53 protein-coding genes, 2 tRNA genes and 1 other annotated feature (1 of these 56 cut by a window edge) are annotated in these 57,671 nt (G+C 45.3%); of the genes, 9 read left to right on the top strand and 46 right to left on the bottom strand.

Annotated elements, in window-relative coordinates; translation table 11 throughout:
* Both B5G00_RS01345 and B5G00_RS01340 read right to left on the bottom strand, forming a co-directional pair.
* Positions 1–651 carry the 5' portion of a magnesium transporter CorA family protein gene (locus B5G00_RS01345; protein WP_087267320.1) on the bottom strand. Its footprint begins 291 nt before the window's first position, so the window shows 651 of its 942 coding nt (coding positions 1–651); it begins with the start codon at positions 649–651; the stop codon falls past the left edge of the window.
* Between the two features lie 180 nt (positions 652–831).
* A complete protein-coding gene (locus B5G00_RS01340) occupies positions 832–1,893 on the bottom strand; it encodes a lactonase family protein (protein WP_087267317.1) in 1,062 nt (353 codons plus the stop codon).
* Between the two features lie 244 nt (positions 1,894–2,137).
* Between B5G00_RS01340 and B5G00_RS01335 the strand changes: the two genes are divergently transcribed.
* The 4 genes from B5G00_RS01335 to B5G00_RS01320 are packed head-to-tail and all read left to right on the top strand — an operon-like array spanning position 2,138 to position 6,786.
* Positions 2,138–3,211 carry an ABC transporter ATP-binding protein gene (locus B5G00_RS01335; RefSeq protein WP_087267314.1) on the top strand — a complete coding sequence of 358 codons (1,074 nt, stop codon included), beginning with the start codon at positions 2,138–2,140 and terminating at the stop codon, positions 3,209–3,211.
* Positions 3,204–4,019 carry an ABC transporter permease gene (locus tag B5G00_RS01330; RefSeq protein ID WP_087267311.1) on the top strand — a complete coding sequence of 272 codons (816 nt, stop codon included), beginning with the start codon at positions 3,204–3,206 and terminating at the stop codon, positions 4,017–4,019. The genes B5G00_RS01335 and B5G00_RS01330 overlap by 8 nt, the downstream gene beginning before the upstream one ends.
* On the top strand, positions 4,019–5,887 hold the full coding sequence (locus tag B5G00_RS01325; protein ID WP_087267308.1) for an extracellular solute-binding protein: 1,869 nt from the start codon (positions 4,019–4,021) through the stop codon (positions 5,885–5,887). Before B5G00_RS01330 ends, B5G00_RS01325 begins: the two co-directional genes overlap by 1 nt.
* Positions 5,888–5,892: 5 nt before the next feature.
* Positions 5,893–6,786 (top strand): RluA family pseudouridine synthase, encoded by an 894-nt coding sequence (locus B5G00_RS01320; protein WP_087267305.1) that lies wholly within the window; start codon positions 5,893–5,895, stop codon positions 6,784–6,786.
* Positions 6,787–6,812: 26 nt separating this feature from the next.
* On the opposite strand, the gene B5G00_RS01315 is transcribed toward B5G00_RS01320, so the two are convergent.
* From B5G00_RS01315 to B5G00_RS01285, 7 genes are all read right to left on the bottom strand, one after another.
* Positions 6,813–8,039 carry an ABC transporter permease gene (locus tag B5G00_RS01315; protein ID WP_087267302.1) on the bottom strand — a complete coding sequence of 409 codons (1,227 nt, stop codon included), beginning with the start codon at positions 8,037–8,039 and terminating at the stop codon, positions 6,813–6,815.
* 18 nt (positions 8,040–8,057) lie between these two features.
* Entirely contained in the window at positions 8,058–9,650 is a 1,593-nt protein-coding gene (locus tag B5G00_RS01310; protein WP_087267299.1) for an efflux RND transporter periplasmic adaptor subunit, read from the bottom strand.
* Positions 9,625–10,389, bottom strand: a complete 765-nt coding sequence (locus tag B5G00_RS01305) for an ABC transporter ATP-binding protein (RefSeq protein WP_087267296.1) — start codon at positions 10,387–10,389, stop codon at positions 9,625–9,627. The genes B5G00_RS01310 and B5G00_RS01305 overlap by 26 nt, the downstream gene beginning before the upstream one ends.
* Before the next feature lie 149 nt (positions 10,390–10,538).
* Positions 10,539–11,006 carry a hypothetical protein gene (locus B5G00_RS01300; RefSeq protein ID WP_087267293.1) on the bottom strand — a complete coding sequence of 156 codons (468 nt, stop codon included), beginning with the start codon at positions 11,004–11,006 and terminating at the stop codon, positions 10,539–10,541.
* 362 nt (positions 11,007–11,368) lie between these two features.
* Positions 11,369–11,863: a heme-degrading domain-containing protein gene (locus tag B5G00_RS01295; protein ID WP_087267290.1), complete on the bottom strand. Its 495-nt coding sequence runs from the start codon at positions 11,861–11,863 to the stop codon at positions 11,369–11,371.
* 18 nt (positions 11,864–11,881) lie between these two features.
* Entirely contained in the window at positions 11,882–12,886 is a 1,005-nt protein-coding gene (trpS, locus tag B5G00_RS01290) for a tryptophan--tRNA ligase (RefSeq protein ID WP_087267287.1), read from the bottom strand.
* 75 nt (positions 12,887–12,961) lie between these two features.
* Positions 12,962–13,717 carry a class I SAM-dependent methyltransferase gene (locus B5G00_RS01285; RefSeq protein WP_087267284.1) on the bottom strand — a complete coding sequence of 252 codons (756 nt, stop codon included), beginning with the start codon at positions 13,715–13,717 and terminating at the stop codon, positions 12,962–12,964.
* Between the two features lie 197 nt (positions 13,718–13,914).
* Here B5G00_RS01285 and B5G00_RS01280 point away from each other — a divergent pair, with 197 nt between their 5' ends.
* Positions 13,915–14,394, top strand: coding sequence for an S-ribosylhomocysteine lyase (locus B5G00_RS01280; protein WP_087267659.1), 480 nt, complete (start codon positions 13,915–13,917; stop codon positions 14,392–14,394).
* 38 nt (positions 14,395–14,432) lie between these two features.
* On the opposite strand, the gene yqeC is transcribed toward B5G00_RS01280, so the two are convergent.
* From yqeC to B5G00_RS01260, 4 genes are read right to left on the bottom strand one after another with little or no spacing between them, the layout of a single operon-like run.
* Positions 14,433–15,743: a selenium cofactor biosynthesis protein YqeC gene (yqeC, locus tag B5G00_RS01275; protein WP_087267282.1), complete on the bottom strand. Its 1,311-nt coding sequence runs from the start codon at positions 15,741–15,743 to the stop codon at positions 14,433–14,435.
* Positions 15,740–16,555 (bottom strand): selenium-dependent molybdenum cofactor biosynthesis protein YqeB, encoded by an 816-nt coding sequence (gene yqeB / locus B5G00_RS01270; RefSeq protein ID WP_087267279.1) that lies wholly within the window; start codon positions 16,553–16,555, stop codon positions 15,740–15,742. The genes yqeC and yqeB overlap by 4 nt, the downstream gene beginning before the upstream one ends.
* A 19-nt stretch (positions 16,556–16,574) precedes the next feature.
* A complete protein-coding gene (yedF, locus tag B5G00_RS01265; protein ID WP_087267275.1) occupies positions 16,575–17,192 on the bottom strand; it encodes a sulfurtransferase-like selenium metabolism protein YedF in 618 nt (205 codons plus the stop codon).
* Positions 17,193–17,210: 18 nt separating this feature from the next.
* The gene (locus tag B5G00_RS01260) at positions 17,211–17,453 is read right to left on the bottom strand and encodes a DUF3343 domain-containing protein (protein WP_087267272.1); all 243 of its coding nucleotides are present in this window, start codon (positions 17,451–17,453) and stop codon (positions 17,211–17,213) included.
* A gap of 226 nt (positions 17,454–17,679) precedes the next feature.
* On the opposite strand from B5G00_RS01260, the gene B5G00_RS01255 reads away from it, so the two are divergent.
* Positions 17,680–17,752 (top strand) — tRNA-Thr (locus tag B5G00_RS01255).
* Between the two features lie 401 nt (positions 17,753–18,153).
* On the opposite strand, the gene B5G00_RS01250 is transcribed toward B5G00_RS01255, so the two are convergent.
* From B5G00_RS01250 to gdhA, 19 genes are all read right to left on the bottom strand, one after another.
* Positions 18,154–19,572 carry a glycoside hydrolase family 32 protein gene (locus B5G00_RS01250; protein WP_087267269.1) on the bottom strand — a complete coding sequence of 473 codons (1,419 nt, stop codon included), beginning with the start codon at positions 19,570–19,572 and terminating at the stop codon, positions 18,154–18,156.
* A gap of 16 nt (positions 19,573–19,588) precedes the next feature.
* On the bottom strand, positions 19,589–21,541 hold the full coding sequence (locus tag B5G00_RS01245) for a PTS beta-glucoside transporter subunit IIBCA (RefSeq protein ID WP_087267266.1): 1,953 nt from the start codon (positions 21,539–21,541) through the stop codon (positions 19,589–19,591).
* Between the two features lie 238 nt (positions 21,542–21,779).
* Positions 21,780–22,814 (bottom strand): LacI family DNA-binding transcriptional regulator, encoded by a 1,035-nt coding sequence (locus B5G00_RS01240; protein WP_087267263.1) that lies wholly within the window; start codon positions 22,812–22,814, stop codon positions 21,780–21,782.
* A 47-nt stretch (positions 22,815–22,861) separates the two neighbouring features.
* Positions 22,862–23,410, bottom strand: coding sequence for a GNAT family N-acetyltransferase (locus B5G00_RS01235; RefSeq protein WP_087267260.1), 549 nt, complete (start codon positions 23,408–23,410; stop codon positions 22,862–22,864).
* Positions 23,411–23,474: 64 nt separating this feature from the next.
* Positions 23,475–23,999, bottom strand: a complete 525-nt coding sequence (locus B5G00_RS01230) for a GNAT family N-acetyltransferase (RefSeq protein WP_087267257.1) — start codon at positions 23,997–23,999, stop codon at positions 23,475–23,477.
* A gap of 29 nt (positions 24,000–24,028) precedes the next feature.
* Positions 24,029–24,538 carry a GNAT family N-acetyltransferase gene (locus B5G00_RS01225; RefSeq protein ID WP_087267254.1) on the bottom strand — a complete coding sequence of 170 codons (510 nt, stop codon included), beginning with the start codon at positions 24,536–24,538 and terminating at the stop codon, positions 24,029–24,031.
* A gap of 20 nt (positions 24,539–24,558) precedes the next feature.
* Complete coding sequence (locus B5G00_RS01220; RefSeq protein ID WP_162613466.1) at positions 24,559–25,188, bottom strand: DUF3786 domain-containing protein; 630 nt, start codon at positions 25,186–25,188, stop codon at positions 24,559–24,561.
* A gap of 58 nt (positions 25,189–25,246) precedes the next feature.
* The gene (locus B5G00_RS01215) at positions 25,247–25,753 is read right to left on the bottom strand and encodes a GNAT family N-acetyltransferase (protein WP_087267248.1); all 507 of its coding nucleotides are present in this window, start codon (positions 25,751–25,753) and stop codon (positions 25,247–25,249) included.
* A 90-nt stretch (positions 25,754–25,843) separates the two neighbouring features.
* A complete protein-coding gene (locus tag B5G00_RS01210) occupies positions 25,844–26,923 on the bottom strand; it encodes a S66 family peptidase (protein WP_087267245.1) in 1,080 nt (359 codons plus the stop codon).
* Between the two features lie 236 nt (positions 26,924–27,159).
* The gene (locus B5G00_RS01205) at positions 27,160–34,212 is read right to left on the bottom strand and encodes a VaFE repeat-containing surface-anchored protein (protein WP_087267242.1); all 7,053 of its coding nucleotides are present in this window, start codon (positions 34,210–34,212) and stop codon (positions 27,160–27,162) included.
* A gap of 457 nt (positions 34,213–34,669) precedes the next feature.
* Positions 34,670–34,906, bottom strand: coding sequence for a holin (locus B5G00_RS01200; protein WP_087267239.1), 237 nt, complete (start codon positions 34,904–34,906; stop codon positions 34,670–34,672).
* Positions 34,907–35,119: 213 nt separating this feature from the next.
* Positions 35,120–35,192: transfer RNA gene (locus tag B5G00_RS01195), tRNA-Ala, on the bottom strand.
* Between the two features lie 197 nt (positions 35,193–35,389).
* Positions 35,390–36,334, bottom strand: coding sequence for a D-2-hydroxyacid dehydrogenase (locus tag B5G00_RS01190; RefSeq protein WP_087267236.1), 945 nt, complete (start codon positions 36,332–36,334; stop codon positions 35,390–35,392).
* A 35-nt stretch (positions 36,335–36,369) separates the two neighbouring features.
* Complete coding sequence (gene sigH / locus B5G00_RS01185; RefSeq protein ID WP_087267232.1) at positions 36,370–36,963, bottom strand: RNA polymerase sporulation sigma factor SigH; 594 nt, start codon at positions 36,961–36,963, stop codon at positions 36,370–36,372.
* 14 nt (positions 36,964–36,977) lie between these two features.
* Entirely contained in the window at positions 36,978–37,727 is a 750-nt protein-coding gene (gene rlmB, locus B5G00_RS01180) for a 23S rRNA (guanosine(2251)-2'-O)-methyltransferase RlmB (protein WP_087267230.1), read from the bottom strand.
* Positions 37,702–38,151 (bottom strand): Mini-ribonuclease 3, encoded by a 450-nt coding sequence (locus B5G00_RS01175; RefSeq protein WP_087267227.1) that lies wholly within the window; start codon positions 38,149–38,151, stop codon positions 37,702–37,704. Before B5G00_RS01175 ends, rlmB begins: the two co-directional genes overlap by 26 nt.
* Positions 38,136–39,542, bottom strand: a complete 1,407-nt coding sequence (gene cysS, locus B5G00_RS01170; protein WP_087267225.1) for a cysteine--tRNA ligase — start codon at positions 39,540–39,542, stop codon at positions 38,136–38,138. Before cysS ends, B5G00_RS01175 begins: the two co-directional genes overlap by 16 nt.
* Entirely contained in the window at positions 39,529–40,290 is a 762-nt protein-coding gene (gene epsC, locus B5G00_RS01165) for a serine O-acetyltransferase EpsC (protein ID WP_087267222.1), read from the bottom strand. The genes cysS and epsC overlap by 14 nt, the downstream gene beginning before the upstream one ends.
* A gap of 62 nt (positions 40,291–40,352) precedes the next feature.
* Positions 40,353–40,575: a binding site (T-box leader), on the bottom strand.
* 171 nt (positions 40,576–40,746) lie between these two features.
* On the bottom strand, positions 40,747–42,081 hold the full coding sequence (gene gdhA / locus B5G00_RS01160; RefSeq protein WP_087267220.1) for an NADP-specific glutamate dehydrogenase: 1,335 nt from the start codon (positions 42,079–42,081) through the stop codon (positions 40,747–40,749).
* Between the two features lie 286 nt (positions 42,082–42,367).
* Here gdhA and B5G00_RS01155 point away from each other — a divergent pair, with 286 nt between their 5' ends.
* Entirely contained in the window at positions 42,368–43,138 is a 771-nt protein-coding gene (locus B5G00_RS01155; protein WP_087267217.1) for an AraC family transcriptional regulator, read from the top strand.
* A 15-nt stretch (positions 43,139–43,153) separates the two neighbouring features.
* On the opposite strand, the gene ispF is transcribed toward B5G00_RS01155, so the two are convergent.
* The 4 genes from ispF to B5G00_RS01135 form a co-directional block, all read right to left on the bottom strand.
* On the bottom strand, positions 43,154–43,708 hold the full coding sequence (ispF, locus tag B5G00_RS01150) for a 2-C-methyl-D-erythritol 2,4-cyclodiphosphate synthase (RefSeq protein ID WP_242971252.1): 555 nt from the start codon (positions 43,706–43,708) through the stop codon (positions 43,154–43,156).
* 13 nt (positions 43,709–43,721) lie between these two features.
* Positions 43,722–46,322: a heavy metal translocating P-type ATPase gene (locus tag B5G00_RS01145; protein WP_087267211.1), complete on the bottom strand. Its 2,601-nt coding sequence runs from the start codon at positions 46,320–46,322 to the stop codon at positions 43,722–43,724.
* Positions 46,323–46,334: 12 nt separating this feature from the next.
* Entirely contained in the window at positions 46,335–46,595 is a 261-nt protein-coding gene (locus tag B5G00_RS01140) for a metal-sensing transcriptional repressor (RefSeq protein ID WP_087267208.1), read from the bottom strand.
* Between the two features lie 99 nt (positions 46,596–46,694).
* Positions 46,695–47,474, bottom strand: a complete 780-nt coding sequence (locus tag B5G00_RS01135; RefSeq protein WP_087267205.1) for a ZIP family metal transporter — start codon at positions 47,472–47,474, stop codon at positions 46,695–46,697.
* Between the two features lie 247 nt (positions 47,475–47,721).
* Here B5G00_RS01135 and B5G00_RS01130 point away from each other — a divergent pair, with 247 nt between their 5' ends.
* A complete protein-coding gene (locus tag B5G00_RS01130) occupies positions 47,722–48,225 on the top strand; it encodes a DUF1648 domain-containing protein (protein ID WP_087267202.1) in 504 nt (167 codons plus the stop codon).
* A 75-nt stretch (positions 48,226–48,300) separates the two neighbouring features.
* On the opposite strand, the gene B5G00_RS01125 is transcribed toward B5G00_RS01130, so the two are convergent.
* The 6 genes from B5G00_RS01125 to B5G00_RS01100 form a co-directional block, all read right to left on the bottom strand.
* Positions 48,301–48,990, bottom strand: a complete 690-nt coding sequence (locus B5G00_RS01125; protein WP_087267199.1) for an L-ribulose-5-phosphate 4-epimerase — start codon at positions 48,988–48,990, stop codon at positions 48,301–48,303.
* Complete coding sequence (locus B5G00_RS01120) at positions 48,991–50,100, bottom strand: GntR family transcriptional regulator (protein ID WP_087267196.1); 1,110 nt, start codon at positions 50,098–50,100, stop codon at positions 48,991–48,993.
* Positions 50,101–50,156: 56 nt separating this feature from the next.
* Positions 50,157–50,411 carry a PRC-barrel domain-containing protein gene (locus B5G00_RS01115; RefSeq protein ID WP_087267193.1) on the bottom strand — a complete coding sequence of 85 codons (255 nt, stop codon included), beginning with the start codon at positions 50,409–50,411 and terminating at the stop codon, positions 50,157–50,159.
* Positions 50,412–50,476: 65 nt separating this feature from the next.
* Positions 50,477–51,499 carry a sugar kinase gene (locus B5G00_RS01110; protein WP_087267190.1) on the bottom strand — a complete coding sequence of 341 codons (1,023 nt, stop codon included), beginning with the start codon at positions 51,497–51,499 and terminating at the stop codon, positions 50,477–50,479.
* 150 nt (positions 51,500–51,649) lie between these two features.
* Positions 51,650–52,675 (bottom strand): sugar kinase, encoded by a 1,026-nt coding sequence (locus B5G00_RS01105; RefSeq protein ID WP_087267187.1) that lies wholly within the window; start codon positions 52,673–52,675, stop codon positions 51,650–51,652.
* Between the two features lie 40 nt (positions 52,676–52,715).
* Positions 52,716–53,357: a bifunctional 4-hydroxy-2-oxoglutarate aldolase/2-dehydro-3-deoxy-phosphogluconate aldolase gene (locus tag B5G00_RS01100; RefSeq protein WP_087267184.1), complete on the bottom strand. Its 642-nt coding sequence runs from the start codon at positions 53,355–53,357 to the stop codon at positions 52,716–52,718.
* A gap of 189 nt (positions 53,358–53,546) precedes the next feature.
* Between B5G00_RS01100 and B5G00_RS01095 the strand changes: the two genes are divergently transcribed.
* Complete coding sequence (locus B5G00_RS01095) at positions 53,547–54,302, top strand: IclR family transcriptional regulator (protein WP_087267181.1); 756 nt, start codon at positions 53,547–53,549, stop codon at positions 54,300–54,302.
* Positions 54,303–54,569: 267 nt separating this feature from the next.
* On the opposite strand, the gene B5G00_RS01090 is transcribed toward B5G00_RS01095, so the two are convergent.
* The 4 genes from B5G00_RS01090 to B5G00_RS01075 form a co-directional block, all read right to left on the bottom strand.
* The gene (locus B5G00_RS01090) at positions 54,570–54,761 is read right to left on the bottom strand and encodes a hypothetical protein (protein ID WP_087267178.1); all 192 of its coding nucleotides are present in this window, start codon (positions 54,759–54,761) and stop codon (positions 54,570–54,572) included.
* A 20-nt stretch (positions 54,762–54,781) separates the two neighbouring features.
* Positions 54,782–55,735 (bottom strand): SPFH domain-containing protein, encoded by a 954-nt coding sequence (locus tag B5G00_RS01085; RefSeq protein WP_087267656.1) that lies wholly within the window; start codon positions 55,733–55,735, stop codon positions 54,782–54,784.
* 203 nt (positions 55,736–55,938) lie between these two features.
* Positions 55,939–56,652: an RNA polymerase sporulation sigma factor SigE gene (sigE, locus tag B5G00_RS01080; protein WP_242971251.1), complete on the bottom strand. Its 714-nt coding sequence runs from the start codon at positions 56,650–56,652 to the stop codon at positions 55,939–55,941.
* Positions 56,653–56,685: 33 nt separating this feature from the next.
* On the bottom strand, positions 56,686–57,537 hold the full coding sequence (locus B5G00_RS01075) for a sigma-E processing peptidase SpoIIGA (RefSeq protein WP_087267174.1): 852 nt from the start codon (positions 57,535–57,537) through the stop codon (positions 56,686–56,688).
* Between the last annotated feature and the right edge of the window lie 134 nt (positions 57,538–57,671).

Raw genomic sequence — 57,671 nt, 5'->3', positions numbered from 1 at the left:
CTCGATAATAACATCCTCCAAAAGGTCTGTATCATCAGGATACTGTTTAATACGTTCTACTCTGAGAAGTCTTTCCAGAACCATCTCATTGGACCTCAATGAAGTTGTGAAGTATACCAGCGACTTTTCCAGCTCCAACAGTTCAATAAGCTCTTCATTCCTTGTAGCCGCCTGAAGTTTTTCCTCCACTTCCTCACTTTTCTTGTCAATGATCCGCAGGTAATGAAGAAACATGCTGGCATTTTTATAAAGGATCTGAAGGATAAATCTGGTCTTCATATAGGTATAGAAATTCCGCACTCTTCCGTCCATAAATCTGCCCAGGACCGAAGTGTCTTCCAGACAAACAGTAATGATCACTTCATCTGTAACAATAATAGACAGAGGGATGGTGCCATACCAGTCCTTCTCTCCCCTTTCCTCCAAGATTGGAGTGTCAACGATGATCAGGGTATAGTCATCTTCTACTTCGATACGGGAACGTTCTTCTTCATCCAAAGGCGCCCTTAAATCGTCCACCTCAATGTGAAACTGATTGGAAACCTCAAAAATTTCTGTTGCGGTAGGATCTGTCAGTGCCAGCCAGCATCCTTCGCTGGCCTCCTCCACCTGATGGATTTTTCCATCTAATGTCTTAAAAATTCTAATCATGGTATCTCCCTTCAGCCCCTGCGCCATTCAGGCAGGGCAAAAGGGCCGGTGCCTGAATCCTCAGCAGGAAACGTATTCTGTTTTTTCTTTTATTTCATACTTTTCCACAGGACAACCAGGCCCGCCTTCCATAATTCTTGCACTTCCTTTTTTCTTAATCTTTATATAGTATTTTCTCTCTTATTCTTCGCATTCACATTTAGAAAAAATGATACTGTTGGGGGTTTCTACTTTCATAGGTTTTCCCTTCATGACCAGCAGTTTTTTCTCATAGTCAATGGCAAAGGTGGTAATAGAATTGGATTCATGGTTTACCACTGCCAGATGTTTTCCATCTGGGAACACATCCAGGTCTTTGGGATAATTCCCGCTTATAGGGAGGATAAACTGGGTTTCCAGAAGCCCTGTCTCCTCATCTCTCTTATACATTGCTACTGTATCTTCCCCTGCAGTAGAGCAGAAAAGATAATGGCCGTCAGGAGAAAAACACATGCCTGAAGTAGCGTCATGGATCTGATCATCTTTAGACGCCAGAGTAGAGATAGTCTGTATATTTTCAAATACCGGTGTTTTTCCGGTTCCGTCATACTTATAGACTTCAATGGTATTGTTCAGCTCAAAGTTCAGATAAGCAAATCTTCCGTCAGGACTGAATTTTATCAGCTTTGGACCGGATTCTCTCTTACATCTTAAAATGTCTACCAGTTCCAGACGTTTGGTCCTGCCGTTAATTCTGTATACTTTCATCTGGTCAATGCCGTTGTCTACCGCACAGAGATACTTACTGTCCGGGGTAGGACGGACACAGCTTACATGAGGACGGAAATTCCTCTCTCCCACACTGCCCAGGCCTTTGTGGAACACACCGTCCACAACGCTTCCCAAACGTCCGTCTTTATGGGTATGCACTACGGTAACCTTCCCATCGTGATATCCGGCCACAAAAAGATACTTGCCTTCTTCGTCTGTTGACAAATGGCATCCTCTCATTCCGTCAATGTCTACTTTATTGATAAAAGTCAGATCTCCGTCTGGCTCTATGGCAAATACCGCAACGCCTTCATCTGCTATGGAATAAAGATATTTCCCATTTAAAGAACGGGCCAGATGCGAGGAGTTATTCACAGGAACAACTTTTCTTTCGCTCAATGTCCCTTCCTCTACATTTACATCATATAAGTGGATTCCGATACTGCTTCCATGGGTATACGTTCCGACATATGCAACATATTTTTCTTTCATTTATGCAATACCCTCCTATATTTATTGTTTTCACCACATGACAAAACTGTACCTCTCCCGAGATACCTAGTGCCATTCTACCACAAAGTTTTTTTTAATACAACCGGTAAACTCCCGCAATCTTACCTTTTACCGGTTCTTTCAAAAGAATTTACATTTCCTGTATATTGACAGAAATTCCCCCTCTAGTATAATAGGTATAATGGTTTTTTATAAGCAAAAAACACAAACAAGGAGGAGGGAAATGAATCACAATTTAGTAGATCTGATCGATATTTCCAAAAGTTTTGGGGAACAGATGGTTTTAGATAAGCTGAATCTTTCTATTCGGGAAAACGAATTTCTCACTCTTCTGGGGCCCAGCGGCTGCGGTAAGACTACCACCCTGCGTATCCTGGGAGGATTTGAAAATCCAGATTCCGGAAAAGTTGTATTCGACGGAAAGGACATCACAAATCTCCCCCCAAACAAAAGGAATCTGAACACTGTGTTCCAGAAATATGCACTTTTTTCCCATATGAATATAGAGGAAAATATTGCTTTTGGTCTGAAGATCTCCGGGAAAAGCGCTTCCTATATCAAAGATAAGATCAAATATGCCCTGAAGCTGGTAAATCTGGAGGGCTTTGAAAACCGTCTTCCGGATTCTTTAAGCGGTGGCCAGCAGCAGCGGGTAGCTATTGCCCGGGCCATTGTCAATGAGCCCCGGCTTCTGCTTCTGGATGAACCTCTTGGAGCTCTGGACCTGAAGCTCCGTCAGGACATGCAGTATGAACTGATCCGTCTGAAAAACGAACTGGGCATCACCTTTATCTATGTAACCCACGACCAGGAGGAAGCCCTGACTATGTCCGATACTATCGTGGTCATGAACCAGGGCTATATCCAGCAGATGGGTTCTCCGGAAGATATTTACAACGAACCTCAAAATGCTTTCGTGGCTGATTTTATCGGAGAGAGTAATATTATTTCCGGCGTCATGCTGGAAGACAGGCTGGTGGAAATCCTCGGTGCTAAATTCCCCTGTGTGGATACAGGCTTTGGAAAAAATAAGCCTGTAGACGTTGTGATCCGTCCGGAAGACGTGGACCTTCTTCCTCCTGAAAAAGGCACCATACAGGGTGTGGTCTCCCATCTGATTTTTAAAGGCGTCCACTACGAGATGGAAGTCCAGGCCAACGGATTCGAATGGCTGGTCCACAGCACGGACATGTTTCCTGTGGGACAGCAGGTAGGCATCCATGTGGATCCCTTTGATATCCAGATCATGAACAAGCCGGAATCTGAGGATGAGGAGGCGCTGGGTGTCAATGAATAAGCGAAAACTTCTCACAGGTCCCTATCTGGTATGGGCGGTGGCCTTTATCCTGATCCCTCTGGCAGTGGTCCTCTATTATGGACTGACCAACAGCGATGGGCAGTTTACCTTTGAAAATATCCTGGCTATCGGGACTGTGGAAAATTTTAAGGCTCTCTGCCTTTCTCTTCTCCTGTCCCTTATAAGCACCCTGATCTGTCTTCTGCTGGCCTATCCCCTGGCTATGATGCTTTCTGATATGAAAGTAAGCCAGACCAGCTTTATGGTGCTTCTCTTTATCCTGCCGATGTGGATGAACTTTCTGCTCCGGACCATGGCCTGGCAGACTCTTCTGGAAAAAAACGGCGTGATCAACCAGATCCTCTCTTTTTTCCACCTGCCCTCTATACAGATCATCAATACGCCATGGGCCATTATCCTTGGAATGGTCTACAATTTTCTGCCTTTTATGGTATTGCCCCTGTATAATGTACTGTCTAAAATCGACAAAGACGTTATCCTGGCAGCCAGAGACCTGGGCGCTACTCCTGTGTACACCTTCCGAAAGATCATCTTTCCACTGAGCCTGCCGGGGGTGATTTCCGGTATCACCATGGTATTTGTACCGGCTCTTACTACCTTTGTTATTTCCGACCTGCTGGGAGGCAGCAAGATCCTGCTGATCGGAAATGTCATTGACCGTCAGTTTCAGCAGGGAAGCAACTGGCATGTGGGAAGCGGACTTTCCCTGGTACTGATGATTTTTATCCTGCTCAGTATGTTCCTCACCGGAAAATATGACAAAAACGGAGAAGGAGGTATGTTCTGATGAAAAAAATTCTGCGAAGAACCTACTTTGGCCTGATCCTTTTTCTCATGTACGCTCCTATCCTGACCCTTATCGTCCTGTCCTTTAATGCTTCTAAGTCCAGGACTAAATGGGGCGGTTTCACTCTTTCCTGGTATGTTTCTCTGTTCCAGGACGAGGCCATTATGTCAGCTCTGTATAATACACTGATCATTGCTCTGGTCTCTGCTGTTCTTGCAACGCTTCTGGGAACCGCAGCTTCTATTGGGATCAGTGCCATGAAGCCAAGAGCCAAGACCATTTTTATGGGAATCACCAACATTCCCATCCTGAACTCGGAGATTGTTACTGGCATCTCTCTTATGCTGCTGTTTATTGCCTGCAGAGTGACCCTGGGGTTTACCACCATTTTGCTTTCTCATGTCACTTTCTGCATCCCCTATGTGATCTTAAGTGTCATGCCAAAGCTGCGGCAGACAGACAAAAGCACTTATGAAGCCGCCCAGGATCTGGGTGCCGGTCCAATATATGCCTTTTTTAAAGTGGTATTTCCTGATATCCTTCCAGGGGTAATCTCCGGCTTTCTTATGGCCTTTACCATGTCCCTGGATGATTTTATCATCACCCATTTTACCAAGGGGCCGGGAGTCGACACACTGTCCACGAAAATTTATGCAGAAGTCCGCAAGGGCATCCGCCCGGAAATGTATGCTCTGTCTACGCTCCTGTTCGTTACGGTGCTGGTTCTTCTGATCTTAATTAATTCCAGCCCCAAAGAACCGGCTGATACAAAGGTTACATCCTCTCGCAGAAACCGGAAACAGGTATTCCGCCTGGCGGTTCCTGCAGTTCTTGTCATTCTCCTTATAGGCGGCGGCATAGGCTACAGCCTGAAAAACGCCGGGAATGCTTCCGGTGAAAAACTGATCGTCTATAACTGGGGAGAGTATATTGATCCGGAAACTCTGGATATGTTTGAGAAAGAGACGGGAATTTCTGTGACCTATGAAGAATATGAGACCAACGAGATCATGTATCCCAAAATCCAGTCTCACGCCATTGCCTATGATGTGGTATGTCCTTCTGACTATATGATACAGCGTATGATTGAAAATGACCTGCTGGCAGAGATCAACTGGGACAATGTTCCCAATATCCAGAACATCGACCAGTCTTATATGGAACAATCGGAAAGTTTCGACCCGGGAAATAAACACTCCGTTCCCTATTGTGTGGGAACCGTAGGGATCCTCTACAATACCACCATGGTAGATGAACCCGTAGACAGCTGGGACATCCTCTGGGATGACAAATACAAAGACAACATCCTTATGCAGGATTCTGTCCGTGACGCTTTCATGGTAGCTTTAAAAAGAAATGGAGATTCCTTAAATTCCGTAGATGTAAATGAACTGAACCAGGCGGCAAATGACCTGATTGAACAGAAGCCTCTGGTCCAGGCCTATGTAGTAGACCAGGTCAGAGACAAAATGATCGGAAATGAAGCAGCTCTTGGCGTGATCTACTCCGGAGAGGCCGGATATACTCAGCGGGAAAATCCGAATCTGGAATATGTGATCCCAAAAGAAGGCTCCAATGTATGGATTGATTCCTGGGTCATTCCAAAAAACGCCCAGAACAAAGAAAATGCGGAAAAGTTCATTAATTTCATGTGCCGCCCGGATATCGCCCTGATGAATTTTGAGTATATCACCTACTCCACTCCCAACAAGGCGGCCAGAGAACTTATTGAAGACCCGGATGTCCGCAACAGCAAAATCCTTTTCCCGGATCAGGAAGACCTGAAAAACTGCGAAACCTTTCAGTATCTGGGAGAAGAAGCAGACAATTACTATAATGAACTTTGGAATAAAGTAAAATCAAGGTAGTCTAAATGGAACGTATTTTTGAATTTACAGTGAGGCCGGACGAGCTCCCCTGCACTCTGGGAGAATACCTCAGAGCCAGGGGCTTTTCCAGACAGATCATCATTCATTTAAAAAAGACCCCCATGGGTATTCAGGTAAACGGCCAGTGGGCCTATGTAAGAACAGTTCTACAAGCAGGAGATCTGGTCACTATCCATTTATCAGAGACCGAATCCTCTGAAAAGATCCCTCCTGTCCCTATGGAGCTGGATATCCTCTATGAGGACCAGGATATCCTGGTGGTAAATAAACCTGCGGACACCCCGGTGCACCCATCTCTCCATAATTATGAAAATACTCTGGCCAACGGAATTGCCTGGTATTTTCAGCAAAAAGGAGAGCCTTTTGTATTCCGGTGCATCAACCGTCTGGACCGGGATACTACAGGACTTCTGATCCTGGGAAAGAATGCTTACAGCGCTTCTGTACTGTCTTCCCAGATGAAAAAAAGAGAAATCCACCGGACCTACCTGGGTGCTGCCCAGGGCATTCCCCAGCCCCCAGAAGGTACTGTAGCTGCTCCCATTGCCAGAGAAAAAGATTCTGCTATCCTCCGCTGCGTAGACTTTCAGCATGGTGAAGAAGCCGTAACTCATTACAAGACTCTCTGTACCGAAAAGGACAGTTCTCTTATCCGCTTTTCCTTGGAAACAGGCCGCACCCACCAGATACGGGTCCACATGAAGTATCTGGGAACGCCCCTTCTGGGAGATTATCTGTATAACCCGGAGTATTCCAAAATAAAAAGAGTGGCTCTCCACTCCTATTCTCTGGAGTTTCGCCACCCTGTAACCAATGAAGAGCTTTATTTTCAATCGCCTCTTCCAAAAGATATGGCAGAGCTGTTTCCCTCCTTTTAAAGAAGGGAAGCTCTGCCATATCTTTTTTAATTCCGTCTCAAGGCCTCTATGGGACTTAACGCCGCCGCTTTTCTGGCAGGATAGATTCCGAAAAAGATTCCCACTGCACAGGAAAAAAGAGTTGCGATCAGCACCGTACTCACACTGATTCCCGGCGTGATGGTCATTTCCTGTCCTGCACTCATAAGAAAGCACAGCCCATAGCCTCCTGCAATTCCAGTAAGGATCCCCATGATGCCTCCGATTACCGTCAGTATAGCGGATTCCGCTAAAAACTGGAGCATGATAGAGGAGGTTTTTGCCCCCAGGGCCTTTCTTATGCCAATTTCTCTGGTCCTTTCCGTTACAGAAACCAACATGATATTCATAACGCCAATACCGCCTACCAGCAGGGAAATCCCTGCCACAAAAGAGATAAAGGCCGTGATCATTCCCATCATGTCGTTCAGCATACTTACCACATCCTGGAAACTCTGTATCTGATAATAGTCTTCTCCAGACGCCTGATGACGCTGCTCCAGCAGGCGCACCACTCTATCTGAAACCTCCTGGGAGTCCAGGTTTTTGTCTGCCTGGATATAAATATTGGTAAAATTCTCCAGATCATCTCCCAGATAATCCTGTGCCGCTGTGTAAGGAATCGACAGACTTACCGGCATCCCTTCATAAGTATAAGTAACAAAGGTACCATTTTCTCTCTGAGTGCTGACACCTACGATCCGGTAAGATTTTGTCAGATCTGAAGACTGAACCTCAATATCCATTCCCACTACATCATCAGAACCGAAAAGCCTTTTGGCATCTGTATCAGAAATCACACAAACATTTCTGGCTTCTGCCACATCAGATTCACGGAAGTAAGCTCCCCGTTTCATCAGCGTGTTATTAATCAAAGCTGCATCCTGTGTCTCCAGGGACAGGCTTACGTCGAACTCGCCCTTTCCTGTCACAGTCTGCCCTGACAGGCCCATACTGATAGTAACTCCTTCCACGCCTTCCACTCCCCGGATAGCTTCCAGATCCTCTGGTGTAATATATGCGCCTTCGTTCATGGCATCTTCACTGCAGTAAATATAAATCTGTCCGCTTCCCACGCCGTCAATCTCCGAATTCATCTGGTTCCTGGTACCCTCTCCAATAGAGACAATGGCAATTACAGAAGCAATGCCAATGATAATTCCCAGCATGGTAAGGAAAGAGCGGCCTTTGTTCGCCAGAATATTCTGCACAGCCATTTTTACATATTCAGCCATATCTCTACTCCTGTTCTTTTACTCAGCAGCTTCTACTGCTGCAACGCTGTCTCCTACCTCATGATTGCCGATATCACGGATTACCTGGTCTCCTGCTTCCAATCCTTTTGTAATCTCTACATAGGAATCTGAGGTAACACCTGTCTCTATGGCTTTTTCAGTAATTTTTCCATCTTCCACCACATAGCAGAAGGAACCGTCTTTTCCGATATTTACGGCCTCTACGGGCAGGAGAGGCACATCTTTTGCCTGAGCTGCCTGGATACTGGCTTGAGCCTCTACACCGATAAAGATATTGTCGTCGGGGTTATCAATATGTATGGTCACGCCAATAAGGGCAGTTCCCTGTTCATTTGGAATTGCGATCCTGCTGATCTTCTCCACCGTTCCCTGATATTCGGAATCTCCAAGAGTGATAACCGCTTTCTGGTCTTCTTTTACCTTATCAAAATCATACTTAGAAATATTGGCCTCTACACAAACCTGTTCTGTACTCTGGAGTGTAAACAGCTCCATACCCTGGGTCACAGTTGAACCCTGAGTCACCTGAGCATCAGATATAACGCCCCTGAACTCTGCCTGAATACCTTTTCTTCCTTCTTCAATAAGCTCCTGGATATTCTTTGCCTCCAGCTCAGCCAGATTGTTGGAAATCACCATCTGCTCCTGGGCGGCAGGCGTAAGACTTCCTGTATCTGCCTCGGCTACAGCCTCCTGAGAGGCCAGTTCTGACTGAAGCTGAGCCAGCTCTGATGAAGCAGTCTCCAGCTGATATTGAAGATCTGAAGTATCTGGAACAGAAGCAGTATCGCTTCCTGTTCCTGCTGTATAGTCTGCAGGATTCACTTCTCTCTTGACTGGCTCTGCCGGCGGGTTGTTCAGTGCATATTCATAATCTGACTGTGCAGAAGCAGGCGCATTTTCTTCATTCATCTTCTGCTGCAGTTCTTCCAGTTTCTTTTGATATTCCGGCAGTGTAACCGTATCATATTCTTCTTTTGCCTGCTGATATTCCTGGTCTGCCTGGGCCAATGCAGCTTCATAAGCCTTCTGTGCCTCCTGGGCAGCCTGCTGAGCTGCTGCCTGGGCATCTGCCGCAGCCTGTGACTGGGCATCTGTTATCTGCTGCTGAAGACTGGCAATCTGGTTTTGTTTTTCTTCTATCTGGTTTTCCAGCTCCGGAATCCTTGCCTGAGCTTCTGCCTGCTTTGACGCCGCGTCGGCTGCCTGCTGCTGGGCATCCTCAAGCTGAAGCTGGCCGGACCTCACATTTAATTCTGCCTTCTGGTTCTCACTTTCCAGGTTTTCCAGATTAAAGCCGATAATGGCCTGTCCCGCTTCCACAGTATCTCCTGTTTCCACAGGCATAGTCTGGATTTCTCCGTTTATAGGAGAAAAAAAGGTCTTTTTCTGTTCACTTTCCACATTTCCGGATGCCTCTACTTCCTGTGTCACATTTCCTTTTGTCACCGCAATAGTCTCTACTGTGGGAACACTTTCATTCCCCTGTCCCCTGGCACCGATCACCCCAATGATAATAATAGCAACCGCCACAATTCCCAGAGTAATGAGCATAATACCGTTTTTACTCTTCCATATTCCCTTCTTCATGATTCTCCTCCGTCTTTTCATATTCTGTCTCTTCATATTCTGTCTCTTCATATTCCGGATTGAGCATATCCGTCTCTATTTTTCCATCCATAATACGTACTACCCGTTTTGCCTGGGAAGCAATCCCGTCATCGTGGGTAATCAGGATAACTGTTCTTCCTCCTGCATGGAGCTTTCTCAAAATCCCCAGGATTTCTTTACTGGAAGCTGAATCCAGATTTCCCGTAGGCTCATCGGCTAATATTACCGGAGGCTTTGCCGCAATAGCCCTGGCAATAGCTACACGCTGCTGCTGGCCTCCTGACATTTCCGAAGGTTTGTGGGTCATTCTGTTTTCCAGTCCCACCATTGCCAGGGATTCTTTGGCCAGCTTTCTTCTGCTCTTCTTATCCATTCCCCTGTAGATCAGAGGCAGCTCCACATTTTCCTCTGCCGTCAGGTTGGGGATCAGGTTAAATCCTTGAAAAATAAATCCAATTTCCCGGTTCCTGATTTCAGACAGCTGATTATCCGTCATTGTAGACACATCTGTACCGTTAAGGTAGTATTTACCTGAAGTAGGCACATCCAGACATCCCAGCATGTTCATGAAAGTAGATTTTCCAGAGCCAGACTGGCCGATGATAGCCACAAATTCCCCCTCATCGATTTCCAGATTAATGTGATCCAATGCTCTTACTTCATTTTCCCCTGGATTGTAAATCTTACATAAGTCTTCAACTTTAATTAAATGTTCCATAGGCTTTTCCTTTCTCCATATGCTGATTTTGCCAAAACTCTCCCAAAATCAGGAAGAACAGAACAAAACAGAATATTCTTTTCTGTCTCGTCCTGTCCCTTTCTTTTCTAAAATAAACCCTCTGTTTTCAGATTTTCCTTTATTACTGGTTACTGGGCTTTGCCGTCCAGCATTGCCTGACGGTTTTTCAGTGCGCCCCAGAAGTAAAGCAGCGGCAGGATCAAACCAAGTATCATGGAAACAATGCTCAGCACAGTGACTCCTGCGGAAATTGCGGAGTATGCATCATTTCCCAGCTGCCACAGGATCAGAATAATGCCGCAGACAAAGCATATCCCTGCTTTCTGTATCTTATTGCAGTTAACAATTCCGATGATCCCGATCACTGTATTGAGAAGTGACCCGGCTGCGGTAATGTACACACTCATTTGATATGCTTCTACAGTGATCCCGGAAGCGGTAATGGTCTGCTCAAAAAGTTCTCCCATCTCTCCTTCTCCGATTGTGCCAAGCATGGCAAAGTTAACAAGGTTCGTCAGAAATGACAGGACCCCAAAGACCACCATAATGATCCCCACTACCTTCAGCAATGTTTTTCCAGGTGCTTTTTCTTTCATTACATTCTCCCCTCTCTATTGATTTTCCTCATTGTATAATCCTTGGAGAGAAAAGTCAATTTATTTTACAGAAATTTTCGATAACTGTCCTAAAATACAGGAAAATCGGCCTATTGTAAAATACCTTTCATAAATATCTATTCAATACCTCTAAGGTAACCGTTTATTTTTAAATATTTTATAATTTTTATTCTATAGAAAGGAAAAAGGAACTGTCGCATTAATCAAAATCGAAAATATTTATACATTTTCTTGCTCAGTCTGCGCCGCATTGAGCCCATGGTCTCAAAGCTATGCTCGACAAATTCGCATAAAATGTATAAATATTTCTGACATATGTTTAATGCAACAGTTCCTTTTTCTTATAAGGCCCGTATCCTTGGTACTTCATCTACATGGAGATATCTGCTTACAGCTCTCACAATAATGTCATGATTTACGAAATGGTTCTGATTTGAAACCAGGATCACGCCGATGACTCCTACCTCCTCTATACGTATGGGAAAGCCTCCGCCCATACAGGAATATTCCCTGGTGTTCAGACCGATGTCTTCCAAAGTCTCCTCTGATTTCTTCATCTCGCTGTAGAGAAGCATGGTACTCTTTTCCATTCTCCGTACTGTATTGTACATCTTCGTCATCCAGGACTCATTATTCAGGTTTGTGCTGTTTCCGGCATATTTGAATACGGTATATCCGTTGTTCAGGCGAATCTCCACAGCCGTATCCAGACCTCTTTTTCTGGCCTCTGCCACAATAATATTTCCCAAAGCCCATGCGTCCTCATTGGTGAAATGTCCAAACTGGAGAATTTCCTCCTGCATTGCCAAAACCGTGATTACTTCTTCGATGGTCATATGAAACACCTCCTGATGTTACCGGATCCTGTCCGGGAAACCAACCTTGCGCTGAACCTTTCTCAGTGTTTTATTTGCAAAATACTGGGCTTTTTCTGCGTTCTCTTTAATAATAGAATCAATATAAGCCTTGTCCTTTTCCAGGCGGGCAACCTCGTCCTGAAGAGGCTTCAGGACACTGACTACTGCCTCTCCTACAGCCATTTTCAGCTCGCCGTAGCCTTTTCCTTCAAATTCTTTTACTGCTTCGTCAGGAGTTTTTCCAAGGCATGCACAATAAATATCGATGAGATTTTTCAGCCCCGGCTGCTCCTCTCTGTAGGCAATGCAGGCTTCTGAATCTGTTACCGCACGCTTGCATTTTCTCATAATGGTATCCGGATCATCCATAAGATAGATGCTTCCGTTAGGATTCTCATCGGATTTTGACATCTTTTTGGAGGGATCCTGAAGACTCATGATCTTGGCTCCTACCTTGCCGATATAAGCTTCCGGCACAGTAAATACGTCACCGTAAATATTATTAAAACGAATGGCAATATTTCTGGTCAGTTCCAGATGCTGCATCTGGTCAATCCCCACCGGCACCACATCTGCCTGGTACAGAAGAATATCTGCCGCCATAAGTACCGGATAGGTGAAAAGTCCTGCATTGATATTATCCGCATGCTTCGCAGCCTTGTCTTTGAACTGGGTCATACGGTTCAGCTCCCCCATATAGGTAAAACAGTCCAGGATCCAGGCCAGCTCTGCATGGCCGGATACATGAGACTGGTAATAAATACAGTTTTTCTTAGGATCCAGTCCTGCCGCAATATACAGAGTCAGCAGCGCCCTTGCTCTTTTTCTAAGCGTCGCCGGATCCTGGCGGACCGTAATCGAATGCATATCCACCACGCTGTAAAAACATTCATAATCATCACTTAATTTTACCCAGTTTTTCAGAGCCCCAAGGTAATTTCCTAAAGTCAGATTTCCTGTAGCCTGCATGCCGCTGAATAAAACCTTTTTATCATTGATCATAACTTATGTCCTCCACTGCTACGTTTTCCTTAGAAAATATTTTAACACGTTTCCTGACCGTCAGCAACTGTAGTTTTATTTCTCTCCTTCCACCAGAAACATAGGCGTAGAATAATAATTTGCTCTTTCTTCCCTGCTCCAGACCTTCTCCCACACATTCTCTTCCACTTCTACTTTTGCACATGCCAGATTCTCCAGAAGTTCTTTGTCCCAGAGCGGACGGTTTATCTGGCTTAAAGGCACTTTTCTGGCAATATCCTCCATGGCATCGATATCTGTGCAGGTATAATGATCCTCCATATGAAGAGCTTCCACTCTCTTTCGGTCCTCCTCATATTCTCTCCGTTTTTTCTCATCAAAAAGGTGGTGATACCAGTTAGCATCATAGTTCAGAAGCTTTCCGCCTTTTTTCAATACTCTCAGCCATTCCTCATAAGCTCTGGTGGGATTCTCCAGATTCCAGGTAAGATTTCGGGATACTACTGCATCAAAAGTCTGGTCCGGAAACTCCAGGTTCTGGGCATCCATCTGCATCCACTGGATTTTTTCAGCCAGATTTCCCGCATTATGCCGGGCTTCTTTCAGCATTTCCTCTGTATAGTCCACAGCCGTTACCTGATAACCAGCCTGGGCCAGGATAATGGCAAAAAACCCCGGTCCTGTACCGATGTCCAGGATTTTTGTTTCTTCTGGTTTCTTACCAGGAAGATGTTCTCTCAGATTTTCCAGCCAGACCTGCCTTTGGCGGGTGGCCAGTTCTTCCTGATTTACCTGGGAATATCCCTCCGCTCTTTTTGTCCAGTATTCTTCTATCTGATTCAGCAATTCCATATTTTTGTTTCCTTCCCTGTATTTAAGTTCTTGATTTATGCTAATTATTCTGGAAGGAAGTATACCATGGATTTCTTTTATCTCACAAGCCCCCTAAGGGGTTATACTTTGACATTCCACTTTCCAGCGTCTATAATAAAGGTATGGCAGAAACACCCTTTATGCCTATTATTAATTACCTAGAAAGGACTGAAAAAATGGAAAAAATCGCAAGCTTCACCATTGACCATATCAAACTGAAACCAGGTGTTTATGTATCTAGAAAAGACCATGTGGGAACAGAAACTATCACCACTTTCGACCTGCGTATGACCTCACCAAATGACGAGCCTGTTATGAATACTGCAGAAGTTCATACCATTGAACATCTGGGCGCTACTTTCTTAAGGAATCATCCGGTTTTCGGCTCTAAAACTGTTTACTTCGGCCCCATGGGCTGCCGTACCGGCTTTTATCTCCTGCTGGCAGGAGACTACGAATCCAGGGATATCGTAGAGCTGATAAAAGAAATGTTTATCTTTATCCGGGATTTTAAAGATGAAGTTCCCGGCGCCTCTCCGAAAGACTGCGGCAACTATCTGGACATGAACCTGGGGATGGCAAATTACCTGGCCAAAAAATATCTGGACGAGGTTCTCACAGATATTTCTGAGGACCGGCTGGTATATCCGGAATAAAAAATATATCATAAACTACAGTACCGGTACAGAGGCATTTACTTCTCTGTACCGGTATCTTTTTTCATATCCCAGTCTTCTAATTCGCCGAGATTTTCGATTTCATAAAAAAATACTTCTTCCATATGCCTTTTGAGAACTCTTTTTCCTCCTGTATCTCCCTGGAGTTCCATCAGTTCCGGCACAAAGCTCTCATGAAAGATCACCGGATTTCCCGGCGTCTTCTGGTAAGACATACAGCCAATCTTTTTCCCGCTTTTCAGGAACGCCTCCAGAAAATCTCCAATAGTCTTTTTCTGAAGGAAAGGCTGGTCTGCCACAAAAAACATATAATAAGCTTCTCTGCCCTGACAGCTAAATCTTTTGCTGGCCTTCAGGCCAATCTGAAGAGAAGAGGAAATCCCCCTTTCACTGTGCGGATTTTCTACGGCAGTGAGTCCCTGTCTCCTGGCTTCTTTCAGGATCTCTTCATACTGGCTGACCAGCACCAGCGAATGGGCGAAGCCTTCTTTCTGGAGTTCTTCTAACTTTTCCATAGTCCACAGGTACATGGGCTTTCCTTTTACCGGATACAGCAGTTTATTCTCCCCGAATCTTCTGGAAAAGCCTGCTGCCAGAAGGATCATATGGATACATTTCTCTCTTTCTTCTCTGGAATGAAGAAACACCGGCACTGACATCTGAGTTTCTATTTTCTCTTTCACTCTTTCCGGCTCATCCAAAAGATCCTGCTGATTCAAGATCACTGCAATTTTTCTTCCCGGATATTGTTTTTTTAAAGGTTCCACATAACCCTTTTCCAGCAGCCTTCCCAGAAGTTCCGAAGTCAGAATCCAGCTTTGTGAGCCAAGGATTTTCTCTGCAAATTTCAGTCTGTGGCAGACCTCCTCCAGAGGCCTCCCAAGAGCAGAAGCTCCCGCCAGAATTAAGATATGCGTAGTATCCTCTCTAAGCACCGGTTCACCTTTTCCCGGGACTTTAACCGGAAATTTTCTGGAACCGTCAGCCTCTGTGAGTATGGCCTGAGCCTGTTCCCTTACCTGTCTGTAATCTTCTTCTGTAAGTCCTTTGATTTTTTCCGGAGTTTCACTGCTGGTTCCGGCGATTACCACACCTGAAGTCTCCAGAGCTTCCCTGACCTTTTCTCCAGGCTGGTCAATAAGGCCCGTTCTCCCCAGAAGTTTTGGGTGCTCCATATGGACAGTGGTAGTGACCAGCACTTTTTTCCCCTGGGCAGCCCACTGGTCCGCCAGTTCCAGGATACAGGAGGTTTTTCCCCCAGCTCCCACAAAGGAAACCGACGGTTTTGACCCTGTTCCCAGGTTTTCCATGATTTCATCCAGTTTCATCTTTCCAGTACACCCTTCTCATAGGCACAGACAAGTTCCAGAACACTTCCTGCGATACATCTGGCTTTATCTGATATCAATGCACAGTGAGCCTGGGATTCTTTTCTGGGATCTACGTCTGCGATCTTAAAATGTTCCGTCACAGGATAGCCCTCCTGTATAATTCCCCGCAGGACCCCTGAAATCTCGGTACAAACAAAGGCAGGTTCTCCTTCTCTTTCTACCCATCCGATCCGGCTGCCCTTTTCTGCCCAGTCTCCGATCTCTTTTTCCTGATGAAAGATTCCCGAACAAGGAGAATGGATCACTCTTTCTTTCCCATAACCGCCGATCACTCCAGGTACTCCTGTATTAGGGATTGCCGCTCCCTGGTCGATGATCCTTCCCAGATAATGGCCCCTCTTGGTCTCTATCACATAATCCACATCTTCTCCCGCAGTAAATCCCGGTCCCAGGGCTATGGTCAACTCTGCCATATCTCTCCTGGTCCCCAGATTCTTCTTGGCCAGAATTCCATCTATGAGAATATCCGGACGATACTTTTCAAGGCATTTTCCCTGTGGGTCTACGATAAGCTGGGGCCGGTTCCATGCCACCTGCTCCAGAGCCTCCTCAAAACATTCTGCCCGACTGCAGGTCAGTCCCTCTACTTCCATGGTTCCCTCATAAACAGCCTGACAAAAGGCCACCAGACGCCGGATAGCAGAAGGACGCTCACATTCCAGGATAATCACCGGATAGCCGCTTTTACAGAGTCTGTGTATGGTGGCAGTGGCCAGATCGCCCCCTCCTCTTACAATAATAGGCTTCATAAGTCTCTCCTCTTGTCACTTAAGGTTTTATGATCAGATCCGCCTTGGCCTGAGTCTCCACGATCACGTACATGTTCACAATGGTTCCCACTGCCAGCTTATCCTTCATCTTATAAAAATCAAGACATGTGCCGCAGGTACAGATTTTTGTTCCTTCTTTTTCCAGAGTTTTCAGATCCTCCAGGACCGGAGAGCCTTCACAGGTCAGGAATGCCCCTTTATTATAAAATAGGACTGTATCCGGCAGCTTCTCCAGCTGAGTCAGAGAATAGATAAAACCTTTGATCAGAATCTGTCCCAGTTCCGGGTCTCCTTCTCCCATTTTATCGGAAGAAATCACCACCACAGTCTTCTTCTGCCCCTGGGGTACACAGGAAATATACTCCGGCTCTTTCTCTTCCTGGGAAGTTCCCGTTTTTTTCACCGTGATCTTCACCTCATAATGTTTGTCCCCCAGTTTTGTCATTTCATAATCTGCTTCCTGGGAATTGGCCAGTTTCCGCAGATTCTCTGTAGCTACTTCATTATCTACCTGGACAAAAACCACATCTCCTGCCTGGCTTTTATCCATTTCTTTCTTTGCAAGTATCACTGGCTTCGGGCAGGTCATACCCATAGCATACACTCTTTTTTCCATAAATTTTCTCCTTTTCATTTACTCATAGAGATATACCCGGTGGATCCCTGTGGCCTGGATCCCTCCGTCCTGTATTACCTGACAGATCCGCTCCTCCTCTTCCAGCCCTGTGCACCAGGCAATGCCGCATTCTGCAGAAATCTCGCTGGGAAGAGGAATCAGTCTCCCCGGTATCTGATTGCTCTGACAGTATTTCTCTGCTGCCATAGCCTGGGTGGTCGTCAGAAAAGAAACCACCAGCTTCTCTTTTTTTTCTCTCATATATTTCTCCAAAAGTTCAGATATTAAATTTTTCTTTTACTATCATAACAAAACCGGGACAAAAATCAAGTTTTATGATAGAATCGAAAAAAGGGAAAAACTGGTTTTTTCCATCCAAAGGCATCTGGCTGAATAGTTACAATTTTTCAAAAAAACAAAAAAATATGTTGACAGAGATATCTCTTTTTGGTAGAATACATAACTGTGATACGCAACAGCACAGTTTGCTGCCTTGGCTCAGTCGGTAGAGCGTCGCCTTGGTAAGGCGGAGGTCGGCGGTTCAAGTCCGCTAGGCAGCTCTAAAGAACCTTTGGATTTCCAAGGGTTCTTTTTTCATCTATTGGAATACCAAAAGATAAGGAAATTGACGTATTCGTCCGTATTTTAATGGCTCAAGAACGGTTGCATCAACGAAACTCTTATTTTGGACCGTAATTTTACCTCTCAAAAACGGTTATATATCCAAAAACTCAAATTTTATCCGTACTAGGCCACTAAAAATTACGGTTCTAGCCGGGAAAATGCACTTTTCAACCGTACCGGAACTGTAGAACATGAAAATCTCAGGATTTAAAAGGTATATGTCCTTCCCCAAGAAGAATATTTTCCTTTAACATATCAAAATCATCCCAAAAAGGTTCCCATAGAGCTTCCGTTTTCCATTGCTCTATAGGAACCTTTTCACCATTCCACACTTTTCTTATTTCTTAGCTGCGATTTCCTTAAACACTATCTCCGCCCCTGGGGCCTTTATGTGGATCACGGCTTTTTCAGGATAATACCGGGTAGAAAAGACATACTCCCCATCATTCAGAAACACTTCTGCTGAAGAAATATCTGCAAGGATCTTCACATTCTCCAGCCTTTCCATATCCACCCAGCGTCTCCCTCTGCCTGCGGAAACCCCGGTTTTTTCCTGGTTTTTAAACCACATTTCAAATTGGCCATCCCGGTATTCCAGTACCAGCTCTTCTCCCAGAACAGCCTGGAACCGGTTATTGCAGATACCGGAAATTTCTGCCTGGTATACAGGATACCCTTCTATTTCCATGTGTCCCTGGTCTTTCCTGAGCAGCCGGCACTTCTCTTCCAGTTCCCGGACAGGTCTCTGGCAGGGTATTCCGTCTTTGACATAAATCTCTCTTGGAAATGTAAAGCAGTGCTGCCACCCATTTTCAATGGTCCGGTTGGTATATTCCTGGCAGTCCGGCATTCCCATCCAGCCGATTTGAATGATCCTGCCGTCTTCTGCCTGGAAGCTCTGGGGGGCATAATAATCAAATCCATAATCCCACAGACGATATTCTCCCAGGTGACAGTTTCCGGTGATCTCTCCTTCCACCAGAAAATATCCAGACTGGTACACATTCCGTTCTTCCCACTGACCGCCTGTCAGTCCCTGGACAGAGGCAGACAGAATTTTTCTGTCCCCGATTTCAAAGTAATCCGGACACTCCCACATATAGCCAAAGGACTCCTCTGTTTTTACACGGTTTGCAAGGACCCAGTGGATCCTGTCCCGGGACTGATAGAGAAGGGCCTGGCCTTCATCTCTCTTCGTCCTGGCCCCAAGGAGCATATAATAATTGTCCTTCTTCTTCCATACTTTCGGATCCCGGACATGAAGGGTCAGGTCTGAGGGATAATCTCCATTATCCATCAGCTTCATCTTCCTGCCAAAGTGGATTCCGTCTTTGCTGGACACCAGAATTGTATTGGCCTGGCGTCCTGTGTTTATGTAGTCATAGTCTCCATCTTCCAGTTTTACATTGCCTGTATAGTACAGAAACATTTCTCCGTCTTCGATAAAGGCTGCCCCTGAATAAACGCCGCTGCAGTCAAAGGGCTGGTCTGGATATAAAGGTACTCCCTGATATTCCCAGTCAATCATGTTATGACTGGTGTAATGGCCCCACATCTTCACGCCGCCTTCTGGATCAAAAGGAGAGTACTGAAAAAATGCGTGGTATACTCCCTGAAACTGACACAATCCATTGGGGTCATTCAGCCACCCCACCGGAGGCATAAGATGGATCCTCTGACGAAAAAAGTCTTTTCCATCTGCCAGTTTTTCTGCCGTCTCTGTTAATCTCTTTAAATCTCCTGTCAATGCAGTCATACCATATCTCCTACTACTATTTTTCCAGTTTCATCACAGGACTGTCTTCCCTTACCTCTCCTGGTTCTGCTTTTTCCACAGCAGAAAAATCCTCCGGATTTGTCAGGATGACCATAGTCGCAGCCGGATAGCCGGCAGCCTTGATAACCTCCAGGTCCGCCTCAATAAGCAGGTCTCCTGCATGGACCTTATCTCCGTCAGAAACTTTCTTTGTGAATCCTTTGCCATCCAGCTTCACTGTATCAATTCCCACATGGATCAACAGCTCCCCTCCTGTTTTTGTGGTAAGACACACTGCATGCCCGGTGTCAAAAATATTACTTACTTCCCCATCGCAGGGAGCAATGATCTTCCCATCTGCTGGCTCTATTGCAACTGTAGTTCCCAGCATTTCTGAGGCAAAAGTTTCATCACTGACTTCTGTAAGAGGGATCACTTTTCCTTTTACCGGGCTGAATAAAATCTCTTCTTTTCCTTCTTCTCCGTCTGGCGTTTCAGAAACTTCAGGAGACATTTCTTCCTTTTCTTCTATTGCAGCTCCTGCCTCACCGCCCTTTTCCTGACTGTGAGAATCTCCCGCCTGAACAGACTTCTGATCCTTATAGAGCAGGAAAGAAACCACAAAAGCTACGCCTACGGCAATGACCATTTCAATAATGTACTGAACAGGCTCATCCAGACAGAGAAGAATTCCAAAGATACCGGTAACTCCGGTTCCCTTGGCTCCAAGATGCACGATAGAAGCATAAAGAGCACCGCATCCGCCGCCGATACAGCCTGCGATAAAAGGTTTAAAGAACCGCAGGTTCACACCAAAAATAGCCGGCTCTGTAATTCCCATAAAGGCACTTAAAGAAGAAGGAAGGGCAAGAGATTTCACTTTCTTATCCTTGGATTTCAAAGCAACTGCCAGGGCAGCTGCACCCTGGGCGATGTTGGCGGCACTTGCCAGAGGCAGCCAGTAAGTAACTCCATATTGAGCAATCTGTCCGATATCAATGGCTGTATACATCTGATGGATACCGGTTACTACAGTCGGCGCATACAGAGCTCCCATGATCAGACTTCCGATACCAAATGGCAGTGTCAGCATCCACTGGATACCGTCCAGAATGGCGTTTTCCGCCCAGACAAAAACAGGACCGATCACTGCCAGTGTCAGATACCCGGTAACAAAAACACTTACCAGCGGTGTTACAAAAAGATCCAGAACCTCCGGCACTACTTTGTGCAGCTTTTTCTCAATTACAGACAAAAGCCATACAGCGATCACTACCGGAATTACATGGCCCTGGTATCCCACCATGTCAATGTCATAAAGCCCAAAGAAAACGGACTGGGTCTGAAGAACTCCCTCTGTGGCTACCGTATAAGCGTTCTGCAGGGAAGGGTTGATCATGATCATACCGATAACCGCTCCCAGATAGGGATTTGCCCCAAAGGCCTTAGCCGCTGAGAAAGCGATGAGGATCTGCAAAAAGGTGTAAGCTGTGTTACTGAACAGGCTTGCAAACACATAGATAGAACTGCTGGTATCCATGTTGATGAACCCGTTGTTGATCATAAAATCCAGAGAGTTCATGATTCCCATAAGGAAACCGCTGGCCACGATAGCCGGTATGATAGGTACGAAAATATCTCCCAGGAGCTTAATCGCTCTCATAAACACATTCTGCTGTTTGGCTGCAGCCTCCTTTGCCTCTGCCTTTGTGCTGGCCGTAATACCTGCGACAGCAATAAACTGGTCAAATACCTTATTGACTGTCCCTGTTCCCAGGATTATCTGAAGCTGTCCGGAAGCTTCAAAAACTCCTTTTACTCCCTCAATATTTTCCAGGGCTCCCTTATCTGCCTTACTGTTGTCAGCAATAACCAGACGGAGCCTTGTTGCGCAGTGAGCAGCAGAAACAATGTTCTTACTTCCACCCACCTTATCCAGAATTTCCTTAGCGGTCTTTCCGTAGTCCATGATGACTCTCCTTTCTCTTTCTTTTTTCATAATTATATGTAATCGATTTCATATCTTTGAATAAATCATAAAGAAAAAAATGCCATTTGTAAAGATGGCATTTTTACTGATATTTCAATATGTTTTTTGTGTATTTTGCACTCAATTAGTAAGAATCGCGCTTTATTCCTCTGCTTTCAAAGTCTCTCCGAAGGTTCTTTCATTTCACTTTTTGATTCTCCAAAACATGATATCGATATCATTTATCTTTATTCACAAGCCGAAAGCCCAGCTTCATCTCAATGGGAATCTTTTCCCCTCTTTCAATTACATCCAGCAGCAGCTCTGCCCCTCGTATCCCACTGGTCTTGTAGCCGAAATGTACTGTGGGGATCCCTCCAGTGACAGCCTTCAAGAACTGGTTATCTCCAAAACCTGTGATCCGCGTGCCGCTGCTGTCCAAAATATATTTCATCCTTGTTCCAGAATTCTGGATACTCTGGGGAATCCGCTCTTCACTGCAGGCGTGAAGGGCCTCTATGGCTCCTGCGGCTATGGTATCTGTGGCACAGGAAATTATGGCAATATCTTTCTTCTTTTCCAAAAGGTCCAAAGCAGCCTGATACCCAGATTCCATAGTAAACTGAGATTTTCTGGTATACCCCTCTTCCAGTTCTACACCTTCTGCCCGCAGACCTGCACGAAAACCGTCTTCTCTGGCAGCACCTACGGCCTTGTCTTCCCTGGTCACTCCGATATAGGCAACTTTCCCTTTTCCTCTGACAGAATCCGCCACAATCTTTCCCATGGCTTTTCCTGCTCCATAGTCATCATGATAAATACAGTTGGCATATTTTGTATACTGTCCCACTACCACTACCGGAACTTTGGATTCTTTCAGGAATTTCTTATGTTCTCCGGTGATCATCGTTCCAATAAGCACTATACCATCTACCGGATAACTTTCAAAAAGCTTCAGATAGGTAATCTCCTTTGCCGGCTGATTATCTGTACTGGCCAGAAGCATCTGGTAGCCCCGCCGGGACAGGACCTGCTCAATCCCTGCTGTTACCCGGCTGATGGATTCTGAGTTGATTTTGGGCACTACCACTCCTACCAGACAAGCTCTTTTTGTCCTCAGGATCCTGGCCTGAGCAGAAGGCTGATAGCCAGTTTCCTCAATTACCTTTTTTATCTGTTCTTTTTTTTCATCACTTACATAACCGCCGTTAAGGTATCGGGATACAGCCGCACTGGATACCCCGGCAAGCTGCGCAATTTCTTTAATGGTCATTTCTCCATTTCCTTCCCCTTTTATTTTTTGTCAGGTCAGGCGGACATTTATCTGCGGCGTTCCGCCCATTCCTCCTCCAGTATGGACATAAGGATATCATCTCCATAATTTTCTCCGTCTTTCACTGCATCCCGGAGCACTCCTTCTCTTTGGAATCCCGCCTTTTCATAGGCTCTTATTGCTCTGGGATTAAAGGAAAAAACATCCAGCTCCACTCTATGAAGGTTGATCTCCTGAAAAGCAAACTCCAGGGTATTTTCTATGGCCCAGGAGCCGATCCCCTTTCCACATTCCTCAGGATGAAAGATAGCGATCCGGAAGTTTGCCTTTCTTAAATCCCAGTCTATTTCATTGAGTACACTCTCCCCCATAATCTCTCCTTTGGGAGAAAAAATCAAAAAGTCATATCGATTTTTGTCCTCTACACAGTTTTTCAGGAATCCCACCACCTCATCATGGAAAAAATCTGTTCTGCTGCCTGTGAGCCTGGCAACCTCCGGGTCAAAGGGCTGAAAGTTATTCCTGTAATATTCCTCTGCGTCCTCTTTTCTGGCCAGGCGCAGGCGATAGCCGTCTTTCTCATATACCTTATCCATATTTCTGTCTCCTCTCCTGTTCATTGCTATGTTCATGAACTAAGTTTCTCGAAACTTTCCTTATTCAAATCTCATACTCATACAGATTAAAATCCGCCCAGCCTGTATCCTCATAGAAAATATTTAAAGAACCGGCATACTGGAATCCCACTTTCTCATAGAGCCTTTCCGCCGGCAAATTTCCCTCTAATACGTCCAGTCGAAGGGCTTTCAGTCCCATATCCTCTGCAATCTTCACAGCCTCTTCCATCATCCTTGTCCCAATTCCTCTGCCTGAAAATCCAGGGTGTACCCCAAAGGTATGTACGGCCATAACCTCACCTGGTCCAGCCTGGGTTTTCCAGGATATTTCCTGATATCTCTCATTGCATACCAGATTCAGGATCATACAGGCGGCAATCTTTCCCTCTGCTTCTCCGATATACAGTTCTTTCTTTTCCAGGGCTTCTTTGAGCATTTCTTCCCTAGGATAAATATCTTTTTTCCATCCCGGATTATATTCTGCATTCTGTACTTCTTCAATAAGGGAATCATAGAAAGCTTTTACTTTCTCTAGCTCTTCTACACTTCCGATTCTTATGGTAAACATGTCTTGTCTCCTTTAAAAATCCACTTTGGTCACATGCCGAATTCTTCCGGGTAGGTCACTGCTCCGTTGACAGGCGCCCCCTCCTCCCTTAGTTTCATCGCCATAAAATTAGGAGAGGGAATTCCTTCAGGAACCTGGATTCCCAGTTGTTCTGCAGGAATATAGCCGAATCTGGGATAATATTTCTCACTGCCCAGCACCAGAGAATAGGAATATCCCAGCTCTCTGGCAATCTTGTGTCCCTGCTCTATCAGGGCAGTTCCCACTCCCTGTCTCTGGAACTTAGGTTTTACTGACAGAGGCGCCAGCACAAGTACCGTATCCTCTCCCACCTTTGCTCTGGTAAACAGGATGTGCCCGGCCAGTTCTCCATCTATTTCCGCCACCAAAGATAATTCCGGTACAAAAGCAGAACCCTTTCTTAAAGCTTCTACCAGGTCCTGTTCATTGCCGTCTGCATGTTCTGCCGTTTCAAAAGCTTCCTTGACAAGTTTATATACTTCTCCATAATCTTTCTCAATTTCCTGTCTGATCTCCATAGCTACCTCCAAAATTTCTGTTAAAGTTTATTATCTTCTATCTCTTCCTCCAGCCTTTTTATCACATGGCTCATCATAAAATAAATGGTCTCATAATGAACGTAGTCCAGGATATTCTCATCCCACATAAACTTCAGCATTGCCGGAAACTCTTCATCGGAATACCAGAACTGGAAGACTGCAGGCAGGAAGGGAAAAATTTCCAGACGGAAACTCACATCTCCAACCCTCTCCGGAATACCTCCCAGCCTTTCACAGGCTCTGGCCAGCTCCCTGGTCTTCCCGTCAAAAAATTCTACTGATTTCTGGAAGATATTTCCTACTGTCCCGGAAGAAAATACCGTTCCCTTCAGACTGGTCAGACTGATATATTTTCCTGAGAGCCGGCAATCCGGCTTTGAATCGCAGAGCACGTCATAGATGGACATAGCCTCATTATAGCTGGTCTGGTCCCAGTTTCCCTCTGCCTTCTTCTGCACCTGTATTTCTCCGGTTTTCCGATTTATCTGATAGGGGCTGTTTACAAAAGTTATATAGATATACTCTGCATTACAGGCCAGCTGAAATTTCTCTATCATTTTTTCCTGGTCATATCGGAGAAATCTCTCTGCCATCTGTTCCTGCATAATCTGGTAATTGGACTTCTGCATTTTCATTCCCTCCCTGGTCTCTTTTCTGTTTCTATCTTTCTAAAATCTTCTGAGTTTATTATCCGTCAATGCATTTCCCATAGATACAAAGATCATAAATTTTGTTACCTTTGGTAACTGCCTTTTTCATAATACCTTCCAGCATAAATCCATTTTTCTCCAATACTTTTCTGGACGCTGTGTTAGGCTCATAAACCAGTCCAGTAATACGGATAAGATCCAGTTCCTTATAGGCCAAAGGGCATATCTGTTTCACCGCTTCTGTCATGATTCCCCTGGAATAGTATTCTTTTTTCAGCATATAGCCGATTTCTCCGTCTCTTCTGTAAACGTCTTCTTTTTTCTCCACAGAAATATTCCCTACGATCTTCCCATCTGCCAGGATTGCCCGAAAAACGCCTTCTTTTCCTTCCTGCTTCTCTGCCATGTTGATCCACCACTGGGCGTTGTCCTCTGTATATGGATAGGGCAGACGGTCAGACAAGAACTGCCGGTCTGCATTGTGGCATATTTCTGCCAGATCCTTTTTATCCTCCAAAGTCCAGGGTCTCAATTCTATTTTCATGGGTTATCCTCTCCTTTTCTTTACTCCATTCACTAATTTAGGCTGGATTCATCTATCCTAAACGTGCTTTCCGAGTTCATAAGCCTCTTTCTATGCTTCCCCGAACATGCTCTCAAGGAAAAGAATCCTATTGTCTTCTGCAAAAACTTCTGCTTCTACTCCGTAGGGAAGGACGCATCTTGGATAGGCATGGCCGAAATTCACATTATATACAATGGATAATTCCGGATTTCCCACAGCTTCCCGGTATACTTGTTTATACTTTTCATAGAAAACTTCGTCCTGAGGTTTTCCCGCCAGGATTCCTGTGATTTCTTCAAAAACGCCTCTTTCTCTCAGCATTGCCAGCTCTTTTGCCAGAAGTTCCGGTGCAGGCTTTTCCTCACAGGTTTCAATAAAGAGGATTTTCCCTCTCCACTCCTCTCTGTCCGGAAAAAGTCCGTATTTTTCACAGATTTCTTTTTCATCTCCGTATCTGGTTCCAGAAAGGGCATCGTAAATGCTCTCTGCACAGCCTCCCAGAAGTTTTCCCCGGAAATGGCCGCTGCCCTGCAGGATCTCAAATCCCTTTGAATCTTCATGGGCAGTCCTTTCTGTCCCCAGAGCCGCCTCAGAAAAGTCTTTCCGTTCCTCATACCACACAGGGCTCGGACAGATTTCTTTTTTCTCATGTCCGGCAAAATATCCCTGGAAATGTTCCCTGGTATATGGCAGCATTTCCTTTCCCATATCCGCCAGATCGCAGATAAAGCAAGGGCCGTAATAGGTAGTCATTCCCAGTTTATAAAACATCAGATGGTTAATGGTAGTATCGGAAAATCCGGTAAACAGCTTTGGCTTTTCTTTTACCAGCTCTGTAAATTCCTGGTCTTCCAAAAGATAAGGCAGGAGGCGGTAGGTGTCGTCTCCTCCTATGGCGCATATAACGCCTTTTATAGAATCGTCACGAAAGGCTGCTTTTAAATCCTCTGCCCTTGCCTGGGGATTCTTATTCAGATATTCCATGCCCTTTAAAGTATTTGGCATAAAAACTGGTTCCAGGCCAAATTCCCGAAGTCGTTTTATTCCCAATGTTATATTATGACGGCAAAAGTCCTCTCCCAGCATACCGCTGGAAAGACTGACTACAGCTACCTTATCGCCTCTTCTTAATGGCACAGGCTTTCTCATAATTTCCCCTCCTGTAATCAAAATAATCTGTGTCAGATGTACCTATTTTATCACAGACAGGTTCCTGCAACAACCTTCCCTCTAGACATTAAGGGATATTATACATGTAATCTTATTTCTGCTTTGCAGTATTAGGGGAAGAATAGGTGATCTATGCCAGTGCCATTAACGTACTGACCACTGTAGTCTGTATCGTGACTATGCCCCTGATGGCAGCCCATCTATACTTTGTAATTTTACCTGTTTTTCCGGCCTCTTTTCTTCTTTACTGCTGCGGCTGCCACAGCTCCTGAGAGAAGCAGCCCGCAGAAGATTTTCCCAAGAGGCGCCGGGTCTCCGGTCTTTGCCGGTGCAGCTTCAGAAGTTTTTGCCTTAGCAGGAGCTGTTCCGGAAGTTTTTGTATCTGACTCCGGCACAGCAGGCGTCTGAGTCTTATGCTCCGGATACTCTACAGTCTGGCCTTTATCATCAATGTCTGTATGGGCAGCCACCTCTTTATCGCCTACATACAGCCTTTCAAAAACAACGACAGCAGGATTTCTCAGGGCCGCGCTGTCAAAGATAAATTCCACTTCCACAGCTCCGTCGGCATTCTCGGCTGTAAAGGTTTTTTCCGCCCTTACTTGTTTTTCCTTATCCAGCACTGGTTCCCCTGTCCTCTTGTCCATGAGGATGCCCTTTACTGTATATTTCTGACCTGGAATCAGATTCTTATAAGTCACCGTATCTGTGAGCTCCGTCTTTTCCTTCCGGATACCCTCCTGACGTCCAGAAGTTTTATCCTTGGCCTGGGTACTCAGAGCCGGATAATGGACGCTCTGGTCCTCATCATTGACATCTGCATGAGTTCCCACTTCCACACCGTTGTACAGGATATCTTCAAAAACAACTACTGTCTGCCCTGCAAGGAGTGTGGAATCCAGCTCATATACCAGTTCAATGCTGCCCTCTGCCTTCTCAGCTGTAAAAGTCTTCTCCGCTGTAATCTTCCTCTCCCCACTGTCCTTTATCGGTTCTCCTGTCTCCTTATTCATGAGGGTTCCTCTTACTGTGTACTCTTTGCCGGAAAGCAGACCTGTATAGGTCACAACATCTACTACCGTTGCTTTCTCACTGACAGTTCCGGTATGCCCTCCTGCAGCACCATCATAAGCATTTGTCCGAAGCTGCGGAATGGTCACTGTCTGGCCTTCATCGTTAATATCCTTATGTTCCCCAATCAGCTTATCGTTGATATAGAGTTCTTCATATACTACTACCTGACGCCCGGCCAGCATAGAAGCATCAAAGGTATATTTTAGGTCTACTGCTCCATTGGCCTCTTTTGGGGTAAACTCTTTTTCTGCTGTCACAGCTTTATCATTGAGCAGCAGTTCTTTTCCTGTCTCTTTATCCATCAGCACGCCTTTCAGGATATATTTCTGTCCCGAAAGCAGGTTCTTGTATGATACGGTATCTATGAGCGTTACCTTACCGGCACTGGCAATATGATCCTTTGTGCTGCTGTCTTTAGCCGTAGTTCCAATAACTGGGAAGCGGACACTCTGATCTTCATCTTCAATATCTGTATGGCTTCCCACTTCCTTGTCCTCATAATACAAACGTTCAAAGGCAACTACCGTCTTTCCGGCCAGAGCCCTTCCATCAAAAGTAAAGGTAATCTCCACAGAGCCGTCAGATTTTTCTGCAGTAAAAGTCTTCTCTGCTGTTACAGGCTTTCCATCCGCCAATAATTCTTTGCCGGCAGACTTGTCCATCAGAGTTCCCTTTACTGTGTACTCTTTGCCTGGAATCAGTCCTTTATAGGTAACGGTATCTGCAATGGTCACTTTGCTGTCCGGATTGCTGTTATGCGTTCCCGTTTCCTTATCAAGGGCAATTGTGCCAATCTCCGGGATATAAATAGTCTGGCCTTTGTCTTTGATGTCTTTATGCTCAGCAATGCTTATTTCGCTCTGGTACAGTTCCTCAAATACCACCAAGGCATGTCCTGCCAGAGAGGAAGCATCAAATGTAAAGGTCACATCTACAGTTCCAGAGGGTTCTTCTGGTGTGAAAGTTGTCTCGGCAGTCACTTCCTGTTCTCCCACTATTATAGCTTTCCCGGTTTCCTGGTCCATCAGGATTCCCTTCAGAGCGTACTCTGTTTTGGGTGTCAGATTGTTATAGGAAACTGTATCTACCAATGAGACCTGTCCTGCTGCTGAGAACTGTGTCCCGGATACAGCGTCTTTTACTGTAGTGCCGATTTCAGGGAAGTAAATGGTCTGGGCCTCATCATGGATGTCTGTATGTACTGCATAGACAGTATCATTTCTTTCCAGGTTTTCAAAGACTACAAGGGTCTTTCCAGCCAGATTGCTTCCGTCAAAGGTAAAAGTCACGTTTACAGTACCGTCAGCAGTTTCCGGCTTAAAGCTGGTTTTTGCAGTCACTTCTTCTCCTTCAGGGTCTTTTACCGGTTCCCCGGTCTCCTTGTCCATAAGGGTTCCGGTAAGCTTGTATTTCTTTCCTGGCTGCAGGTTCTTATAGGAAACGGTATCCACCAGAGTAATCTCTTTATCTGCTTTTGCTATATTAGATTTTGTTTCCTTGACCATAACCTTTGTCTCGATTTTTGGGAAATGGATTGTCTGGTCTTCATCTGTGATATCCCTATGCTCTGCAATCAGACTGCCGTTTAGATACAGCTCCTCAAACACAACAACATCTGCTCCGGAAAGCTTCCTGCTGTCAAAAGTAAATTCCATCTCTACAGTTCCATTTACTTTCTTTGGAGTAAAAGTCTTTTCTGAAGTAATGGGATCTCCTTTTTCATCTGTCACCGGCTCCCCGGATTCTTTATTCATCAGAATCCCTTTTAATGTGTATTCTGCCCCCTTATTCAGGTTGGTATATTCTACCGTATCTGCAATAGTCGTATTTTCTCCTGCCGGGGCATAATGCTCTTCTGTATCACTGTCCACAGCAGCAGTGGAAATTTCTACAAGTTCACTGTCATCTGTCAGAGTTCCCAGTGGAATCGTATAGCTGTCCCGATATACGGTAATTTCAATGGATAACAGTTTGTACCCTTCATTAGCCTCACATCTTTGCTCTTCAAGCAGGTAAATATCATAAGGCAGCGCCCCTTTCTCATCATTTACCGGCACTTCTTTTTCTGTGGTTCCAGAAAACCACAGGCCATCTTCCGAAGTCTCTCCCCGGTTGGTGTTCTGGCTGTGGGGATTCCATGAAGAAGAAGTGTCCACCAGACCATTTTTGTCTGATACTATGATATGCGATTCTCCTGTGGTCTTGCTGGTAATCTTAAAGGGTACATTTGCCAGACGTTCCAGGGTGCTGTCAGCTGCTTTGACAAAATTCAGGTCTCCACGTTTTATCTGGTTTTTTATTGCTCCCTCATTGTTGTCCAGGCTTACCCTCCTGCCGTCTTCCCGAATCCGGAAGGTCTTTGGCTCTTTCCCATCCGGCAGGTATCCGTCCGGTTCCTGAACTTCTTCAACCTCATAGGTACCATAAGGCAGCCAGTCTTTTGCAGACGCCCAAAGGCCCTTTTCGTTGGTTTCCACAGTTGCAATGACTTCTCCTGGAGCATATAACTGGCCCGCTACCAGGACTGCTTTTGCAGACCGGTTGGTAATGGTAAATTTAGCGCCGCCCAGGACCGCATTTCCCTGAGGCTTACGTTCATCAGTCTCCAGGCTCCACTTGGCAATGGTAACGCCGCCGCGGATCACTTCATTCTTGATGGCGGTTTCCCCGGTGTTCATCTGCAGGATTCTGCCGTCTTCCCGGATTTCAAAATCCCGGACAATAGTTCCTCCAGAAGTATAACCGGTAGGAGGAACGATTTCTTTCAGCTGATAATCTCCATATGGCAGGAAGTCTGCTGCTGTGCTGGTTTTACCATCCTTATCCGTCTTTAAGACCGTGATGACCTCCCCTTTTTTATATTCCTTTCCACCTATAAGGACTGTACGGTCATTCCTGGAAATGAGTTGGATCTGAGATCCCTCCAGACTTGCATCTCCCTGGGGTACACGCTGTTCCAGTTCGCTGTCCCACTTTTCTACAGCAACGCCCCCACGGATTACTTCATTTTTAATGGCTGTATCTGAAGTATTCATCTGAACGACCTTTCCATCTTCCCGGATTTCAAAATTCCGAGTAATGGTCCCCTCCGATGTATAACCAGTTGGGGGAATGCTTTCTTTCAGCTGGTAATTCCCATAAGGAAGCAGGTCTGCCGCTGTGCTGGCTTTGCCGTTCTTATCTATAGTAAGAGTTGCGACCACTTCATTTTTTGTATAGGATGTTCCATCCACTAAGACTTCATGATCGTTCTGAGAAATAATCTGAATCTTTGCGCCTTCCAAGTCTGCAGTTCCCTGAGGTTCTCTCTTATCTTTCTCACTGTCCCATTTTTCTACAGCTACACCGCCGCGGATCACCTCATTCTTGATAGCTGTACCAGATGCGTTCATCTGGACGATCTTTCCATTTTCTCGAATTTTAAAGCTTCGGATAATGGTCCCTACTGATGTATAGCCAGTTGGGGGAACGCTTTCTTTTAGCTGGTAGTCTCCGTATGGAAGAAGATTTGCTGCTGTGCTGGCCCTGCCATCTTTATCTGTTATAAGAGTAGCGACCACTTCACCTTTTTTATATTCCTTCTCCCCTACAATGACCGTTTCATCATTCTGGGAAATGATCTGAATCTGGGCTCCTTCCAGACTTGCGGCTCCCTGGGCAGCTCTTTTGTTCAGTTCGCTGTCCCACTTTTCTACAGCAACGCCCCCACGGATCACTTCATTTTTAATGGCTGTATCCGACGTGTTCATCTGAACAATCTTGCCATTTTCCCGGATTTCAAAGTTCCGTGCAGTTGTGCCGGCGGAGGTATAACCAGTTGGCGGAACACTTTCCTTAAGCTGATAGCTTCCGTATGGAAAATAACTGGCCCCCGTACTGGCTCTGCCGTTCTTATCAGTGGTAAGGACAGTAATCACTTCCCCCTTTTTGTAGGTCTTTCCTTCTATCTGGATCTCCTGGTCGTTTTGGGAGATGATCTGGATTTTTGCTCCTTCCAGGTCTGCAGCTCCCTGGGATTCTCTTTTATCCTTCTCACTGTCCCATTTTTCTACAGCTACCCCGCCGCGGATAAGTTCTTCCTTACTGGTCACAGATTTGTAGAACACCTCTGACATAGTATCTTCTGCCGTAAGATCTACTGTGTAAGTCTGAGGATCTATCTGATATCCGGGAGACGCTGTTTTCTCTTTCACTGTATAGGTACCCAGAGGCAGTCTGCCGCTTTCCGCCTTTCCATCTTTATCTGTGGTCAGGGTCCCCGCCACTTCATCACTGCTGTTTCGGATTTCATACACCGCTCCTTCCAGGCTGCCCTGGGCCTGCGCCCTATTTATTTCTGAATCCACTTTCTGAAGCCGGATAACTCCTTTCTGAGGAGTTTCTGGTACAGTTGGCTGATTATATGTAGCTACTGTCTCGGCTGTTCCCTCAGAAGTTATCTGTCGGATAAAAATCTCATGATTGAGCAGGTATCCTGCCGGAGCTTTTGTTTCCTGAACAGTTACCGTTCCCAAAGGCAGTGTTGTCTGTCCATTGGGCATATAATAGAAATCGTCCCCGGAAACTTTCCCACTGTCTTCTAATCTTACTTCACCATTTTCTTTTGTCTTCAAGACCCAGGTCCTTTCTGGATTTATCCCCTGTTGAGCCGGGTCCGTATCATAAAGTCCCTTGTAATATTTCACTGTAAACTCTGCATCTGCCAGAGAAGCTGTGCCCTGAGGTCTATTCTGGTTTGTTTCTGCATCTATTTTGCTTAACAGCACTGTAACCGGATTGCTCTGAGGGATGTCCTGGCAGCTATAGGTAACTGTCTGGCCTGCTGTAACTGTAACTGTTGCCGAAGCTGTATCCAATGCATATCCTTTCGGGGCTTTCAGTTCCCGAATATGGTAATTGCCTTCCGGTATCTCATCAACTCTGGCGTAGCCCTTTTCATCAGTGACTAATGTTGCAACCTGTTCCTCTGTCTCCTGGATATACACCCCATACTCAGCTCCGGCAAGACTGCCGTATGCCCAGTTGCCCTCTGTCCATTCCGGATTTTCAGAGGACTTCTGAAGTTCAATGGATCCGTTCTGGATATCCCAGCAGCCGCCCATGGTCTGTCCACTGCCATCCATATTGAAATAAAAAGCTTCAAAAGAAGCCGGCGGATCCGGAAGGCTTTCAATATTACTGATCTCCCACAACAATGCTTCTTTTAGTTCATCTGGAGTTCCCAAAAACGCATCCATATCTCCGGTGTAGCAGTATGCAACAATACAATGGCTCATGGCATACTCGCTCTCTTCGTTCCAGTTGTCAGAGCCCAGATTTCCAAAAGTGGAAGTGTATACCTCATACCCAGGACCTCCAAATACATAATACATAGCCTTACGCAGAAGTCCCTCTCCCATAGCTGTGGTTTCGTAATATCCATCGGAAGGTGCCGCTTCTCTGGGCTCCAGACAATAAGCATAACGGCCATCTACATGGAACCAGTGAGTATAATAATCATAATAATAGACTCTTCCGCCAGCATCCAGATAAATGGTTTCTCTGGGAGCCAGGAGGTTCATTTCTCTGCTGACCTTAAAATTAGGAAGGGTATTGTTCTCTGCTGCTGTTTCACCACTTTCGTTGCTGTTCTCTGTCTGCTCCCTCTGTTGTTCCACCGAAGACTGCTCTTCTTCCGTTTCTGCCGGAATCTCTTCGACCCGTTCATCCATATCCTGGTTGTCCGCAGGTTCTTCTGTTCGTTCTGATAATTCTTCTTTAAAACCAGCCTGGATACTGCCTGTCTCGTCTGTCTGGAACTGAGTTATATACGTCCCCTCTTCTCCTGGCTGGAAAGATGTAATCTCTTCCTTAACTTTCCCTGTATCTGTCATGGTTTTGTAGAAAGCTATCTGGTATCCCGGATCCGGTATCACCCTGATATCCAGAAGATTTCCTGGGGAGCATTCCAACATAAGGGGCTCCTGTATGGTTGCTTCGCTGATGTTTCCCGCCTCGTCTTCTATCTGTATACTCCCTTTTCCTTCTGTGACTGATATCTGGAGTTCTATTTTCTCTTCTGTTTCCTGCTCTTTTACAATTTCCTCAGCCTCTCCAGTCTCTGCCCCGGCAAAAGCCTGGGCTGTTGGAAAGAAAGAAGAAATGCATAAAACTGCAGTCAATAGATATGCCATAGTTCTTTTAAATTTTTTCATATCTGTCCTCCTCTCATTTTCCTGGTTTCAGCAATAAAAAGATACATAAATACTGTCTCTCCTGGAGCCCCCTTCCGGGAATATAAGCCCAATGGAATCACCTCCTTCCCACTGACAAAAAAACATAAGGATTTCGATAACTATTGTTTGGAACATATGGTGTGAACGCACCGCAAGAATAGGCCCAAAGGCAATGAAATGTACATTGAACAGATAACAAATTAAACGGTAATTTTAAAATATGGAAACATCCGCGGCTTTGACCATCCGCAAGGATATGAAATAGAATAAAAAATATGTATTATAAAGAATTGTACAGAATACACACTCCTGACAAAAGGACTCCTTTGTCCACATGAGTATCCGTTTATGTTAGTATATACCGGATTTCTAAAAGAATCAACACCCTATATAACCAAAAAAGGCGCCATTTTTCGGCACCTTTTCCTGGGCGGTGTTACCCGCCCTCTGAACCTCCCACTTCCGGAATACCGGCAATAGAAGTTAATATACTGATCACTCCGGCCATCACTGACGCAGACAGAACATATTTCCAGTCTACCTGCCCCAGAGCTGCCGCTGTTCCGATTCCTGCAATCGCTGCCTGGGCTACGGTCTTTACTGCGCGGATTCCTGCTGCTTTCAGCCATTTTCGGTTATCCACAGATACTTTAAACACACAATTTTTCAGCACTGCTCCTCCCCCTTTCTTTCCAGAGCTTTTTCCGGCAAGAGCAGACTTCTTATCAGGGAAGAAAACCAGCTGTCATTTTAGCCTTCCCGGCTGTCCTCCCTACTATAACAATATGCAGAAATTAAATATCTGTGACCCCATGGACCAACTGTATACAGGTTTTATGTCACTTAGAGCAAAAGAAAAAAGCCCGTAAATACGGACTTTTTGAAGTGGAGCATACGGGACTTGAACCCGTGACCTCCACACTGCCAGTGTGGCGCGCTCCCAACTGCGCTAATGCCCCATGCACCTTATTATAACACGTATTTTCACAAATGCAAGAAAAATTTCTTCAATTCCAAAACTTCATGTCTCAGTCAGTCATAAAAATTAGGATAGAAAAAAGCTGACCCAAGCTTCCTTGCAGAAGTTTTTTTCTATCCTAAGGCATATGATACCGAGTCATATGACTGAATAGGCAATTTCACTACTATTCAGCCTTCAGCTAACCTTCACCAGATTCCGCAGTTCTTTCCCGGACAGATATCTCCTCAAATTCTCTGCACAGATATCTACTACATTATCCAGGGTTACGGAAAGATGATAGCCTCCTGAAACATGAGGGGTAATAAAAACCTGAGGCATATCCCAGAGAGGATGTTCCGAAGGAAGGGGCTCCGGATCTGTCACATCTAATGCAGCCCCGGCCAGCCTTCCCTCTTTCAGGGCCTGGCACAGGTCTTCCGCCGATACGGTATCTCCCCTTCCTCCGTTCAGGAAAAAGCTTCCCGGCTTCATTAGATCAAAATACTCTTTGTCAAACATACCTCTGTTCTCTTCTGAACTTGGAAGAAAGGATACCACTGCATCAGCTCTGGGAAGAAGAGCCTTGATATCCTCCTGAAGATGAAGTTCGTCTACATACTCCGGGCAGGGGCTGTAGGTTCTCTTAATCCCAATGACATAGGCCCCGAGAGCATGAGCCAGCCGGGCAAAATGTTTCCCGATATCTCCCAGACCAAGGATCATCACCGTAGCATCACTGATAGAAGTGACCGCTCCCTGATCTCCCCATTTATGGGCCTTTTGATCATCCCGATAGAGATGGAGTTTTTTCTGCATTGCCAGCAGCATAGCAAACATATGCTCTGACACTGTCTGTCCGTAAGCGCCGCTGCAGGATGTAAGAAGCCTGTCTCCCATGATTTCTTCTTTTGCATAAACATCAAAGCCTGCGGAATTAAGCTGCAGCCATTCCAGCTTTTTGGCTTTTTTCACTATTTCTGGAGGAATATTTCCCAGAATGATCTCAGCCTGGTCTGCCAGTTCCTGGGTAACTTCCTCTGGTCTGCAGAAAATAATCTCTGCGTCTTTTGCAATTTTTTTCAGCAGTTCCCGATGTTTTTCCTTTATGGGAATCACTGTAAGTATCGTTTTTCCTTTCATAGAGCACCGCCTCTCTTCACAGCAATCTTTCTATATCAAAGGGTTTCCATAAGATCATGGATTTTATTCCGTATCCTTTGAAGGGCATTGTCAATAGATTTCGGTGACTTTTCCATCTGCCGGGCAATCTGATGATAATCCTTTCCCTCCAGATAAGCTCTCAGCACCTGATTCTCAAAGGGACTGAGCCTTTCTTTAATTTTTTCCTGCATCAGATTTGTACTTTCCCTGTCAATAATAATCTCCTCAGGGTTCTGCTGCTTTGTGTCCTCTGTATTTTTCAAAGGGCTGTTCTCTTCACTTAAAGAAATATAGGAATTCAAAGGTCTGTGCTTCTGTCTTCCTGAAATCTCAATTGCCTTATAAATCTGCCTTTCCACACACAGACTGGCAAAAGTGGCAAAGGAAGCATTTTTAGATGGACGATAGTCCCGCACTGCCCGGAACAGTCCGATCATCCCTTCCTGGATCAAATCCTCCTGCTCGCCTCCGATCAGGAACATGGCATGGGCTTTCTTTCGGACCATGCCCTTATATTTATCGATCAAAAACTCTTCCAGTTTCTTTTCTCCGTTCTGTGCACGGCGGATGAGCTCTTCATCTGGAATTCCTTCATACTCTTTTATCATAACTGAAACCTGTACTATTTACTTAATCTCTGCCTTACGATCTCATAAGCAAGAACCCCCGCTGCCACAGAGGCGTTTAAGGAGTCTATATCTCCTTTCATGGGAATTGATGCAATGAAATCGCATGTTTCTTTCACAAGCTTGGACACTCCCTGGCCTTCATTGCCGATTACCAGTCCTATAGGACCTTTCAGGTCCAGGTCATACATCTGAGTGCCTCCCATGTCTGCGCAGACAAACCAGATGCCTTCTTTTTTCAGGCTCTCAATGGTCCTGGCAATATTGGTGACCTTTGCCACAGGCGTATAATTCAGCGCTCCTGCAGAGGTTCTGGCTACCACAGCGGTAAGTCCTGCTGCCCGATTCTTAGGAATGATCACCCCGTGAGCTCCCGCTAAATTAGCAGTACGGATAATCGCGCCCAGGTTATGAGGGTCTTCAATATTATCCAGCACAAAAAGGAATGGGGGCTCTCCTTTTTTTCTGGCAGCCTCCAGAATGTCCTCTACCTGGGCGTAGGCATAAGCTGCCGTCTGGGCGATAACTCCCTGGTGAGTCCCTGTCCTGGACATCTGGTCCAGACGTTCTTTCTTTACAAATTTTACTATGGTATTCTGCTTTTTCGCTTCCCGAAGGATGGTCCTTACAGGGCCGTCCTCACAGTGCTCCAGCACAAAAAGTTTATCTACAGTCCTGCCGGAACGAAAAGCTTCCAGCACTGCATTTCGTCCCTCGATATTACTTTCCTGGAATCTGTTCTCCATCTTCTTCTCCTTCCTGAATCCCCAGCTTTACCAGCTCCAGTATCCTCTCCTGCTGCTCTGTAAGATACAGATACCCCATAAGAGCCTCAAAGCCTGTGGCTCTCCGATAATCAGACATAGTAGCGTTTTTTGCCATGGTATAAGACTTGGCATTTCTTCCTCTCCGGAAGATTCCCAGCTCCTCTTCTGTTAAATGGGGTTTCAGCTTTTCAATCATTTCTGACTGGGCGGAAGCCTTCACCAGCTTATTGGCCCTCTGGTTCAGTTTATTCACCTGGGTATTGCCCTGCTCTACTAAAAGAGTACGGATAACCAGCTCATAAACTGCATCTCCGATATAAGCCAGCGTCAGAGGCGAATAAGTCCGGATATCCGGCTCTGTCAGTCCGAAAAGCTCTCTGAAATATCCTAAGCCCTTTTCCATTGTACGCCTTCTCTCGTATCTTTCAGAATGATCCCCATAGCGGCAAGCTGGTCTCTGATCTCGTCTGCCCGTTTGAAATTCTTTTCTTTTCTGGCAGCCTGACGTTCAGCAATGAGTTTTTCCACATCTTCATCCAGCATTTCCTCTTCTTTATCTACCAGCAGTCCCAAAACGTCGCTTAATCTGACAATGGTGTCGAAAAGATACTGGATAAAGCCTTTGCTGCTTTCTCCGCTGCCATGAGTATTTGCAAATTTCACCAATTCGAAGATGGCGGCAATAGCATCTGCTGTATTGAAATCATCTTCCATGGCCTCTTCATATTTTTTTACATAACTCTGAACTTCCTCTGCAAGTTTTGCCTCTTCTTCTGTCATGGTATCCCCCTGGGCAGATTTGGCAAGGCGTTTTAACTGGTCTACGCAGGTGATGATCCTGTCAAGAGCATTCTTAGAAGCTTCCATCAGCTCTGCACTGAAGTTTAAGGGACTTCTGTAGTGGGCATTCAGCATAAAGAACCGCAGGACCTGAAGGTCGTATTTCTCACCAATTTCCCGTACTGTAAAGAAATTCCCCAAAGACTTGGACATTTTCCGGTTATCAATATTCAGGAAAGCATTGTGCATCCAGTATCTGGCAAAGATTTTTCCGTTGCAGCACTCAGACTGGGCAATTTCATTCTCATGATGAGGGAAGATCAAGTCCTCTCCTCCTGCATGGATATCGATTTCTTCACCCAGATATTTTTTAGACATCACGGAGCACTCAATATGCCATCCCGGACGTCCTTCTCCCCATGGAGATACCCAGTAAGGCTCTCCTTCTTTTTTCGGCTTCCACAGAACAAAATCCAACGGGTCTTCCTTCTGGTCTTCTCCGGAAACCTGAAGAGAACGGAAGCCAGACTGAAGGTCTTCCAGGTTCTTATGGGAAAGTTTTCCGTATTCATGAAAATTTTTGACCCGGAAATAAACAGTGCCGTTAACCTCATAAGCATAGCCTTTGTCAATCAGGGTCTGGATCATCTCAATCATCCCGTCAATCTCCTGGGTAGCCAGAGGATGGGTAGTTGCCGGTCTCACATTCATATCTGCCATATCTTTTTTGCACTCTTTGATATAGCGGGTAGAAATCTCCTCAGCGCTGACCCCTTCCTCTATGGCCTTTGCTATGATTTTGTCATCAACATCCGTAAAATTCGATACATAATTTACTTCATAACCTTTGTACTCCATATATCTGCGGACTGTGTCAAAGACAATCATAGGCCTGGCATTTCCAATATGGATAAAGTTATAGACCGTAGGTCCGCATACATACATTTTCACTTTTCCTTCTTCCAAAGGAATGAATTCTTCTTTTCTCTTTGTCAGGGTATTATAGATTTTCATTTTCTTCTCCTTTTTTCTTTGCTTTTTCTAATTGCTGTCTGTGCTCTTCTTCAGCCTTTTCTCTGGCTCTGCGGCACAGCTCTTCTTTTTCCCTCATATCCTGGAGCTCATAGCTCATCTTCTGGATTTCAGAGCGCAGACGCTCATTTTCTCTCTGAAGTATATGGATATCATCCAATGTAGGATCTGGCAGATGTACCTGGTCCATATCAATCCTGGGTACCTTCTTGTTCTCTCTTCTTACTACTCTTCCCGGCACTCCCACTACGGTACAGTTAGGAGGCACTTCCTCAAGCACCACGCTGCCGGCACCGATCTTGGAATTTTCTCCGATGGTAAAGGATCCCAGTATCTTGGCGCCTGCACTGACCATCACATTATCCTTTAATGTGGGATGACGCTTTCCAGTCTCTTTTCCAGTTCCTCCCAGGGTCACGCCTTGATACAGAGTTACATTGTCTCCGATAATGGTAGTCTCTCCTATGATCACTCCTGCCCCATGGTCAATAAATAATCCTTTTCCTATTTTTGCCCCTGGATGAATTTCAATACCTGTCTTTCTGGCTGCTCTCTGGGAAATCCACCTGGCCAGGAAATAGTGACCCTTTTCATACAGCTTGTGGGCCCTTCTATATTGGATCATCACCCGGAAACTAGGATACAGCAGTACCTCCAGAGGGGATTTAATTGCCGGATCCCTTTCCTGGATCACCTGAAATTCTTCCTTAATACGTCCGATGAATCCCATTCTCTCACCTCAATTCTAAGTAAATTTTTCTTATAAAAAGAAAATCCCTATATCCCAAAGGATATAGAGACGAATATTTCCGCGGTTCCACTCTACTTGAAGACATCTGTCTTCCGCTTATCTGCCCATAACGCTGGCCTGCGTGCCCGACTGTGTTCTGATGAACAGTCACCGGACCGGCTCCCGAATGCACTTTCCCGGATTTCTCTATAAAAGGGCTTTCAGCCGGCGGCCCCTTCTCTCTGGATAAATCTGTCCGGTACTCTTTTCGTTCTATGCCTTTCCATATCTTCTATTAGTTTATTCATAAAACCGAATTTTGTCAATAGGAAAGAAAAAGGCCGCTGCATGAAACATATATCAGGAATATGATCATTCTCGATTTCTGTTCCGTGCAGCAGCCTCGCTTCTATATCCAAAATGCGGAGGATAATAGAAATCTGATTTCAAATAGTATTAGCAGATACCCTGTGCCAGCATTGCGTCTGCAACTTTCTCAAATCCAGCTGCATTGGCGCCTACTACATAGTTTCCTTCGTATCCGTATTTCTTAGCTGCGTCAGCCATATTGTGGCAGATGTTTACCATAATGCCTTTCAGCTTCTCATCAACTTCTTCAAAACTCCAGCTTAAACGCTCGCTGTTCTGTGACATTTCCAGAGCGGAAGTAGCCACACCGCCTGCGTTTGCAGCTTTACCAGGTGCGAAAAGAATGCCGTTTTCCTGTAAATACTTTGTAGCTTCAAGAGTTGTAGGCATATTAGCACCTTCTGCTACAGCAAAGCAGCCGTTAGCTACTAACTGTTTTGCATCCTCAATGCCCAGTTCGTTCTGTGTAGCACATGGAAGAGCCACATCACATTTTACGCTCCATACGCCTTTTCCTTCATGGTATTCAGCGTTTGGTCTGTAGTTCTTATACTCTGTAAGACGAGCACGTTTTACTTCTTTAATCTCTTTCAGTGCAGCCAGGTCAATACCTTCCGGATCATATACCCAGCCTGTGGAATCAGAACATGTTACTGGTTTTGCTCCTAACTGATAAGCTTTCTCGATAGCATAGATAGCAACATTTCCTGCACCAGATACGGCTACAGTCTTTCCTGCGATATCTTTGCCGTTAATTTTCAGCATTTCCTCTGTAAGGTACAGCAGACCATATCCTGTAGCCTGTGTTCTTACCAGAGAACCACCGAATGTAAGACCTTTTCCTGTAAGAACGCCTTCATAAGCATCACGGATTCTCTTGTACTGTCCAAACAGATAGCCAATTTCTCTTCCGCCTACACCGATATCACCTGCCGGTACATCTGTGTCAGGTCCGATATGACGATATAACTCTGTCATAAAGCTCTGGCAGAATGCCATTACTTCTCTGTCTGATTTTCCCTTTGGATCGAAGTCAGAACCACCCTTGCCGCCGCCGATAGGCAGGCCGGTCAGAGAATTTTTGAAAATCTGCTCAAATCCCAGGAATTTAATAATTCCAAGATATACAGAAGGATGGAATCTCAGTCCGCCCTTGTATGGTCCGATGGCGCTGTTAAACTGTACGCGGTAACCTTTGTTTACCTGTACATTTCCGTTGTCATCTACCCAGGGAACGCGGAACATGATAACTCTTTCCGGCTCTACCAGACGCTCCAGAAGAGCTTCCTTGCGGTATTTCTCTTCATTAGCTTCTACAACCGGCTTTAAAGACTCCAGTACCTCTCTTACCGCCTGATGAAATTCAGGTTCGCCTGGATTTTTCTTCTCAACTAACTCAATTACTTCATCTACGTATGACATGGCTTTCCTCCTGTTGTTTCACTTTTTTTACTCTGTGTTGTATTATAAAGCCTTTATGAATATTTTGCAAGTTTATTTTTCTTTTCCTGCATATTTTTTAATTATATCTGTTATTCCAGATTATTATAGCATCTTTTTTGAATTCTTTTTATCTCTCCGTTTCATTTACTTTACCTCTCTACATCGGAGCCGTGAGAAAGCCTTTCCAATACCGTTTTTCCCGGTGTTTTTTTCTTGTTTCTCAGCAGCCGGAAAGCTATAATATCCTTTAAAGAGGTATTGTTTTATGATCGTATATGAATATTATCATTTTGGAGACCAGCAGGAAATCTCCCTTTATCATATCCGGGAATTCAGCCATTTTGCCCATCTGCACAGGAGCTATGAGCTTCTCCGCCTGAAAAGCGGAAAGCTTATGGCCACTGTAGACGGAAGAGAATTTCTTATGCAGCCCGGAGACCTTATCCTGATTCTACCCTATGAAATTCATTCTTATACAAATCTGGGAGGCGCAGAATGTCAGGTAAATGTTTTTTCCCCGGATTATATCCAGGAATTTTATAAGATGACTGCCAAAAAGGCTCTGAACCATCCGGTCTTCCGTCTGGAAGATCAGGTCTTCTCTTCTATGGAGAAGCACCTGTTCATAGACAGTTCAAAGCCTTTATACTGTAAAGCCTGTTTATACTATATTGCCGCCCGGCTTCTGGAAGAATCCGGGCTTTCTCCCCGGACAGCTCCTTCCTCAGACTTGCTCCATCAGATCCTGATCTATATTCAGGACCATTATCTGGAAGCACTGACTCTTCAGGACCTGGCCGTCCATCTGGGCTACAGCCGGCTGTATATCTCCAGATTTATCAACAGCCATCTGAGTCTCTCCTTTACGGATCTGGTAAATCAGCACCGGATAAACTACGGCGCCCATCTTCTGCGTACCACTGATATGCCAGTCAGCGACATTGCCTTTTCCTGCGGCTACAATAGTCTCCGGTCTTTTAACCGGTGTTTTAAGGATATCCTTCATGTCACTCCCAGGGAATACCGCAGCCAGTGATTTTCCCTCTGCGGTTCAGTCTTCCTGTTCTTCCGGTGTCTGCTGCTGACAGCATCCCTGACAAGAAGGAACGCTTCTGTCATCTCCCATAAGGTCCTGGATACTGGTAAGGGTGCATATGGCATGAGCGGAAATCCCTTCCATACTGCCGGTAAAGCCCAATCCTTCCTCTGTAGTGGCCTTGATATTCACCTGATTTTCCTCCAGGTGGAGAGCCTGGGCTACATTTTTGATCATGGTATCTATATAAGGGAGAAGCTTCGGCTTCTGGGCAATAATGGTAGCGTCTATATTATTGATCACATACATATTTTCTTCCAGAAGTTTTCCCACATGCTGAAGAAGAATAATACTGGAAATTCCTTTATACTTTGGATCTGTATCCGGAAAATGCCTTCCGATATCCCGCAGGGCCGCCGCCCCTAAAAGAGCATCCATAATGGCATGTACCACCACATCTGCATCAGAGTGCCCCAAAAGCCCCTTTTCCCAGGGGATATTTACTCCCCCCAGGATCAGGTCTCTTCCTTCTGTCAGTTTATGGACATCATATCCCATTCCAACCCGTATCATGGCTCTTCTCCTATTCTACAGATACAACTTCGTATCCAGCGTCAACTACAGCCTTGGTCAGTTCTTCTTTACTTACAGAATCTGCTGCCTCCACATAGGCTTCTTTTTTCTCCAGATCCACCTCTGCCTTTACGCCTTCAATACCGTTTAAAGCTTTTGTCACTGCTGCCTGGCAGTGAGGGCACATCATACCTTCAATCTTCATTGTATACATATTCATTTCCTCCTTATTTTCAACCGCTTCTGCGGAAGTATTTACTATCTGTTTTTTTCCTGTCTGTCCATTGATTTTTTCTGTTGTCTGAACAGTACCGTCCTCTTCCTTCTGGGGCTTTTTCAGCACATGGAAGAATCTCAGTCTAAGGGCGTTGGATACTACGAAAAGGCTGCTTAAACTCATAGCCGCTGCGCCGAACATAGGACTTAATTTCAGTCCCAAAGCCGTATAGAACACGCCTGCTGCCAGGGGAATCCCGCACACATTATAGAAAAAGGCCCAGAAAAGGTTTTCCTTAATATTCCGGATCACTGCTTTACTCAGGCTGATTGCAGTCACTACATCCAGCAGGTCGTTTTTCATCAGAACAATATGCGCGCTTTCAATAGCCACATCAGTGCCTGCGCCAATGGCAATCCCCACATCTGCTCTGGCAAGAGCCGGAGCGTCATTGATACCATCCCCTACCATTGCTACCTTCTGACCATTTTCCTGAAGCTTTGCCACTTCTCTTTCTTTATCCTGGGGAAGGACTTCTGCGATCACCGTATCAATATCCAGCTGCCGCTGAATGGCCTTTGCGGTTCTTTCGTTGTCTCCTGTAAGCATGATAACCTGAATTCCCATTTTTTTCAACTCCCGGATAGCCTGAGCGCTGGTAGATTTTACTATATCTGCAGCTCCCACTACACCCAGAAGCTCTTTCTCATCAGCAAAAAGCAGAGGCGTCTTTCCCTCCCCCGTAAGGGTCTCCAGATAATCTTTAATACCGGTGCAGTCTATCCCCTTTTCCTTCATCAGCCGGAGATTTCCTGCATAATATTTCTTTCCTTCAATAACTGCTTCTATACCCATGCCTGCCACTGCGGAAAATTCTGAAGCCTCCGGCAGGGAAATCTTTTCCTCCTCAGCTTTTGCGAGAACTGCTTCTGCAAGAGGGTGTTCGCTTTTTTTCTCCATAGCCGCCGCAATCTTCAGCAGCTCTTTACTGTCTGTCTTTACACCGTGGATATCTGTGACTGCCGGTTTTCCCTGGGTAATCGTTCCTGTCTTATCCAGGACCACACTCTGAATATTGTGGGTAACTTCCAAGGCTTCTCCTGATTTGATCAGAATGCCGTTTTCTGCTCCTTTTCCTGTTCCTACCATAATAGCCACAGGAGTTGCCAGTCCCAGAGCACAGGGGCAGGAAATGACCAGAACGGAGATGGCGCAGGACAGAGCAAATTCAAACTCTGCCCCTGCCAGCAGCCATACAACAGCAGTGATCAGAGCAATAGTCATAACAATAGGCACAAAAACTCCTGCAATCTTGTCTGCGATCTTGGCAATGGGAGCCTTGCTGGCACTGGCATCTTCCACCAGACGGATAATCTGGGAAAAAGTAGTGTCATCTCCTACTTTAGAAGCTTTCATACGGAAGAATCCGGCCTTATTCATAGTTGCGGCGATAACTGAGTCTCCCGGCACTTTCTGGACCGGAATACTCTCTCCTGTAATAGCTGCCTCGTCAATGCTGGTAACTCCCTCCAGCACCACTCCGTCAGCCGGGACACTGCTGCCAGGCTTTACCTGAAGGATATCCCCGATCTGGATTTCCTCTGCGGGAATCTCTACCACTGTTCCGTTCCGCTCCGCGAAAGCAGTCTTTGGCGCCATATCCATCAGTTTATTAATAGCCTCGCTGGTCTTCCCTTTTGACCGTGCTTCCAGATATTTTCCAATATTGATCAGTGCCAGGATCATTACCGCTGACTCGAAATACAAGTCATGAAGATACCGGTTCACCAGATCCATATCCTGAACCCCCAGTCCATATCCCATACGGTAAATAGCGAAAACACCATACACCAGAGAAGCTGCAGAACCAACGGCGATCAGGGTATCCATATTAGGAGCCCCATGGAGTAATGTGCTGAAGCCTTTTGTATAGTAAGCCCTGTTAATATAGATTACCGGAATACACAGCAGAAACTGAGTCATGGCAAATCCCACTGCGTTTACTGTACCGTGGAGAAATCCGGGAAGGGGCAGGCCGATCATATGCCCCATGGAAACATACATCAGGGGAATCAAAAAGATAAAAGACCAGATTGTCCTTTTCTTCATATATTCCATATGCTCCTGTACCGGATTTTTCTTATTTTCTTTTAAGCTCTCTCTTGTATCAGAAGCTTTCTTTTTTCCCTGGACACTGGCTCCATAACCTGCGTGGACCACTGCATCTATGATTCCCTGCTCCTGGATCACTGCATCATTGAATTCCACCTGCATACTGTTGGTCAGCAGATTCACGCTGACCTCATTTACCCCTTCCAGCTTGCTGACGCATTTCTCCACTCTGGAGGAGCAGGCAGAACAAGTCATCCCTGTTACATCAAATTTTTCTTTCATAATGATGTCCTCCTACAAAATTTTTCCAAGCATGGCTACCAGCTCGTCTACTTTCTCTTCCCGTTCCTCATCTGTCTTGGCCCCTGTTACACAGCTCTTCAGATGAGCGGTAAGAATCTCTTTGTTGGCCTTGTTCAAAATAGCTTCTGTGGCCATAAGCTGCTGGGAAATATCCATACAGTACCGGTCTTCTTCCACCATTTTCAGGATTCCGTCTATCTGTCCTCTGGCCGTCTTCAGCAGCCGGTTAATTTTACTTTTATCTGCTTTCATTTTATTTCCTCCCTACACCCCAGGGGGGTATTATTCTTGACGAAATTAGTATAGCATACAAAAAAGAGAAAAGCAAGGCGCTTTTCTCTTTTTTCCAATTCATCCTAATGCTACATCTAAGATCATCATCAGGACAAAACCTGCTGCAAAGCCTATGGTCCCTACATTGCTGTGTTCTCCTTGGCCGGTCTCTGGAATCAGCTCTTCTACTACTACATAGAGCATAGCTCCTGCTGCAAAGGCCAGAAGGTAGGGAAGAAGGGGTTCTATAAAACTGAATAAAACTATGGTGAGCAAAGCTCCCAATGGCTCCACTGCTCCTGAAAGAGTTCCATACAAAAAGGCTTTTCCTTTTCCCATGGCCTTCTCGCTCTTCAGGGGAAGGGATATAATAGCTCCCTCCGGAAAATTCTGTATGGCGATTCCCACAGACAGGGCCATGGCTCCTGCAAAAGTAATCTGGGTATTATCAGCCATCATTCCTGCAAATACCACTCCTACTGCCATTCCCTCAGGAAAATTATGAAGCGTCACTGCCAGCACTAGCATCGTTGTCTTTTTCAGATTACTCTTTCGTCCTTCGGGCTTCGATTCTCCCAGATGTAAATGAGGGATCAGACGGTCCATTGCCAGAAGAAAAAAAATCCCCAGGAGAAAACCCACTGCGGCTGGCAGGAAAGCAAGCTTTCCCATACTCTTTGACATATCCATAGCAGGGATCAGCAAAGACCACACAGAAGCGGCTACCATGACCCCGGAAGCAAAACCTAAAAGCCCTTTCTGGACCAGAGGCTTCAGCTCATCTTTCATGAAGAAAACACTGGCAGACCCCAGGCAGGTCCCAAGAAAAGGAACCATAATTCCCATAAAAAGTTCCATGTCCATCTCCTTTATTGTCTTTTTCTGTTTTATTGTTTATCAGCTTACCCCATGATATCATACTCCGGAACAAAACGCATGAACTTTTTGTACTTTATGATTAAGATATGCAGTATTTTAAAAAATGACTCAGAAAGGATTTGTAACTTATGACAGAATTTCTGTTTCTCATGCAAAGGTATTTCTCCACTTATGAAAACCTGCTACAATCTCCTTATAAGAAAGAGATTATTCAGGAGGTGCGCTTATGGCAGAAAAAAATTTTTATGAAAATCCCAGAATCCCCAGATATCCCAATACTGGCTTTCAGAAAGCGCTGAATCTTTTTTCTGTTCTTGCGCTGGTCTTTACCTTTCTATATCCGCTGCTGAAATGGAACCAGCTTCCAGATACCATCATTACTCACTGGGGGTTCAGCGGCCAGCCAGACGGCTGGGGACCAAAAGGTTCTGTCTGGGCCGTTCCTGTAGCCAGTCTGGTCCTTTACCTGCCGCTGACCATACTGGAAAGATTCCCCTCTGTCTGGAATGTACCTGTCAAAACTACTCAAAAGAATGAACAGTGGGTTTATCAGAACATAAAAACCATGCTGATCCTCATGAAATTTCTCATGACAGCAGAATTTGCCGTGATTACATACCACTGTGTCCAGGAAAAAAATCTGAGTAATCTACATACGGCCCTGTTTCTGATCTTCCTTTTCGGCTCCATGATCTTTTTCATCATAAGAAGTACCAGAAAGTCGCCGTAAAACAGCACACCTGGAAATTCCTGCCCTCTCAAGGTAACAGATATTTTCCAGGTGTGCTTTTTTATTCTTTGACTATTATTTCTGTCCGTAATATGCGTTTGCCCCATGTTTTCTGTAATAATGTTTATCCTGAAGCTCCTGAGGCGCCGGCTGTACTCTGGGGTTGATCATCTCACATCTTGCAGCCATCTTAGCCACTTCTTCCAGCACAACAGCATTATGAACTGCCTCATGACCGTCTTTTCCCCAGGTGAAAGGTCCATGATTCTTGCAGAGAACTGCAGGAACTGCCTCGTAATCCTTATCCTTGAAATAATCCGCAATAAGCAGTCCTGTATTCTTTTCATATGCAGTGTCGATCTCTTCCTTTGTCAGACATCTCACACAGGGGATCTCACCGTACATATAGTCTGCATGAGTGGTTCCGTAGCAGGGGATACCTCTTCCGGCCTGAGCCCAGCTGGTAGCCCATGGAGAATGGGTATGAACGACGCCGCCGATTTTTAGGAAGGCTTTGTACAGTTCAATATGGGTAGGTGTGTCAGAAGAAGGATTATATTTTCCTTCAATCTTATTTCCTTCCAGGTCCATGATCACCATGTCTTCAGGTGTCAGCTTGTCATAGTCCACTCCGCTGGGTTTAATGGCAAAATATCCGGTCTCCCTGTCGATTTGGCTTACATTGCCCCAGGTAAAGGTTACCAGATTGTGTTTCGGCAAAAGCATATTTGCCTCGTAAACCGCTTTTTTCAGTTCTTCTAACATTTATTTTTCCTCCTTTTTCCTTCTGTCCTTCACAGAATTCCGCAGGATCAGTTCCGGCTGGATAAGCCTGGGAATCTGGCTTTTCTCTTCAGGAACCTCCCGTATCTTTTCCAGCAGCAGCTCCGCTGCCATTTCCCCCAGCTTCTCCTGGGGATGAACAATGGTAGTAAGAGAAACATCTCCTCCGGCCATCACCGAATTGTCATAGCCTGTCACAGAAATATCATCGGGCACATTTTTTCCCATTTCCCGCAGAACATGCACCACACTTACAGCAATCTGGTCGTTATAGCACACAATACCGTCCACAGAAAGTCCCTGCTCCAGAAGCAGTCTGGTCATCAGTCCCGGTTTCGTCTTTCTGTCCTCAGTATGGAACCAGATCACCCGGTCCGGGTCATAACTGAAACCGGCCTCCTGAAGAGCCTTAACATAACCTTTATGCCGCTCCTGTCCCTGGAAATCGTCTGCCTTAAAAATCCCCAGCAAATTTTTATGCCCCATGTCCAGAAGATATTTTGTCACCAGATATCCTCCCTGACAGTCATCCATGAGAATATGAGGTTTTTCTTTCATCTGAGAATAGACGCCCTGGATAAAGACATAAGGAATCTGATACTTGTCCAGCAGTCCATACAAGTTCATATGTCTGCAGAGAATCTGGCTTTTTGCCGGTTCAATGATCAGTCCGTCAATATCCTTGGTCAGGATATCCTCCAGGACCTTGGCTTCTTTTGTCCTGCTGTTGGCTGTATTTTTCAGGATAATGCTGTACCCATTTTCTGTAAGCACCCGGTCCATTCCCTGAATCAATCTGGGAAAAATATAGTCTGAAATATATGTGGTGATCACCGCAATGTTTTTGGATTGTTTCAGGTGTCCCATCCGCTGGGAACAAAAGGTTCCCCTTCCGTGTTCTGCCACGATATATCCTTCCTGTCCCAGGATAGACAAGGCTTTTCTCACCGTATGCCTGCTGATATGATATTTCTCAGAAAGCTGGTTTTCTGAGGGCAGCTTCTCTCCAGCCTTAATCTTTCCGCTGAGGATGGACTCTTTCAGTTCTTCCATCAGCACATAGTACTTTGTTTTTCCGCTTTCCTGTGTCATAACCTGCTCCTTTGGTAATATTCTACAACTTGTACGCACCTATTAACAAGTTGTTCTTATTCCTTTTTAAGGAACTTTTCTTCCTTGATTTCCACCAGGATAATATCCTCTCCTATCTGCCGAATGCAGGAAAAAGGAATCACATATTCACTGGTAGATCCGAAAAATCCGCACATTTTCCCCGGAAGGGGTACGATCAGGGCCTTTATACATCCGGTTTTGCAGTCAAACTCCACGTCCAGCGGACAGCCCAGGGTCCTGCAGGAACAAATATTGATCACTTCTTTTTGTCTAAGTTCACAGACACGCATAAAAAATCCCCTGTGCCATAACCTGTTAATATAGCTTATGTACACAGGGGTAATTCTGTTACCTTTTATCTGTCCATCTCAAGCTGAACGCCGGTATTCTTATGATTTTTAATGATTCTGTCAATCTCCTCCAGGCCACAGGAAGGCAGGTCTCCCGGAATGGTATTCTTCACAGAGCTGGTAGCATTTCCATATTCCAATGCTTTCTGGCAGTCAAAGTCATGGGCCAGCAGTCCATAGAGGGCTCCGGAAATATAGGCGTCTCCGCTTCCGATACGGTCTACTACTTCAATGTTCCGGTATGGCTCTTCCTGATAGAACTTGTCTTCTTTTGCATTATAGATCACAGATCCGAAAGTATGTACCTTTGGACTGTGAACAATCCTCTGGGTAGAGGCCACGATGGACAGGGGATATTCCTTTGCAAAGCTTCTCATGATCTCATACACATCTCCTTCTTTTAAGAAGGTCAGTTTGGCTGTCTCCTCAGAGCAGAAGAAAATATCTACATAAGGCAGGATGCTTTCAATACACTCCTTTGCCTCCGGTCCTGTCCAGAGATTTCCTCTGAAGTTTACGTCAAATGAGATAAGAGCGCCGTTTTCTTTAAAGCGTTTCATCATTTCGATTCCCACTTTTCTGGTATTTTCAGAAAGAGCCAGGGTAATTCCGCTGGTGTGGAAACACTTTGTGGAAGAAAACATGGATTCCGGCAGCTCATCCAGGGAAATTTTACAGAAAGACGCATGTCTCCTGTCATATACCACGCTTGGCTTTCTTGGATACGCTCCGTCTTCGTAGTAGTAAATACCCAGACGGGCATCCGGATCCTGATCATAAACCAGATAATCATCGCTGACGCCGCAGAAACGGACACGGTTCTTTGCATAGGTTCCCAGGGCATTATCCGGCAGCTTGGAGATCACCCCGGTCCGCAGACCCAAAAGAGAAACTCCTGAAACTACATTCAGTTCTGCTCCTCCTACCTGTTTCTGAAAGGTCTCACCTCTTACAATCCTTTCATTGTTCGGCGGTGAAAGCCTCAGTAAGATTTCTCCCAATGACAGCAGGTCAAAGTCCTTTTTCATTTTTTTACACCTCCACTTTTATTTTCCCCGATTATAACAAGAGGATGTCCTGAGAAACAGTATGAAGATATATAAATGTTTCCCAGGGCACCCCTTTCTATTAATAAATGTTCCCCAATGGCATAAGGGTTCTCATTTAGCGATATTTAATTATCTCTGAACACGGCCTGAACCGTCTCCGCCTGCCAGCTTCAGCACCTCGTCCATGGATACCATGTTGAAGTCGCCTTCGATAGAATGTTTCAGGCAGGAAGCAGCTACTGCGAATTCGATAGTAGCCTGAGCATCATAACCATTTAAGCATGCACAGATCAGTCCGCCGCCGAAAGAATCGCCGCCGCCTACACGGTCTACGATATGCATTTTATATTTTTTGCTGAAGTAGTAGTCCTTTCCGTCATAGAGCATAGCAGACCAGTTGTTGTCGTTTGCTGACAGAGACTCTCTCAGTGTGATAGCAACTTTCTGGAATCCGAAACGGTCAGCAAGCTGTTTTGCAACATCTTTGTATCCTTCATGGTTTACAGTACCCTGAGTTACATCTGTATCTGCTGCTTTGATACCGAATACATCGGCAGCATCCTCTTCGTTTGCGATGCATACGTCTACATATTTGCACAGCTCGCCCATAACTTCTCCGGCTTTTTCTTTAGACCACAGTTTGTTTCTGTAGTTTAAGTCGCAGGAAATAGTAGCACCGGCTTCTTTTGCTGCTTTGCAGGCTTCCAGACAGATTTTTGCCACTTCGTCGTTAAGAGCCGGAGTGATACCTGTAAAGTGGAACCATTCTACACCGTCAAAGATTTTCTTCCAGTCAAAATCAGAGGAAGAAGCAGTAGCGATAGAAGATCCAGCACGATCATAGATAACCTTGGAAGGTCTCTGAGAAGCGCCTTTCTCCAGATAGTAAATACCTACCCTGTCTCCGCCGCGTACGATATCAGTTGTGTCAACGCCATATTTTCTCAGAGAATTTACAGCTGCCTGTCCGATTTCGTGTTTTGGAAGTTTTGTAACGAATTTTGCATCAAATCCGTAGTTTGCCAGAGAAACAGCTACATTTGCTTCTCCGCCGCCGTAGGTAGCGCCAAAGGTATCTGCCTGAACAAAACGATAGTAACCTTCCGGGGCCAGTCTCAACATAATTTCACCAAAAGTAACAACTTTCTTTGCCATGATCATATCTCCTCTATAATTTCTATGCTTGTTATCCTGCTTATTTATTTCTGATCTGAGCAGCCAGTTTTACGGCTTCTTCTGTCAGAGATTTAATCTCGTCAAATTTTCCTGCTTTAACCAGGTCCCCTTTTACCATCCAGCTTCCGCCGCAGGCAACGATCTTGTCGCAGCTTAAGTAGTTTTCCAGGTTCTTTGCATTTACGCCGCCGGTAGGCATGAATTTCAGCCCTACATAAGGAGCTGCCATAGCTTTGATAGTAGCTACGCCGCCAAACTGCTCAGCCGGGAAGAATTTTACAACCTTTAATCCTCTCTTAACAGCCTGAGCTACTTCAGAAGGAGTGATAACTCCCGGGAATACAGGAATGTCTTTGCTCAGACAGTAGTCTACAATCTCAGGATCGAATCCTGGACTTACGATAAATTTAGCTCCTGCTGCTACTGCTCTGTCTACCTGGTCAATAGTCAGAACTGTACCTGCTCCCACGAACATATCCGGATATTCAGAAGCCATAATCCGGATGGACTCCTCAGCTGCTGCTGTACGGAATGTTACCTCTGCACAGGGAAGACCTCCCTCTACCAGTGCTTTTGCCAGAGGCGCTGCGTCTTTTGCATCCTCCAGAACTACTACTGGTACTACACCTAACTCTGCAAATCTTTCTGCTGCTGTGCTCATAATACTTCCTCCTTATACTTTTTCGTTTCATATTATGAAATGTTGTTTCGTCATGTGGTATGTCTTTATCTGCATTATACTACTGTGACTTAAAAAGTCAAGAGATTTTTTTCAGTTGCCACAATCTTCTGAAAGTGTTACAATAGCGCCTGAATAATATTATGATTTCACAAACAGGAGTGTTTGATCATGGAAAATAAAAACCCTATCCAGGTAGCAGATCGACTGTTTCTTGTACTGGAAACTCTGGCGGACACAGGCTCCGTCACACTGGCAGATCTCTGCCGCCAGCTGGACCTAAATAAAAGCACCCTCCATCGCCTTCTCAGTTCACTGATCTACATGGGCTATGTAAAGCAGGACGGTGAAACCGGAAAATACAGCCTCTCTCTGAAGCTCCTTGGCCTTTCCAATAAACTTCTGGTACATATGGACATTCTGGATGCAGTACGTCCCAGCCTGAAAGTTCTGGCTCAGGAAACCGGAGAGACTGTCCACTTCGTCCAGTTGGACGGTGTTGAAGCTGTGTATATCTACAAAGAAGAGTCCACTCAGAATTCTGTTCGTATGGTTTCCAAAGTTGGCAGCCGGATTCCTCTTTACTGTTCCGGTGTAGGAAAAGCCATAGCCGCCGATATGGACCAGTCTCAGATACAGTCCATCTGGGAACACAGCACAATCCGAAAACTAACACCTCATACTATTATAGATTATACCCAGTTTCTGGAGAAAATTAAAGAGGCAAGGGAAAAAGGTTATGCCCTTGACGATGAGGAAAATGAGCTGGGAGTCCGCTGTATTGCCGTAGGTCTTCCAGATTACCGGGGAAGAGCCAAATACGCTTTCTCCATCTCTGCTCCGGCTTCCAGAATGACTGACCAACGCCTGGAAGAACTGGCCCAGATCCTTCTGAAAACGAAAAAAGAAATCTTGAAAAATATGTAGTCCTGCATCCTTTTCCATATCCTGAATTTTTTGAGTATGTTCAGCCGACCACAAAAAAGACTGCTGCAAAGAACTTTCCGCCGGAATTTTTCCGTTCAAAGTTCTCTGCAAGCAGTCTTCTTTATTGCTATATATATGTATCTTATATATCATAAAACGCTTCTGTTATTGAAATTTCACTGCCGTGCCGTAGGCCATGATCTCAGCGGCCCCCTGGGCTACCGTTGCAGAAGAAAATCTGGCACAGATTCTTCCCCTTTCAGGATCTTATTCTTCCGGTTTCCTGTGTTTTTTTCTGTATTTTACACATTCTGTCAGCAGATACTCGATCTGTCCATTCATGGAACGGAAATCATCCTCCGCCCACTGGGCAATCTCATTCCAAAGAGAGACCGACAGTCTCAGAGGCACCTGCTTTTTTGCCTTTTCTTTTCCTTTGCTTTTATTTTCCTGTTCCAGAATGTGTCACCACCTTATCTTTAATACAGGCTGCCGCTGTTTACAATAGGCTGGGCATCCTTGTTTCCGCAGAGCACTACCAGAAGATTGCTGACCATAGCCGCTTTTCTCTCCTCATCTAACTCTACAATGTTATTTTCATTCAGCTTATCAAGGGCCATTTCTACCATTCCTACGGCTCCTTCCACGATTTTCTGTCTGGCATCAATAATAGCGGCTGCCTGCTGTCTCTGAAGCATGGCAGATGCGATTTCCGGCGCATAAGCCAGATGAGTGATCCGCACATCCAGAATCTCGATTCCTGCGTTCTCTACCTTTTCCTGAAGTTCTCCCTGCATAATATCCGCAATCTCCTGGCTGCTGCCCCTGAGAGATTTCTCATCTCCTCCCTCAGCAGAATCGTAGGGATATATTCTGGTAGTATTCCGGATAATGGAATCGCACTGAATGGATAGATAGTCATTGAAGTTTTCCACATTCAGCACTGCTCTGGTAGGATCCACCACCCGCCATATCACTACTGCAGCAATCTCCACAGGGTTTCCCATAGCGTCATTTACTTTCTGCCTGTCATTGTTCAGTGTTCTGGTTTTAAGAGATACTTTTCTGGATTTTCCTGTAGTGGCCGGTATATCTTTCACTGTAGGATTAATCGCCGACACAAAGGGATTTACCCAGTAAAAACCATCTTTTTTCAGTGTTCCGTAATAATTACCAAAAAGAGCCAGCACCAACGCTTCATTAGGATTGATCACCTTCAGTCCGCACAGCAGAATAAAGAAGATCAGCAGCAGTACCAGTCCTGCCAGTATCAGCCAGCCTCCTGCGCCTCCTCCTGTAGCGGAAAGTCTCATAATCCCGTAGAGCAGCGCCGCTCCTCCAAGGACCAGTCCCAGAATCCCCACAAAAAGCATCAGGTATCCGGACATTGCCTTTAATTCTTTCTCTTCCTGAATCTTACCTTGATTACCCATACAATACCCTCCTTTGCAGGAGCCTGCCATCGGAATATTTTCCATGGCTCCCCTCTTATGTGATAATTTACTTTGATATTATTTTGATATCATTATAGTACCTTAGATTTTAATGATTGTCAATAGTTCTTCAAAAAGAAAACCCGCCGGACGGCATTTATAAAATGCCAGTCCTGACGGGCTTTTTATACCGTTATTATGTCTTATTCATACCTGACGATTTCTTTTTTCAGTCTCTTCATGATCCGCTTTTCCAGCCGAGAGATATAAGACTGGGAGATTCCCAGCAGATCTGCAACCTCCTTCTGGGTCTTTTCCCTGCCATCAGGCATGTTAATTCCAAAGCGGAGCCGTACAATGGTCTGTTCCCTTTTTGTCAGCTTCCCGATAGCTTTTCCGAGAAGTTTTCTCTCCACTTCATTTTCAATATCTTTGTAAATTACATCCTCATCGGTTCCAAGGATATCTGACAAAAGCAGTTCATTCCCATCCCAGTCTACATTCAGAGGCTCATCTATAGACACCTCCAGCTTTGTCTTACTGTTTCTTCTCAGATACATAAGGATCTCATTTTCAATACATCGGGAGGCATAAGTAGCCAGTTTGATTTTTTTCACCGGGTCAAAGGTATTAATAGCCTTTATCAATCCTATGGTCCCTATGGAAATCAGGTCCTCTACTCCCACTCCTGTATTGTCAAATTTTTTGGCGATATAGACTACCAGACGAAGATTATGTTCTATAAGGGCAGCCCTTGCATCCTGGTCTTCCCCTTCTCTGAGCTTATCAATCTGCACCTTTTCTTCTTCCGGAGAAAGAGGGGCAGGCAGTACCTCCGCACCCCCGATATAATGCATCTCATTTCCTGCCGGCAGTAAAATTCCTGTAAATCTCGAAAACTGAAATCCTTTTTTCATACAAACATCCATCTTCACAAAGCTCCTCCTTAACTAACTGTCCAGAATCTTGGGACTGATAATTATCTCGAATTTTCCGTAAGGAGACAGAGGGGCGTCAGAAAGTCCTATGGCAGCCTGGGACAGACAGATTTTTTTCCCTTCCCAGAAAATAACCAGCCTGTCTGCCGTTACTACAGGGAGAAGTCCCCGTTCACAGCCCAGAGCCGTATAGATGAGAAACCGCGGTTTCAGATTTTCTGCATCTCCTTCCCCGAAATCTTCCATAGCACAAAAACTTTCCAGCGCATCCTGCTGCTTTTTCTCCAGCATACCGGAAAACCTGCTCTTTTCCATAACACACACAGGTTTGCCTGTGTCTGTATCTGTTAGGCAGTTTCCGGTATCCAACAGTCCTTTTAATTCTATTTTCTGTCCTCCTGTTTCCAGGATCACCCGGCACCTGAGGACAGCTTTTCCTTTTAAGTATTTAAAGAGTCTTATGCCTGTGTTTAAAATCCAATAAGCGGTAAATGTGATCGTAAAAAAAATCAGGATTCCTTTTCCTGCCCTGGGAGGCAGGGCATACAACAGTCCTCCCAGCAAAAAAGATATGCCCCAGCAGGCCAGAACGCCTGCCAGCAGTTCCTTTCCTCTGCAAGGCCTACAGTCCAGCCAGACCATTGCAAAGGACATTCCAATGGAAAAAATCAGTATATTCACTGTATTGATCTCTTTTGAAAGCCAGAAAAACAGGGAGATTCCAAGGGCTCCCGCCAAAGCTCCCAGCAAAGCCCTCCAGGGTTTGGCAGACCCCCGGAGTATCCGGTTTGTCAGGCAGAGCACAAGAAAATCCATAAATAGATTTACTACGAAAAACACATCTATGTAAAATTCGTAGTACACAAAACACCCCCTAAACCTCTACATGACTCTCTTACTTATCTGGAATAAGCAATGTTCATTATAGAGGTCAGGGGGTGCTGATTTTGTCAAAACCGCTTGGCTGGAGCCAAAATCTTTTCGACAGCCTGCTCCTG

Origin of the sequence: Blautia sp. An46 (assembly GCF_002161645.1) — a bacterium.
GTDB lineage: Bacteria > Bacillota > Clostridia > Lachnospirales > Lachnospiraceae > Blautia > Blautia ornithocaccae.
The sequence above is the reverse complement of the archived record's forward strand: the minus strand, read 5'-3'. Positions and strand labels throughout refer to the sequence as shown.

Coding starts and splice junctions, on each gene's coding strand:
- B5G00_RS01340 (WP_087267317.1), bottom strand. CDS start 1,893: ATGAAAGAAAAATATGTTGCATATGTCGGAACGTATACCCATGGAAGC.
- B5G00_RS01335 (WP_087267314.1), top strand. CDS start 2,138: ATGAATCACAATTTAGTAGATCTGATCGATATTTCCAAAAGTTTTGGG.
- B5G00_RS01330 (WP_087267311.1), top strand. CDS start 3,204: ATGAATAAGCGAAAACTTCTCACAGGTCCCTATCTGGTATGGGCGGTG.
- B5G00_RS01325 (WP_087267308.1), top strand. CDS start 4,019: ATGAAAAAAATTCTGCGAAGAACCTACTTTGGCCTGATCCTTTTTCTC.
- B5G00_RS01320 (WP_087267305.1), top strand. CDS start 5,893: ATGGAACGTATTTTTGAATTTACAGTGAGGCCGGACGAGCTCCCCTGC.
- B5G00_RS01315 (WP_087267302.1), bottom strand. CDS start 8,039: ATGGCTGAATATGTAAAAATGGCTGTGCAGAATATTCTGGCGAACAAA.
- B5G00_RS01310 (WP_087267299.1), bottom strand. CDS start 9,650: ATGAAGAAGGGAATATGGAAGAGTAAAAACGGTATTATGCTCATTACT.
- B5G00_RS01305 (WP_087267296.1), bottom strand. CDS start 10,389: ATGGAACATTTAATTAAAGTTGAAGACTTATGTAAGATTTACAATCCA.
- B5G00_RS01300 (WP_087267293.1), bottom strand. CDS start 11,006: ATGAAAGAAAAAGCACCTGGAAAAACATTGCTGAAGGTAGTGGGGATC.
- B5G00_RS01295 (WP_087267290.1), bottom strand. CDS start 11,863: ATGACCATCGAAGAAGTAATCACGGTTTTGGCAATGCAGGAGGAAATT.
- trpS (WP_087267287.1), bottom strand. CDS start 12,886: ATGATCAATGATAAAAAGGTTTTATTCAGCGGCATGCAGGCTACAGGA.
- B5G00_RS01285 (WP_087267284.1), bottom strand. CDS start 13,717: ATGGAATTGCTGAATCAGATAGAAGAATACTGGACAAAAAGAGCGGAG.
- B5G00_RS01280 (WP_087267659.1), top strand. CDS start 13,915: ATGGAAAAAATCGCAAGCTTCACCATTGACCATATCAAACTGAAACCA.
- yqeC (WP_087267282.1), bottom strand. CDS start 15,743: ATGAAACTGGATGAAATCATGGAAAACCTGGGAACAGGGTCAAAACCG.
- yqeB (WP_087267279.1), bottom strand. CDS start 16,555: ATGAAGCCTATTATTGTAAGAGGAGGGGGCGATCTGGCCACTGCCACC.
- yedF (WP_087267275.1), bottom strand. CDS start 17,192: ATGGAAAAAAGAGTGTATGCTATGGGTATGACCTGCCCGAAGCCAGTG.
- B5G00_RS01260 (WP_087267272.1), bottom strand. CDS start 17,453: ATGAGAGAAAAAAAAGAGAAGCTGGTGGTTTCTTTTCTGACGACCACC.
- B5G00_RS01250 (WP_087267269.1), bottom strand. CDS start 19,572: ATGACTGCATTGACAGGAGATTTAAAGAGATTAACAGAGACGGCAGAA.
- B5G00_RS01245 (WP_087267266.1), bottom strand. CDS start 21,541: ATGGACTACGGAAAGACCGCTAAGGAAATTCTGGATAAGGTGGGTGGA.
- B5G00_RS01240 (WP_087267263.1), bottom strand. CDS start 22,814: ATGACCATTAAAGAAATTGCGCAGCTTGCCGGGGTATCCAGTGCGGCT.
- B5G00_RS01235 (WP_087267260.1), bottom strand. CDS start 23,410: ATGGATAAGGTATATGAGAAAGACGGCTATCGCCTGCGCCTGGCCAGA.
- B5G00_RS01230 (WP_087267257.1), bottom strand. CDS start 23,999: ATGTTTACCATAAGAATCGGAAGTGTAGAAGAGCTAGAGAAAGTAAAA.
- B5G00_RS01225 (WP_087267254.1), bottom strand. CDS start 24,538: ATGGAGATCAGACAGGAAATTGAGAAAGATTATGGAGAAGTATATAAA.
- B5G00_RS01220 (WP_162613466.1), bottom strand. CDS start 25,188: ATGCAGAAGTCCAATTACCAGATTATGCAGGAACAGATGGCAGAGAGA.
- B5G00_RS01215 (WP_087267248.1), bottom strand. CDS start 25,753: ATGAAAATAGAATTGAGACCCTGGACTTTGGAGGATAAAAAGGATCTG.
- B5G00_RS01210 (WP_087267245.1), bottom strand. CDS start 26,923: ATGAGAAAGCCTGTGCCATTAAGAAGAGGCGATAAGGTAGCTGTAGTC.
- B5G00_RS01205 (WP_087267242.1), bottom strand. CDS start 34,212: ATGAAAAAATTTAAAAGAACTATGGCATATCTATTGACTGCAGTTTTA.
- B5G00_RS01190 (WP_087267236.1), bottom strand. CDS start 36,334: ATGAAAGGAAAAACGATACTTACAGTGATTCCCATAAAGGAAAAACAT.
- sigH (WP_087267232.1), bottom strand. CDS start 36,963: ATGATAAAAGAGTATGAAGGAATTCCAGATGAAGAGCTCATCCGCCGT.
- rlmB (WP_087267230.1), bottom strand. CDS start 37,727: ATGGAGAACAGATTCCAGGAAAGTAATATCGAGGGACGAAATGCAGTG.
- B5G00_RS01175 (WP_087267227.1), bottom strand. CDS start 38,151: ATGGAAAAGGGCTTAGGATATTTCAGAGAGCTTTTCGGACTGACAGAG.
- cysS (WP_087267225.1), bottom strand. CDS start 39,542: ATGAAAATCTATAATACCCTGACAAAGAGAAAAGAAGAATTCATTCCT.
- epsC (WP_087267222.1), bottom strand. CDS start 40,290: ATGGGATTCATCGGACGTATTAAGGAAGAATTTCAGGTGATCCAGGAA.
- gdhA (WP_087267220.1), bottom strand. CDS start 42,081: ATGTCATACGTAGATGAAGTAATTGAGTTAGTTGAGAAGAAAAATCCA.
- B5G00_RS01155 (WP_087267217.1), top strand. CDS start 42,368: ATGATCGTATATGAATATTATCATTTTGGAGACCAGCAGGAAATCTCC.
- B5G00_RS01145 (WP_087267211.1), bottom strand. CDS start 46,322: ATGAAAGAAAAATTTGATGTAACAGGGATGACTTGTTCTGCCTGCTCC.
- B5G00_RS01140 (WP_087267208.1), bottom strand. CDS start 46,595: ATGAAAGCAGATAAAAGTAAAATTAACCGGCTGCTGAAGACGGCCAGA.
- B5G00_RS01135 (WP_087267205.1), bottom strand. CDS start 47,474: ATGGAACTTTTTATGGGAATTATGGTTCCTTTTCTTGGGACCTGCCTG.
- B5G00_RS01130 (WP_087267202.1), top strand. CDS start 47,722: ATGGCAGAAAAAAATTTTTATGAAAATCCCAGAATCCCCAGATATCCC.
- B5G00_RS01125 (WP_087267199.1), bottom strand. CDS start 48,990: ATGTTAGAAGAACTGAAAAAAGCGGTTTACGAGGCAAATATGCTTTTG.
- B5G00_RS01120 (WP_087267196.1), bottom strand. CDS start 50,100: ATGACACAGGAAAGCGGAAAAACAAAGTACTATGTGCTGATGGAAGAA.
- B5G00_RS01115 (WP_087267193.1), bottom strand. CDS start 50,411: ATGCGTGTCTGTGAACTTAGACAAAAAGAAGTGATCAATATTTGTTCC.
- B5G00_RS01110 (WP_087267190.1), bottom strand. CDS start 51,499: ATGAAAAAGGACTTTGACCTGCTGTCATTGGGAGAAATCTTACTGAGG.
- B5G00_RS01105 (WP_087267187.1), bottom strand. CDS start 52,675: ATGGCAAAGAAAGTTGTTACTTTTGGTGAAATTATGTTGAGACTGGCC.
- B5G00_RS01100 (WP_087267184.1), bottom strand. CDS start 53,357: ATGAGCACAGCAGCAGAAAGATTTGCAGAGTTAGGTGTAGTACCAGTA.
- B5G00_RS01095 (WP_087267181.1), top strand. CDS start 53,547: ATGGAAAATAAAAACCCTATCCAGGTAGCAGATCGACTGTTTCTTGTA.
- B5G00_RS01085 (WP_087267656.1), bottom strand. CDS start 55,735: ATGGGTAATCAAGGTAAGATTCAGGAAGAGAAAGAATTAAAGGCAATG.
- sigE (WP_242971251.1), bottom strand. CDS start 56,652: ATGAAAAAAGGATTTCAGTTTTCGAGATTTACAGGAATTTTACTGCCG.